This is a genomic window from Blastococcus sp. CT_GayMR20 (genome assembly GCF_004570345.1).
The window spans coordinates 1-57,671 of the sequence record NZ_SPQM01000009.1; the positions used below are offsets into that span (position 1 = coordinate 1).

52 protein-coding genes and 2 pseudogenes (1 of these 54 running past the window's edge) are annotated in these 57,671 nt (G+C 71.8%); 24 read left to right on the plus strand and 30 right to left on the minus strand.

The features are described 5' to 3' along the window. From E4P40_RS04025 to E4P40_RS04065, 9 genes are all read right to left on the minus strand, one after another. On the minus strand, positions 1-1,080 hold a 1,080-nt coding region (locus E4P40_RS04025), incomplete at its 3' end, for a hypothetical protein (RefSeq protein ID WP_209305183.1). Positions 1,081-1,466: 386 nt separating this feature from the next. After that, positions 1,467-2,309: a poly(3-hydroxyalkanoate) depolymerase gene (gene phaZ, locus E4P40_RS04030; protein WP_135157555.1), complete on the minus strand. Its 843-nt coding sequence runs from the start codon at positions 2,307-2,309 to the stop codon at positions 1,467-1,469. After that, positions 2,293-4,056: an alpha/beta fold hydrolase gene (locus E4P40_RS04035; protein ID WP_209305185.1), complete on the minus strand. Its 1,764-nt coding sequence runs from the start codon at positions 4,054-4,056 to the stop codon at positions 2,293-2,295. The genes phaZ and E4P40_RS04035 overlap by 17 nt, the downstream gene beginning before the upstream one ends. Before the next feature lie 158 nt (positions 4,057-4,214). Then, positions 4,215-4,787 (minus strand): DUF732 domain-containing protein, encoded by a 573-nt coding sequence (locus E4P40_RS04040; protein WP_167762099.1) that lies wholly within the window; start codon positions 4,785-4,787, stop codon positions 4,215-4,217. Positions 4,788-4,911: 124 nt separating this feature from the next. Further along, positions 4,912-5,559 (minus strand): phosphatase PAP2 family protein, encoded by a 648-nt coding sequence (locus tag E4P40_RS04045; RefSeq protein WP_135157559.1) that lies wholly within the window; start codon positions 5,557-5,559, stop codon positions 4,912-4,914. After that, entirely contained in the window at positions 5,559-6,182 is a 624-nt protein-coding gene (locus tag E4P40_RS04050) for a phosphatase PAP2 family protein (protein WP_135157561.1), read from the minus strand. The genes E4P40_RS04045 and E4P40_RS04050 overlap by 1 nt, the downstream gene beginning before the upstream one ends. Continuing rightward, complete coding sequence (locus tag E4P40_RS04055) at positions 6,179-7,279, minus strand: YbhN family protein (RefSeq protein WP_135157563.1); 1,101 nt, start codon at positions 7,277-7,279, stop codon at positions 6,179-6,181. Before E4P40_RS04055 ends, E4P40_RS04050 begins: the two co-directional genes overlap by 4 nt. Continuing rightward, positions 7,276-7,857: a hypothetical protein gene (locus tag E4P40_RS04060; RefSeq protein ID WP_245160130.1), complete on the minus strand. Its 582-nt coding sequence runs from the start codon at positions 7,855-7,857 to the stop codon at positions 7,276-7,278. Before E4P40_RS04060 ends, E4P40_RS04055 begins: the two co-directional genes overlap by 4 nt. Continuing rightward, the gene (locus tag E4P40_RS04065; RefSeq protein ID WP_135157566.1) at positions 7,854-9,569 is read right to left on the minus strand and encodes a hypothetical protein; all 1,716 of its coding nucleotides are present in this window, start codon (positions 9,567-9,569) and stop codon (positions 7,854-7,856) included. The genes E4P40_RS04060 and E4P40_RS04065 overlap by 4 nt, the downstream gene beginning before the upstream one ends. 101 nt (positions 9,570-9,670) lie before the next feature. Between E4P40_RS04065 and E4P40_RS04070 the strand changes: the two genes are divergently transcribed. From E4P40_RS04070 to E4P40_RS28465, 3 genes are read left to right on the plus strand one after another with little or no spacing between them, the layout of a single operon-like run. Further along, complete coding sequence (locus tag E4P40_RS04070; RefSeq protein WP_135157568.1) at positions 9,671-10,576, plus strand: ABC transporter substrate-binding protein; 906 nt, start codon at positions 9,671-9,673, stop codon at positions 10,574-10,576. Between the two features lie 17 nt (positions 10,577-10,593). Continuing rightward, complete coding sequence (locus E4P40_RS04075) at positions 10,594-11,031, plus strand: enoyl-CoA hydratase-related protein (protein WP_209305186.1); 438 nt, start codon at positions 10,594-10,596, stop codon at positions 11,029-11,031. Further along, on the plus strand, positions 11,016-11,264 hold the full coding sequence (locus tag E4P40_RS28465) for a hypothetical protein (RefSeq protein ID WP_209305187.1): 249 nt from the start codon (positions 11,016-11,018) through the stop codon (positions 11,262-11,264). Before E4P40_RS04075 ends, E4P40_RS28465 begins: the two co-directional genes overlap by 16 nt. A 7-nt stretch (positions 11,265-11,271) precedes the next feature. On the opposite strand, the gene E4P40_RS04080 is transcribed toward E4P40_RS28465, so the two are convergent. Beyond that, on the minus strand, positions 11,272-12,456 hold the full coding sequence (locus E4P40_RS04080; protein ID WP_135157570.1) for an acyl-CoA dehydrogenase family protein: 1,185 nt from the start codon (positions 12,454-12,456) through the stop codon (positions 11,272-11,274). A 128-nt stretch (positions 12,457-12,584) separates the two neighbouring features. On the opposite strand from E4P40_RS04080, the gene E4P40_RS04085 reads away from it, so the two are divergent. After that, on the plus strand, positions 12,585-13,292 hold the full coding sequence (locus E4P40_RS04085) for a hemerythrin domain-containing protein (protein ID WP_135157572.1): 708 nt from the start codon (positions 12,585-12,587) through the stop codon (positions 13,290-13,292). Between the two features lie 95 nt (positions 13,293-13,387). Then, positions 13,388-13,729, plus strand: a complete 342-nt coding sequence (locus E4P40_RS04090; protein ID WP_135157574.1) for a PspC domain-containing protein — start codon at positions 13,388-13,390, stop codon at positions 13,727-13,729. Positions 13,730-13,802: 73 nt separating this feature from the next. Here E4P40_RS04090 and E4P40_RS04095 read toward each other — a convergent pair whose 3' ends face one another. Both E4P40_RS04095 and E4P40_RS04100 read right to left on the minus strand, forming a co-directional pair. Beyond that, entirely contained in the window at positions 13,803-14,837 is a 1,035-nt protein-coding gene (locus E4P40_RS04095; protein ID WP_135157576.1) for a YihY/virulence factor BrkB family protein, read from the minus strand. 87 nt (positions 14,838-14,924) lie between these two features. Next, positions 14,925-16,430: an MFS transporter gene (locus E4P40_RS04100; RefSeq protein WP_135157578.1), complete on the minus strand. Its 1,506-nt coding sequence runs from the start codon at positions 16,428-16,430 to the stop codon at positions 14,925-14,927. Between the two features lie 192 nt (positions 16,431-16,622). On the opposite strand from E4P40_RS04100, the gene E4P40_RS27905 reads away from it, so the two are divergent. Further along, positions 16,623-16,781 carry a hypothetical protein gene (locus E4P40_RS27905; protein ID WP_167762100.1) on the plus strand — a complete coding sequence of 53 codons (159 nt, stop codon included), beginning with the start codon at positions 16,623-16,625 and terminating at the stop codon, positions 16,779-16,781. On the opposite strand, the gene E4P40_RS04105 is transcribed toward E4P40_RS27905, so the two are convergent. Further along, a complete protein-coding gene (locus E4P40_RS04105) occupies positions 16,782-18,575 on the minus strand; it encodes an acyl-CoA dehydrogenase (protein WP_245160131.1) in 1,794 nt (597 codons plus the stop codon). A gap of 151 nt (positions 18,576-18,726) precedes the next feature. Here E4P40_RS04105 and E4P40_RS04110 point away from each other — a divergent pair, with 151 nt between their 5' ends. From E4P40_RS04110 to E4P40_RS04120, 3 genes are all read left to right on the plus strand, one after another. After that, entirely contained in the window at positions 18,727-19,689 is a 963-nt protein-coding gene (locus E4P40_RS04110) for an HNH endonuclease signature motif containing protein (RefSeq protein WP_135157582.1), read from the plus strand. Then, entirely contained in the window at positions 19,686-20,582 is an 897-nt protein-coding gene (locus tag E4P40_RS04115; RefSeq protein WP_167762101.1) for a DUF4393 domain-containing protein, read from the plus strand. Before E4P40_RS04110 ends, E4P40_RS04115 begins: the two co-directional genes overlap by 4 nt. An 81-nt stretch (positions 20,583-20,663) precedes the next feature. Next, positions 20,664-21,779 (plus strand): hypothetical protein, encoded by a 1,116-nt coding sequence (locus E4P40_RS04120; protein ID WP_135157586.1) that lies wholly within the window; start codon positions 20,664-20,666, stop codon positions 21,777-21,779. A gap of 1,088 nt (positions 21,780-22,867) precedes the next feature. Here the strand turns inward: E4P40_RS04120 and E4P40_RS04130 are convergent. Next, a complete protein-coding gene (locus E4P40_RS04130) occupies positions 22,868-24,265 on the minus strand; it encodes a recombinase family protein (RefSeq protein ID WP_135157590.1) in 1,398 nt (465 codons plus the stop codon). Between the two features lie 16 nt (positions 24,266-24,281). Here E4P40_RS04130 and E4P40_RS28785 point away from each other — a divergent pair. Continuing rightward, positions 24,282-24,428: pseudogene (locus E4P40_RS28785) on the plus strand (endonuclease); the annotation flags it as partial. Between the two features lie 74 nt (positions 24,429-24,502). On the opposite strand, the gene E4P40_RS04140 reads toward E4P40_RS28785, so the two are convergent. Next, on the minus strand, positions 24,503-26,269 hold the full coding sequence (locus E4P40_RS04140) for an MDR family MFS transporter (protein ID WP_135157592.1): 1,767 nt from the start codon (positions 26,267-26,269) through the stop codon (positions 24,503-24,505). Continuing rightward, positions 26,266-26,796, minus strand: coding sequence for a MarR family transcriptional regulator (locus E4P40_RS04145; RefSeq protein ID WP_135157594.1), 531 nt, complete (start codon positions 26,794-26,796; stop codon positions 26,266-26,268). The genes E4P40_RS04140 and E4P40_RS04145 overlap by 4 nt, the downstream gene beginning before the upstream one ends. 175 nt (positions 26,797-26,971) lie before the next feature. Here E4P40_RS04145 and hrpA (E4P40_RS04150) point away from each other — a divergent pair, with 175 nt between their 5' ends. Next, on the plus strand, positions 26,972-30,910 hold the full coding sequence (hrpA, locus tag E4P40_RS04150; protein WP_135157596.1) for an ATP-dependent RNA helicase HrpA: 3,939 nt from the start codon (positions 26,972-26,974) through the stop codon (positions 30,908-30,910). Positions 30,911-30,969: 59 nt separating this feature from the next. Continuing rightward, the gene (locus tag E4P40_RS04155; RefSeq protein WP_135157598.1) at positions 30,970-31,602 is read left to right on the plus strand and encodes a hypothetical protein; all 633 of its coding nucleotides are present in this window, start codon (positions 30,970-30,972) and stop codon (positions 31,600-31,602) included. Between the two features lie 8 nt (positions 31,603-31,610). Here the strand turns inward: E4P40_RS04155 and E4P40_RS04160 are convergent, their stop codons facing one another. Beyond that, positions 31,611-31,994: a hypothetical protein gene (locus E4P40_RS04160; RefSeq protein WP_135157600.1), complete on the minus strand. Its 384-nt coding sequence runs from the start codon at positions 31,992-31,994 to the stop codon at positions 31,611-31,613. 134 nt (positions 31,995-32,128) lie between these two features. Between E4P40_RS04160 and E4P40_RS04165 the strand changes: the two genes are divergently transcribed. The 3 genes from E4P40_RS04165 to E4P40_RS04170 all read left to right on the plus strand — a co-directional run bounded on the left by E4P40_RS04165 (position 32,129) and on the right by E4P40_RS04170 (position 34,293). Continuing rightward, positions 32,129-32,617, plus strand: a complete 489-nt coding sequence (locus E4P40_RS04165; protein WP_245160132.1) for an ATP-binding protein — start codon at positions 32,129-32,131, stop codon at positions 32,615-32,617. A gap of 74 nt (positions 32,618-32,691) precedes the next feature. After that, positions 32,692-32,862, plus strand: coding sequence for a hypothetical protein (locus E4P40_RS27910; RefSeq protein ID WP_167762102.1), 171 nt, complete (start codon positions 32,692-32,694; stop codon positions 32,860-32,862). A 66-nt stretch (positions 32,863-32,928) separates the two neighbouring features. Beyond that, complete coding sequence (locus E4P40_RS04170) at positions 32,929-34,293, plus strand: cytochrome P450 (protein ID WP_135157602.1); 1,365 nt, start codon at positions 32,929-32,931, stop codon at positions 34,291-34,293. On the opposite strand, the gene E4P40_RS04175 is transcribed toward E4P40_RS04170, so the two are convergent. The 5 genes from E4P40_RS04175 to E4P40_RS04195 form a co-directional block, all read right to left on the minus strand. After that, complete coding sequence (locus E4P40_RS04175) at positions 34,277-35,578, minus strand: GTP-binding protein (protein WP_135157604.1); 1,302 nt, start codon at positions 35,576-35,578, stop codon at positions 34,277-34,279. The genes E4P40_RS04170 and E4P40_RS04175 overlap by 17 nt on opposite strands. Beyond that, entirely contained in the window at positions 35,578-36,480 is a 903-nt protein-coding gene (gene cysD, locus E4P40_RS04180; protein ID WP_209305188.1) for a sulfate adenylyltransferase subunit CysD, read from the minus strand. The genes E4P40_RS04175 and cysD (E4P40_RS04180) overlap by 1 nt, the downstream gene beginning before the upstream one ends. A gap of 105 nt (positions 36,481-36,585) precedes the next feature. Further along, a complete protein-coding gene (locus E4P40_RS04185; protein ID WP_135157622.1) occupies positions 36,586-37,320 on the minus strand; it encodes an inositol monophosphatase family protein in 735 nt (244 codons plus the stop codon). A 1-nt stretch (position 37,321) separates the two neighbouring features. After that, positions 37,322-38,032 carry a hotdog domain-containing protein gene (locus E4P40_RS04190; protein WP_135157624.1) on the minus strand — a complete coding sequence of 237 codons (711 nt, stop codon included), beginning with the start codon at positions 38,030-38,032 and terminating at the stop codon, positions 37,322-37,324. Between the two features lie 12 nt (positions 38,033-38,044). Then, the gene (locus E4P40_RS04195; protein ID WP_280790573.1) at positions 38,045-38,830 is read right to left on the minus strand and encodes a HAMP domain-containing sensor histidine kinase; all 786 of its coding nucleotides are present in this window, start codon (positions 38,828-38,830) and stop codon (positions 38,045-38,047) included. Here E4P40_RS04195 and E4P40_RS04200 point away from each other — a divergent pair. The 5 genes from E4P40_RS04200 (at position 38,790) to E4P40_RS04220 (ending at position 43,295) form a co-directional block, all read left to right on the plus strand. After that, positions 38,790-39,527, plus strand: a complete 738-nt coding sequence (locus E4P40_RS04200; RefSeq protein WP_135157628.1) for a HAMP domain-containing sensor histidine kinase — start codon at positions 38,790-38,792, stop codon at positions 39,525-39,527. The two genes, E4P40_RS04195 and E4P40_RS04200, sit on opposite strands and share 41 nt — an antisense overlap. Before the next feature lie 12 nt (positions 39,528-39,539). After that, positions 39,540-40,250, plus strand: a complete 711-nt coding sequence (locus E4P40_RS04205; RefSeq protein WP_135157624.1) for a hotdog domain-containing protein — start codon at positions 39,540-39,542, stop codon at positions 40,248-40,250. Position 40,251: 1 nt separating this feature from the next. Beyond that, the gene (locus tag E4P40_RS04210; RefSeq protein ID WP_135157622.1) at positions 40,252-40,986 is read left to right on the plus strand and encodes an inositol monophosphatase family protein; all 735 of its coding nucleotides are present in this window, start codon (positions 40,252-40,254) and stop codon (positions 40,984-40,986) included. Positions 40,987-41,091: 105 nt separating this feature from the next. Next, positions 41,092-41,994, plus strand: coding sequence for a sulfate adenylyltransferase subunit CysD (cysD, locus tag E4P40_RS04215; RefSeq protein ID WP_209305188.1), 903 nt, complete (start codon positions 41,092-41,094; stop codon positions 41,992-41,994). Continuing rightward, positions 41,994-43,295, plus strand: a complete 1,302-nt coding sequence (locus E4P40_RS04220; protein ID WP_135157604.1) for a GTP-binding protein — start codon at positions 41,994-41,996, stop codon at positions 43,293-43,295. The genes cysD (E4P40_RS04215) and E4P40_RS04220 overlap by 1 nt, the downstream gene beginning before the upstream one ends. On the opposite strand, the gene E4P40_RS04225 is transcribed toward E4P40_RS04220, so the two are convergent. From E4P40_RS04225 to E4P40_RS04230, 3 genes are all read right to left on the minus strand, one after another. After that, complete coding sequence (locus E4P40_RS04225) at positions 43,279-44,643, minus strand: cytochrome P450 (protein WP_135157602.1); 1,365 nt, start codon at positions 44,641-44,643, stop codon at positions 43,279-43,281. The two genes, E4P40_RS04220 and E4P40_RS04225, sit on opposite strands and share 17 nt — an antisense overlap. A 66-nt stretch (positions 44,644-44,709) precedes the next feature. Further along, a complete protein-coding gene (locus tag E4P40_RS27915; protein WP_167762102.1) occupies positions 44,710-44,880 on the minus strand; it encodes a hypothetical protein in 171 nt (56 codons plus the stop codon). Between the two features lie 74 nt (positions 44,881-44,954). Beyond that, on the minus strand, positions 44,955-45,443 hold the full coding sequence (locus tag E4P40_RS04230; RefSeq protein ID WP_245160132.1) for an ATP-binding protein: 489 nt from the start codon (positions 45,441-45,443) through the stop codon (positions 44,955-44,957). Between the two features lie 134 nt (positions 45,444-45,577). Between E4P40_RS04230 and E4P40_RS04235 the strand changes: the two genes are divergently transcribed. After that, complete coding sequence (locus E4P40_RS04235; protein ID WP_135157600.1) at positions 45,578-45,961, plus strand: hypothetical protein; 384 nt, start codon at positions 45,578-45,580, stop codon at positions 45,959-45,961. Between the two features lie 8 nt (positions 45,962-45,969). Here the strand turns inward: E4P40_RS04235 and E4P40_RS04240 are convergent, their stop codons facing one another. After that, positions 45,970-46,602 carry a hypothetical protein gene (locus tag E4P40_RS04240; protein WP_135157598.1) on the minus strand — a complete coding sequence of 211 codons (633 nt, stop codon included), beginning with the start codon at positions 46,600-46,602 and terminating at the stop codon, positions 45,970-45,972. Between the two features lie 59 nt (positions 46,603-46,661). Next, complete coding sequence (gene hrpA, locus E4P40_RS04245; protein ID WP_135157596.1) at positions 46,662-50,600, minus strand: ATP-dependent RNA helicase HrpA; 3,939 nt, start codon at positions 50,598-50,600, stop codon at positions 46,662-46,664. A gap of 175 nt (positions 50,601-50,775) precedes the next feature. Here hrpA (E4P40_RS04245) and E4P40_RS04250 point away from each other — a divergent pair, with 175 nt between their 5' ends. Further along, positions 50,776-51,306 carry a MarR family transcriptional regulator gene (locus tag E4P40_RS04250; protein ID WP_135157594.1) on the plus strand — a complete coding sequence of 177 codons (531 nt, stop codon included), beginning with the start codon at positions 50,776-50,778 and terminating at the stop codon, positions 51,304-51,306. Further along, a complete protein-coding gene (locus E4P40_RS04255) occupies positions 51,303-53,069 on the plus strand; it encodes an MDR family MFS transporter (protein WP_135157592.1) in 1,767 nt (588 codons plus the stop codon). The genes E4P40_RS04250 and E4P40_RS04255 overlap by 4 nt, the downstream gene beginning before the upstream one ends. Positions 53,070-53,143: 74 nt before the next feature. Here E4P40_RS04255 and E4P40_RS28790 read toward each other — a convergent pair. Beyond that, positions 53,144-53,290 (minus strand): annotated as a pseudogene (locus tag E4P40_RS28790) (endonuclease); the annotation flags it as partial. Positions 53,291-53,306: 16 nt separating this feature from the next. Here E4P40_RS28790 and E4P40_RS04265 point away from each other — a divergent pair. Next, entirely contained in the window at positions 53,307-54,704 is a 1,398-nt protein-coding gene (locus tag E4P40_RS04265) for a recombinase family protein (protein ID WP_135157590.1), read from the plus strand. 1,088 nt (positions 54,705-55,792) lie between these two features. Here the strand turns inward: E4P40_RS04265 and E4P40_RS04275 are convergent. Then, positions 55,793-56,908, minus strand: a complete 1,116-nt coding sequence (locus E4P40_RS04275; RefSeq protein WP_135157586.1) for a hypothetical protein — start codon at positions 56,906-56,908, stop codon at positions 55,793-55,795. A gap of 81 nt (positions 56,909-56,989) precedes the next feature. Continuing rightward, positions 56,990-57,671 carry the 3' portion of a DUF4393 domain-containing protein gene (locus E4P40_RS04280; RefSeq protein ID WP_167762101.1) on the minus strand. 215 nt of this gene lie beyond the right edge of the window, so 682 of the gene's 897 nt are visible here — the last part of the coding sequence; its start codon lies beyond the right edge, outside the window; the stop codon is at positions 56,990-56,992.

A 57,671-nucleotide genomic window follows, 5' to 3' on the forward strand; every position in this document is an offset into this window, starting at 1 on the left:
CATCATGGCGTCCTTGAGGCCGTGCCGGGCGGCGTAGCGCTCCAGCTCGGTCCCGCCCGGAGCGCCCGTCCTCGTCGTCGGCACGCCGCTCTCCTCGGCGAACGCGACCAGCCGGTCGGCGTCCGCCCGGTGCTCCATCGGCAGCAGTGCGACGGGGGCTTCGCCCTCGCGGCTGCGGCTCAGGGTGGGGACGGCGTCGTCGTCCTCACCGAAGAGGACGAGCTCGGCGTCCGCGGCCCGGAAGGCACCGCGGACGGCGGTCAGGAAGTCGGTGAGCGCGGTGGGGGCGTCGTCGCTGGTGTAGAGCAGTGACGTGACCTCGTGCAGGAGGCGCAGGTTGTTCTGCTGCTCGCGGGCCTTGGCGTAGGCCCGGTAGGCGGAGATGAGCAGCACCGACGGCAGCGCGAGCAGGATGAGCGAGGCCGGGTTCTGCATGGCGATCTGGGCGGCGAGGAGCCCGAACGCGGCCATCGCGAGAGCGAAGGGCATCGAGAGGGCGAGCATGCGCGGGAGCGCCCGCAGGCCCAGGTAGCCCTGCGAGAGGCTGATCGCGGCGAAGATGCACAGCCCGGCGGCGAGCGTGCTGACGGCCACGGCCGCGAGGCCGGCGACCCAGTTCCAGGCGCCCGAGAGCGCGGCGTCCTGCGAGATGGCGGCGAAGAGGATGGTCGCGAGGCACCCGCTCAGCGCGAACTGGGCGAGGTTGAACGCGAGCTTGAGGCCGGACTGGCGGCGGTGCAGCACCAGCGCGAGGGCGGCCCCGGCCAGCTGCGCGGTGATCAGCTGGGCCGGTGCGATGAGGTACAGACCGGCGACGAGCACGAGATCGGCCAGCGAGAAGGAGTGGGAGTCCTTCTGCAGCTGGATGTGCACGACGAGCAGCTCACCGGCCGCGAACGCCACCACCCAGACCAGCCAGGGCAGGGTGAACCCACCCTCGAGGCGGGGAAGGTCACGGACCACGAGGACGTACAGCGCGGCCGCGACCGCCGCCACGACCGTGACCAGCAGGCCGATGCGCCGGGTCGTGGTCAGCCACGACGGGCGCGCGGCAGCCGACACCTGCGGCATCGCCGACATCCCGGTCTCCTCTCCGTGCTGCTACGCCCCGTGCGTCAACGGGGTCATCGGCACGGGCTCGACGAAGCTGTAGCGACTCAAGTCAGAACCCGACCATCAGGGGGGAGGCCCGGGTTCCGGGCGCCGCCGGGTCACGAGCCGGCGCGGTCGCCCCGGCTCCCCGTGCCGGGCGCGGGCGGAACGGTCAGCACGCCCCGGGACCGCAGCCGGGCAGGGAGGCGTCGGCTCCCGGTGGAAGGCGACGCCCACGGGGCGGCGCTGTGGTGGTTGTCGTTGCGGGTCATCGCGCACTCCGTTGCTCGGGAACTGCTGCGAGCATCGCCGGGGGGTCTGACATTCCGCTCCGGCGGACCTGTGAAGACGCTGCGACGGGTTCCCGACCTCTGTCAGGCGTCCAGGAAGTCCTCGATGACCGGTGCCAGCTCGGCAGCCTCCGTGACCAGCGCGATGTGCCCGCCCTCGTAGACGTGCAGGCGGGCGTCGGGCAGGAGCCGCGCCATCATGCGCGCGTTGACCAGCGGGACGATCGGGTCGTCGTCCCCGGCCACGATGAGCGTCGGCTGCCGGATCAGCTTGAGGAACGGCAGGCTGCTCCAGCCGGTGCTGGCGGCCAGCTGGTAGTAGTACCCCCGCCGCGGACCGAGGCGGGTCGCGGAGTGCAGGACCTGCGCCGCGCGCTCGGGGTGGGTGCGCATCGTGCCGCCGTAGATCTCCCCGGCGATGCTGCGGGCGTAGTCGGGGTCCCGGTGCCGTCTCGGGGTCAGCATGCGCGCCAGCACCCTCGGGTTGGCCGGGACCATCAGCGAGCCTGTCGCGGTCGCCGCGAGGACGAGCCGCCGGCACCGGTTCCGGTGCTGGGCGGCGAAGTGCTGGGCCAGGCCGCCGCCCCAGGACAGACCGAGGACGTCGACCGGCGCGTCGAAACCCAGCCGGGTCAGCGCACGGGCGACCACCGGGCTGAAGGTGGCCAGGTTGTAGGGGACGACGGGCCGCGGCGATCCGCCCACGCCGGGGACGTCGAACCGGATCACCGTGCGCCGGCGGTCGAGGGCGTCCACGAACGGCTGCAGGACCTCGAGGCTCGCCCCGATCCCGTTCATCAGCAGGAAAGGCGGAAGGGACTCGTCCGTTCCGGGGCGCACGGCCACCCGGAGCGTCCGGCGACCCGCCGTCACGGTGCGGACGTACGCCGCCCCACCGACGGGAACCCGGCTACTTGTCGAAGACATAGGTGCCGGGCGCCTCGGCCAGCTGCTCCAGGTCTCCACCGAGCTTCTCCGGCGCGGGCACCTCCTCGCCCGACCGTTCGCCCAGCCACGTCATGTAGTCCGGCCACCACGAGCCCTGGACGGTCTCGGCCTGCGCCATCCACTCCTTCGGGTCCTCGGGCGTATCGCCCGCGACCTGGAAGGTGGACTTGGGGTTGCCCGGCGGGTTGACCAGCGAGGCGATGTGCCCGCTGGTGGACAGGATGAACCGGCTGTCCCCGCCGAGCAGCTGGGTCGAGCGGTAGCAGGCTTGCCACGGGCACAGGTGGTCGGCGATGCCGGCGGTGACGTAGGAGTCGACCGTGACGGTGGACAGGTCCACCGGCGTCCCGAGCATCGACGCCTTGCCGGGCCGGGTGAGGGCGTTGCCGATCGCGATGTCGATGAAGTCGCGGTGCAGCGCGGCGCTCATCCGGGTGGTGTCGGCGTTCCAGAACAGGATGTCGAAGTTCGGCGGCTTCTTGCCCTGCAGGTAGTTGTTGACCCAGTAGTTCCACACCAGGTCGTTGGGCCGCAGCCACGCGAAGACCTCGGCCAGCCCGGCGCCGTCCAGATAGCCCTTCTTGCGCGACTTCTCCGTCGCGGCCCTGATCGACTCCTCGTCCATGAGAGCCGAGACGGTGCCGGCCCGTTCCCAGTCCAGGACGGTGACGGCGAGGCTGAGCGCGGTCACCCGGTCCAGGCCGCCGGTCGCGGCGAGGTGGGCCAGGGTCATCGAGGTGATGATCCCGCCCGAGCAGAACGCCTGGAGGGCGACCTTCTCCTGGCCCGTGACGCGCTCGACGGCGTCCATCGCGTCGAGGATGGCCTGGCCGTAGGCGTCCAGACCCCAGTCGGCGTGGCGCTCGTCGGGATTGCGCCACGACATCATGAAGACCTGCTGGCCGCTGGCCACGTAGTGCTCGATGATGCTGCGCCCCGGCGCGAGGTCGGCGATGTAGAACTTGTTGATCGTCGGCGGCACCATCAGCAGCGGCACCGCCCGGACGGTCTCCGTCGTCGGCCGGTACTGGATCAGCTCGAAGACCTCGGTGCGGAAGACCACGGCCCCCGGCGTGGCCGCGAGGTCCTCGCCGACGGTGAACGCGTCCGGGTCGATCATCGACGGCACCCGCGGCGGTGTCGCCAGGTCGGACACGAACTGCTTCAGCCCCCGGACGGCGCTCCTGCCTCCGGTGTCGATCGCAGCCTTCAGGGACAGCGGGTTGACGACCGGCACGTTGCTGGGGGCCAGGGCGTCGACCAGGTTCGTCGCGGTGAAGCGGATCCGCTCGTCGTCCTGCCAGTCGAGTTCTGCGTCGTCGATCAGCTCCCACGCGGTCCGTGCGGTGGCCAGGTGCAGCTGCATGGCCCGCCGCAGCAGCCCGTTGCCCGCCCAGGCGGGGTCGGCGAACCGCTTGTCCTTCTTGCCGGGGGCCAGCTCCGAGCTCCCGGCTGCGATCTTCGCGACCTCCCGGGCCAGCTCGGTGGCCCGGGACGCCACCGTGCCGGGCTGCCTGGCGAGCGCGGAGCCGAAGCGCAGCGCCGTCCCGGCGGGGGGGACGAGCCGGCGCAGCGGTCCGCGAGCGGCGTCGACGAGGACCATGTCCAGCCCCATGACGGCCTCGGCCGCCTCCTCCGGCGGATCGGCCGGACGGCCCGCCGGGCGGTCGGTCGGCGCACTGCGCGAGCGTCTCGTCGAGTCGCGGTCGGTCGCGGGCTGGGCCATGGGCGGGTCTCCTCGGGGCGCGCTGCGCTGCGCTGCCGCGGAGGAACCCGGAGGGTGCGCCGCTTCCCCCGGGCGCAGATGTGACCCCGATTACTCAACCACAGCTCCAGGGGACCGGCAGGGCGACCGAGGTGCCGCTCAGCCGCCCCCGGGAGGGGTCAGCGCGCGTACTCCGGGCAGATGTTCGTGAGTGCCAGCTGCACGAAGTTGGCGGCCTCGGCGTCGGTCGCCCCGGCGAACGTCAGGGCGCGGGTCACGTCCTCGGGGGTCGCGCCGTAGGACATCTCGTTGCAGACGTCCCGGGCCATCTTCAGCTTCTGCGCGTCGTCGACGGGCGGGGCGAGCCCGGAGTCGGTGACCTCGTCGAGGAACGTCTGCGGGGCCGCCGTCTGGGCCGGTGCTCCGGCGGTGGTGGAGGCGGCCGGAGTTCCGGTGCCGGCCTGCTCGGCCGGCGCCTCGGCCGCCACGGACGGCGGCGCGGGGGTCGTGGCGGCCGGCGCCTCGGCCGAGGGCGTGGGGGACGTCTCGACGGACGGCGCAGCGGAGGAGGGCGCGGTCGTCGAGGAGCTCGACCCGGCCGCCTCGGTGCCGCCTGGGCGGGCCATGGCGTACCACGCGCCGAACGCGACGAGCACGGCGGCGACGGCGGCCACGATCAGCACGCGCTCCAGCGCCTTGGAACCGAGGGCGCCGGACAGGCCCGTGCGGCGCTTGGTCGTCTTCGCGGTCATGCGTACTGCTCCGTCCTGGTCCGGCCCCGTCGGCCGGCTTCGATGTCCCATCGGCAGATCCGCCGCGGGATCCAGGCGTTCCAGGGCGGCTCTCACCCGTCCGGGTGCATCGTGGACGCCTGGGTCAGGACGTCGACGCGGCCGGGTCGCGCCGGTGACGGATCGCCATCAGGAGCGCCGGCCAGCCCAGCGCCAGGCCGGCACCGAGCAGCGCGCCGGCGAGGGTGTCGGAGAACCAGTGCGCCCGCAGGTAGACCCGGGAGAGCGCCATGACCGCGGTGAACTCCACCGCGTAGACCTCCCACCGCCAGCGCTGGCGACCGGGACTGGCGAGCACCAGCACCAGCCCGACGGCCGTCACCGCCGTCGCGATCGCGTGACCGGACGGGAACGCCGCCCCCGACGTCTCGATCAGTGCCAGCGGTGGACGCGGCCGGCCGATCGCGGCCTTCATCGTGCCGATCAGCACCTCGCTGGTGACGACGGCGAGGGCGAACGCCGCCAGGCGCAGCCAGTGCCGCCGCCAGGCGAGCAGGAGGAGGGCGGCCACCCGCAGCGGCCAGTTGACCATCCCGCTCCCCACCAGAGAGAACACCTTGGCCAGCGCGGTCACGGGGTCGTTCTCCACGACCCCGGCGAACCGCCACACCGCGTCGTCCACGAACTGGACGGCCGGACGCGTCGCCGGCAGGACGTACAGCAGGGTCACCACCAGGGCGCCGACCAGCAGGCAGACACTCACCAGGAGGCCGCGACGGTTGTCGACGAGCATCAGGCCGGACGCCCCAGCGCCAGGCGGACGACGCCGGCGACGGCGAGCCCCAGTCCGGCCCCGCCGACCACGTCGAGCGGCAGGTGGGCGGCGACGTATACCCGGGTGAGGCAGACCGCGGTGACACCGACGGCCACTGCGATCCGGCCGCGCCTGCCCAGCCACGGCCAGGCGACGGCGGCGAGGGCAGCCAGCGTCGCCGCGTGCCCGGACACGAAGCCCCGGCCGACGGCGTCGGCCCCGCGGAGCACCACCTCGTCCAGCAGCGCGTCGGGCCGGCCGCGCGTCACGATGCCCTTCACCACCTTGGCCAGCACGTACGTCGCGCCACCGGCGAGCAGCAGTTCTCCGGCCAGTCGCCACCGGTGCCGCGCGGCCGCGAGGAGGGCGGAGGCCGGCACGACGAGCACGTTGCCGAGCTGCATGACGGGCCAGACGAGCACGAAGGGCAGCACCGTGGTCCCGTTCAGCACGCGGAAGACCGCCGCCTCGAGCTCACCCACGTGGTGGCGGTCGATCGGCAGGGCGGCGAGGACGAGCACGGCGGAGCCGGCGACCACGAGCGCCAGGTCCGGCCAGCCGCGCGTGACGGGGATGGGGCGGGTGGGCGCCTGCGTGCTCACACCGTCTCCGGCACCAGCTCGGTCCGGGGGGCAGAGTTCGGCTCCCGCCGCCAGGACCGGTTGCGCCGCCAGAAGATGTACGTCGCCAGGCCGATCGGGATCGGCAGCACGTAGGTGAGCGCCCGGAACAGCAGCACGGCGGCCGCGACCAGCGCCCGCGGTCCGCCGGCCGTCGAGAGTCCGGTGATGAGTGCGAGCTCGATGACGCCGAGCCCGCCGGGCGTGAAGGGGATGGCCGTCAGCAGCCGGGCGAAGGCGAAGACCGCGAGCGCCTCGGCCAAGCTGACCTCCTCGGGGCCCACCCCGACGAAGCGCAGCGCCAGCAGCAGGACGGCGAACAGCGAGAGGTGGCTGACGACCGTGGCGAGGGTGATCCAGTGCCACCGGGCCCGCAGCAGCAGCACGGTGCGCTCGCGGAACTTCGTGGTCGCCCGGTCCCAACCCGACACCGGCCCCTTGCCGAACGGCCGCAGTACCGCCGACGCGATCTTGCCGAAGGCGGTGCCGAGCCGGGCGGCGGCCGCCCGGCTGCGCAGGAGCATGCCGAGGAGGACGACGGCGACCACGAGGGCGGCCACGCCGACCGCTCCGGCGACGAGCCGTCCGGTCGTCGGGGTCGCGGTGAAGGCCAGCAGGACCAGGGCGAGCACGGGCAGGCCGAGCTTCGCGAAGTTGTTCCAGAGCCCGGAGACCAGCAGGGAGACAGACGTCCGGGAGCGGGAGAAGCCCCAGGAGGAGTTCATGGCATAGGTGAGGCCGAGGGAGATGGCCGCGCCGCCGATCACGGTGTTCGAGACCGCCGTCGACGTCTCGGTCGACACCGTGGCCTGCCCCAGGGTCATGCCGGGCGTCGTCGCGACCATGACGAACTGGTAGGTGGCCAGGTTCCACACCGCTGCGAGGAGCAGGATCGTCACCTCGAGCCAGCTCAGGGCGCGGACCGAGGCCCACACGTCGGAGAGGCTGGTGAACTGCGGCAGGAACCAGACGAACACGCCGGCGACCAGCGCGACCGACAGCAGAGGTCCCAGCAGGCGCCGCCACAAGGGCTTGCGGGCGTGCCCGGCCTCCGCCGTCCGGGGCTCGACGGCGGTCACGGGTCCAGCTCCAGCCGACCGTCGCTCTCCTCCCGCACGAGCTCCCGCAGGTCGTCCCGGCTGACCGTGCCCAGGCCCTGCGTGGCGATGGCGAGGGGTTCGGACCGGTCCTCGCCGGAGATCGAGAACAGCACGGTGATGCAGCCCCCCTCGAACAGGTAGAAACGCCGGCCGACGAACAGCGGGCTGACCTGCGTCACCCGCTCCATCCGGCGCATGTCCTGCCGGTCGCTGGGGATCTCGCTGGCCCCTGAGGTGTCGCACGACTCGGTCAGCTGCACCTCGATCGCGTGGACCCCGTGCCGGTCGGAGTCCAGCCAGAACGCCGCCGAGTCGCTGTCGGCCTCCATGTCCGCGAAGTGCCAGCCCAGCGGCATGCCCTCCAGGCAGGGGACCCAGGCGGCGCTCGGAACCGACTGGGCCATGAGGACCACACCGTTGGCCGGGGTGCCCTCGTCGCCCTCCTTGCAGGCCACCAGGTCACTGCCCAGGGATGCCACCCGGATGCAACCGGTGAGCAGCACGGGCCCGAGCAGCACGGTCGGCAGCGCCGCCCACCGTCGGCCGGCCCGCCTCACAACGGTGACCTCAGCAGGTTGAGGACGATGAGCGCGGTGATGGCGAACACGACCAGCGTCGTCAGCGTCAGTCCGGCGCGCCGCCAGCTCCACCGCTGGATCCGCACCGGGGGCAACCGGTAGGGGAGCAGGCGCAGGAAGTCGCCGTGCAGGTCCCGTCCCTGCTGACGCAGCATCCGCCGCAGCTGGGAGGGCATGGTCAGCCCGCGGGTGGCGGCGAAGGCCTCCGCGATCTCCTCCTCCGAGAACTGCCGCCGGGCGCGCTGGTACACGCGTTCGGCGTCGGTGCGCAGGCCGAGCACCAGCATCATGTTGGCCAGGTCGACCGCCTGCCGCCAGGGACTGGGCCGCACCTCCGCGAAGGCGGAGTCGATCACGAACAGGGTGCCGTCGCGCACGAGCAGGTTGGCCGGCTTGATGTCGCGGTGGGCCATGCCGATCTCCCACATCCGGCGTACCACGGCGAGCCCCTGGTCGATGATCGAGTCGTCGATCTCGGCCTCCCCGGCCTCCTTCGCCCCCGTGATGAACTCGGTGACCAGGAGGTACTCGCGCTCGGGGGTGATCTCCACGATGCCCAGCGGATGCGGCACCGGCAGCCCGGCGTCGGAGAACAGGCGCAGGATGTAGTCCTCGTACTGCACCAGCCGCCGGACGCTGTGGAACGGCTTCTCGTCCTCCAGCTGGCCGTAGAGCAGGGCCCGACCGAGCTTGTACCAGCGGTCCGAGCGGACGTGCGTGGCGGCGTAGAGCTTGCCGAAGATGCAGCTCTCGTCGGCGCCCGAGGTGCTGTCGGCCTTGACCGTGATCCGCAGGGGCGTCGACCCGCCGGAGCCGGACAACCCGAACGGCTCGACGGCCGTCGCGAGCACGCCCAGCTGGTCCTGCAGAGCCCGGATGATCGCCTCACCGCGGTCGCCCGACACGTCGAGGTGGGCCGGCCGCGCCCGGCTGTACCGCACCGGGTAGACGGCGTTCGGGGTCAGCATCCGGAAGGCGGCCAGCGGCGCGGCGACGCCGAGGACCACGCCGGCGAGGATGCCGGTGGGGTGGTCCTGGGCGAGGTACAGGCGCGACAGCGCGGTGAGGACCAGGATGCCCGCCACCGTCCACTTGCCCACGGTGCGCCAGCGCCCGGGCGGCACGAGGGCGTAGATGGTGCTGACCAGGAAGCACGCCAGCACGGTCATCGGCAGGGACGGCATCGAGAAGCCCGACCACTCCCCGATCACCTCGACGCCGTACGGACGGGGGCGCACCAGCGTGGTGGTCAGCGTCGCCGCGAGGTTGACGACGAGCAGACCGACGCCGAGCCACACGAACAGGTGCCGCCACCGCCGGAAGACCACCAGGAGCACGAGGTTGCTCAGCCAGATGACGTGGATGGCCTTGACGCTGGCCAGGAGCCCGGCCGCCTCGGCCACGCGGGTGAGCCAGGGTGTCCGGACCTCGCTGAACGCCTGCAGGATCCGCGTGTCCAGGACGTCGAAGGCGCTGACCGTCCCGGTCGCGACGACCACGATCCAGGCGACCAGGACCACGGCGCTGAGGAACAGCCAGAACTTGCCCGAGGCGTTCAGGTGCCGGGGCAGCGGGGGTGGTTCACCCGAGGGACGGCGCCGGCGCCGGACGCGCGCGATCGCAGGGGGAGCGGGCCGCGGTACCGGGACTGCTGGCCCCGGGCCGGGCGGCGCCTGCGGCAGCGTGGCCATGACCGGGATGCTCCACCAGGAAGCGGGCCGAGACCATCCCCTTTCGTCCCGCCCGGCGTTACCGTGGCCCCGCTCGCGCCCCGGCCCGGGAGGAGGGGGTCGTGCGACACCGACCCGCCGCGTTCCTGGCTGCCCTGCTCATCGCGGTGCTCACCGCGTGCGGTTCGGGCACACCGGCGCCGAACGGGCCTCCCACGGAGGTCCGCTTCGCCTCCTACGACTTCCCCGAGAACCAGATCCTCACCGAGGTGTACGCGGAGGCTGCCCGGCGGGCCGGCCTGCCGGTCTCGGTCGTGCACGGGGTCGGCACCCGGGAGGTGGTGGCTCCCGCGCTGATGCAGGGGGTCGTGGACGTCGTCGTCGACTACCTGGGGACGGCGCTGGCGTTCAACCGGCCCTCGGCGGCGGGCCTCTCGCGGGAGCCGGTGGCGATGCGCGCCGTCCTCAGCCGGACCCTGGGTGGCCGGGGGGTGCTCGTGCTGAACGCCGGCCAGGCCGAGGACCAGAACGGCTTCGCCGTGACCACCGCCTTCGCCGCGGGGCGCGGCGTCGCGCGCCTGTCGGACCTCGCCGACCTGGCGCCGGAGCTCACCTTCGGCGGGCCGCCCGAATGCCCTGACCGCCCGTTCTGCCTCAAGGGCCTCGAGGACGTCTACGGCCTGCAGTTCGGCGAGGTCCGCGCCATGCCGTCCCGCGCCGCGACGGTCGAGGCGCTGCTCGCCGGTGACATCGACGTCGGACTGCTGGAGACGACCGACGCCCGGCTGGCGGTGGCGCCCATCCAGCTGCTGATCGACGACCGCGACCTGCAGCCGCCGGAGAACGTCGTCCCCCTCGTGCGGGCCGACGCCCTCGACCGCTGGGGCGGGGAGCTCCGGACGGCGCTGGACGAGGTCAGCGCGCGGCTGACGACCAACGACCTCGTCCAGCTGAACAGGGCCGTGGAGATCGACGGACTCACCCCGGAGGAGGCCGCCGAGGAGTGGTGGAACGCGTTCGACGGGTGATGAGGCATCGTGGAGCGATGCCCACGCTCGACCGTCAGGACGCCGTCTTCCTTCTCGAGCTCGGGGACGGTGAGAACCGGTTCCACCCCGACTGGATCGCCTCCGTCGACGCGGCCCTGGAGCAGGTGGAGCAGGCCGAGGGACCGCGTGCCCTGGTGACGACCGCCAGCGGCAAGTTCTTCTCGAACGGCCTGGACCTGGACTGGCTCTCCGGTCACTCCGACCAGCACGAGTCCTACATCCTCGGGGTCCACCGGCTGCTGGCGCGCGTCCTCGCCCTGCCGGTGATCACCGTGGCCGCGCTCCAGGGTCACACCTTCGCCGCAGGCGCCATGCTGTCGCTGGCCCACGACTTCCGGGTGATGCGGGCCGACCGCGGCTTCTGGTGCCTGCCCGAGGCCGACATAGGCCTCCCGTTCACCCGGGGGATGTCGCGCTGGTGCAGGCCCGGCTGACCCCGCAGACCGCGCACGAGGCCATGACCACCGGTCGCCGCTACGGCGGCACGGAGGCGCTCGCCGCGGCGATCGTGGACCACGCGGTCGACGAGGAGTCGGTGCGGACGACCGCCGTCGACCTCGCGCGGTCGATGACCGGCAAGGCCGGCCCGACCGTGGGGACCATCAAGGTGCGCATGTACGAGCGCGTCCTGGAGCTCCTGCGCAGCCCGGACGACCACCGCGGCTGATCCGTGTTCAGACGATCGCGCCGCGGCCCGTGATGGCCCGCCCGACGATCAGGGTGTTCACCTCGCGGGTGCCCTCGTAGGAGTAGATCGCCTCGGCGTCGGCGACGAACCGGCCGACGTTGTGCTCCAGCAGGATGCCGTTGCCGCCCATGAGCTCCCGGGCCCAGCCGACGGTCTCCCGCATGCGGACGGTGCTGAACGCCTTCGCCAGCGACGCCTGCTCGTCGGTCATCCGCCCGGCGTCCTGGAGCTGGGAGAGCCGGGCGCACAGGGCCGCCGAGGCGGTGATGTTGCCGAGCATGCGCACCAGCAGGTCCTGGACCAGCTGGAAGCTCGCGATCGGCTTGCCGAACTGGGTGCGCTCGTTGGCGTAGCGCAGCGCGTGCTCGTAGGCCCCCCGCGAGCAGCCCACCGCCGACCACGCGACACCGGCCCGCGTCATCTTCAGCACCTTGGCGGTGTCCTTGAAGGAGTTGGCCTCCTGGAGACGGTTCTCCTCCGGCACCCGCACCCCGTCCAGGGTGATCAGCGCGTTCTGCACGGCGCGCAGCGCGATCTTGTCCTCGAGGTCGACGGTGGTGAAGCCCTCGGTGCCCTGCTCGACGACGAAGCCCAGCACCCGCTGCGTCTCCACGTCCTGCGCCCAGATCATGACGAGGTCGGCGAAGCTGGCGTTGCCGATCCACTTCTTCTGCCCGTCCAGCACCCACGTGTCGCCGTCCCGGCGGGCCTTGGTCTGCAGGCCGCGGGCGACGTCGGAGCCGGAGTCGGGCTCGGTCAGGCCGAACGCGCCGATCAGCTCCATGCGCGCCATGGCCGGGAGCCAGCGTTCCTTCTGCTCCTCGGACCCGCAGAGGTAGATGCTCCCCATCGCGAGGCCGCCGTGGACGCCCATGAACGTGGAGATGGACGGGTCGCCGCGCGAGAGCTCCATGGCGATCATGCCGTCGAGCAGCGTCGACTTCCCGGGGCAGCCGTACCCGGAGTAGGGCGTGCCCGCGATCCCCAGCTTGGCGATCCCCGGGATGAGGTGGCGGGGGGTCTCCGCCCGCGTCCAGTACTCGTTGATGATCGGCTGCACCTCGGTGTCCATGAACTCGCGCACCCGGTGCAGCAGCGCCCGGTCCTCGTCGTCCAGGAGGGCCTCGAGGTCGTAGAAGTCGGACGTGACGGCCTTGGGGTCGGCGTTCATGGGAACTGCCTCTCTGCAGCGGGGACCTGCCGACCCCTACCCCGGACCAACCGGGACGCAACCGGCAGGCATGACCGGGAGCCCTCCCGGGAATCGAGCGGGCCCGACCTGCACCCGGAGGTGCCGCTGTGCCCCGTTCCATCGCCCACCAGAGCGTCGACGAGCTGGGCGGGCCGAGCAGTGTCCTGGTCCGGCAGCGCGCCGACCACGTCGAGCTCGACCGGCTGCTGACGGAACTCGACGGCTCCACCGGCAGCCGGCAGGAGGAGGTGCTGAACCGCATCGACCGGCTGGTGTTCAGCCACGCCTTCGCGGAGGAGACCGTGCTGTGGCCCGTCCTGCGCCGGGTCCTGCCGGACGGCGACGCGCTCACGCTGCAGGTCGAGAAGGAGCACCAGGAGGTCAACGAGCTGGTCAGCGCCCTCGAGCGGGACGGTCTGGACGATCCCCGACGGCCCGCACGCCTGGCGCGGCTGGTCGAGGTCCTGCGCGAGGACGTCCGGGACGAGGAGGACGTGCTCTTCCCCCGGCTGCAGGAGGCGGTGGACGCCGAGGAGCTCCGCCGGCTCGGCCGCCGCTGGGCACTCATGCGGCGGCTGTCACCGACCCGGCCGCATCCCACCGTCTCGCGCCGGCCTCCGGGCAACGCGCTCTCGGGGTTGCCCCTGACCCTGCTCGACCGCACCAGGGACCTGGTGGACGCTGGCGTGCGCCGGGCCCCGCACCCGCTGGCGCCCGCCGGACGCGCCGTCAGCCAGGCCCTGGCCGGTCTCGCCGGCCTGGTCGAGCGGATTCCGTCGTCCCGGGCAGGGGACGAGCCGCCCACCAGCCGCTGAGCGCACCACCCCGAGCCGGTCGGGCGGGAGAACCAGGGGCGGATCCGGGTCTTTCCGGATGGTTGCCGCGGCCTGCGCTCGACAGGCTTCTGGGCATGACCTCCACCCCGTTCCCCGCCCCTCCGTCCCCCGATCTCCCTCCCGCTCCGCCGCAGCCCGGGCGGCCGCCGCTGCGCCGGAGCGGCACCGACCGCATGCTCGGCGGCGTCTCCGGCGGCCTCGCCGAGCACACCGGCATCGACGCGGTGCTCTGGCGGGTCGGCTTCGTGGCCCTGACCCTCGCCGGCGGCTCCGGCATCCTGCTCTACCTGCTGCTGTGGGTGCTGCTGCCCTCCGGCCCCCTCCGCCCGGGGGACGAGCCGCGTCCCGTCGACCGGGCGGTCGACCGCCTGCACACCGCCGTCTCGACCCTGGGGACGACCCCTCGGCAGCGGTGACCCCCGGACGTGCGAGCGCCCCCGGGTCCACCGGTACCGGGGGCGCTCGCCTGCGGTGCTACGACCGGACGACTCAGGTCGTCTGCTGGGGCTTCGGGTCCTCCCGGGCGTCCAGCTGGATCTCCTTGTCCGCCCGCGGCACGCCCTCCTTCAGCTCCTTGGTCCGCTCGATCTCGGCGTCCAGCTCGATGCCGAACAGCAGCGCCAGGTTGATCAGCCAGAACCAGATCAGGAAGACGATCACCCCGGCCAGCGTCCCGTAGGTCTTGTTGTAGCTGCCGAAGTTGCCCACGTAGAACGCGAACAGCGCCGAGGCGACGATCGCCACCACGATGGCGACGCCGGCTCCGGGGCTGACCCACTTGAAGCCGCGCAGCCGGACATTGGGGGTCGCGTAGTAGAGGACGGCGATCATCAGCGCCAGGAGCACGAGGACGACCGGCCACTTGATGACGTTCCAGACCGTCTGACCCGTCTCACCGATGCTCATGGCCTGCCCGATCGCATCGACGACCGGGCCGCTGAGCACGAGCGTGGCCAGGATCAGGGCAGCGAACAGGATGCCGATGAGGGTCACCAGCAGCTGCAGTGGCTTGAGCTTCCAGATCTTGCGGCCTTCGGGCGTCTCGTAGACCACGTTCGCCGCGCGGGTGAAGGCTCCGACGTAGCCCGAGGCCGACCACACGGCGCCGGCCAGACCGAGGATCAGGCCGAAGCCGGCAGCGCTGTCGTTGCGCGCCAGCTGGTCGATCACCGGGGTGAGGGCGTCGGAGGCACTGCCGGGGACGACGGAGGTGAGCGCGTCGGTCAGCTTCTGCGGGTCGACCAGCAGCCCGATGATGGAGAGCAGCGCGACCAGCGCGGGGAACAGCGCGAGGACGCCGTAGTAGGTGAGCGCGGCGGCCCAGTCGGTGAGGTTGTCCTCGCTGAACTCCTTGAGGGTGCGCTTGATCGTCCCGCCGGTGGTCGGCTTCGGGTCGGCGCCGGTCGGGGCGTAGTCCGCCCGCGTCCCGCTGATCTCGTCGGTCTGGGGCGCGGGGTCGCCGGAGGCCGCGCGGTTCCGGTCGGACTGTGCGTCCGCCGTGCGGCTGTGGGAGCCGGTGGCCATGTGATGGTCCTTGTCGTCAGGCGGAGGGAAGTCGGCTGTCCGGTTCCCCGGACGGACCCCTTCCATGCCGGACGCGCCGGTAACGGTTCAGCGAAGCCCGGAGACGGGGGACCACTCGCCCGCGCGCGCGGTCGCCTCCTCGACGGCGGCCAGCCGGTCCGGCCGCCGCCCGGTGCCGGCCCGGCGGTCGGCCACGATGCCGGCGAACGCGACCAGGACGACCGCGGCCGATGCGACCGCCCCGATCAGGGCCACCTGGGTGTACGCGACGTCGCGCGGGAAGCCGGTCGCCGGGTCGAGACTTGCCGCGATGAGGGTCACCGCCACGGTGCTGCCGAGGGCCTGGCCGACCGATCGGGCGATCGAGTTGACCGCGTTGGCCACCCCGGTCTCGTCCTCGTCGACAGCCTGCACGACCGTCGCGGGGAGGGCGGCGTAGGCGACGGTCACCGCCAGCTGCGTGAGCAGCCCCGCCAGGACGACCGACCACGGCACGCCGCGGTACAGCGCGAGGAGCAGGAAGCCCGCGACCCCGGACAGGGCGCCGGCCAGCAGCGTGGGGAGGGCGCCCAGGCGGGTCACCACCCGGCCGGCGAACGGGGCGACGACGATCCCGGCGATCCCGCCCGGCAGCAGGTAGACCACCGACGCCTCGAGGATCGACGCACCGAAGCCGTAGCCGGTCACCCCCGGCGGGGCCTGTACGTACTGGAGGATCGCGAGGAACGACGCGAACAGTGCGACGCCGGTCATGAGGCCGGCGATGTTCGGGACGATCGTCCGCCGGTCGGCCAGCATCGCGGGCCGCACCAGTGGTTGTGCTGTCCGCCGCTGCAGGACGACCCAGCCGGCGAGCACCGCAGCGGACGCTCCCAGGCAACCGACGACCCCGGGCGAGCCCCAGCCCCAGACGTTGCCCTGCGACAGCGGCAGCAGCAGGAGGACCAGCCCGGCGCCGAGGACGACCGCGCCCCACCAGTCGACCCGCCCGGTCCCGGTCGACGGGCGGCGCGGCAGCACCCGGGCCGCCAGGGCCAGCGACACGAGCGTGACACCGAGGCCGATCCAGAACGGACGGCGGTAGTCGCCGCCGTCGCCGACGAGCAGGCCGGTGGCGACCAGGCCCGCGACGCCGCCGACGGCCAGCGTGCTGCTCACGACGGCCATCGCGACGCTCAGCCGGGCTTCCGGGACCTCGCGGCGCAGCACGCTCATCGACAGCGGGAAGAGCCCGTAGGAGGCGCCCTGCAGGATCCGGCCGACGAGCAGCAGGGGCAGCGAGGTCGTGAGGACGGCCAGCAGCGTGCCGACGGCGACGGCGGCGAGGATGCCGAGGATCACCGGCCGCTCGCCGCGCAGGTCGCCGAGCCGGCCGAGAACCGGCGTGAGGACGGCGGCGGCGAGCAGGTTGGCGGTCAGCACCCACCCGGCGGCACCGGGGGAGACGTCCAGCTGCTGCTCGATCGCGCCGAGCACCGGGACGACGAGGCTCTGCAGCAGCGACAAGGTGGTGACGCCGAGGGACAGTGCCAGGACGAGCAGGCCGGTCCTGGTCGCGGGTGCCGCCGCCGAGGTCTCCGGTCGCGGGGGCACGCATCGATGACACCACGCCGCCGCGGCGCCCGGGACGCGGCCCCGTGGCGGTACCTGCAGTGAAGTCAGTCACACACGGTCAGGGGAAGTACACGAATTGACGATTAGCACCTCACTTCGCGGGGGACACAGTTCCCCGACGACGTGATCCGCCCCTGACCCGGCGGACCCGACTTGTGGGGGAAAGAACTGATGGTGCTGGCCGTGACCCTGCTGGGGTTCTTCCTGCTGACGGCCCTGGTGATCGCGATGGGCGCCTCGTCCACCGCCCGCTACGAGCGCGAGCGCGACGAGCGGGCGATGAGCCCGCACCACGCCGCGGCCGAGGCGGTCGGAGCGGTGACCGCTTAGTCAGAGCCAGCGCTCGGGGGTGTCGAGCACCGTCCGGTCCAGCGACTCGAGCAGGTCGAACCGCTGGTGGACGCGGGGCAGCTCCCAGCGCCAGAAGAACCGGGCGGCCTGACGCTTGCCGTCGTGGAAGTCGCTGTCCGACGTCTGCGTAGCGAGCGCCTGCTCCAGCCACAGCCACGCGACGACGAGGTGGCCGGCGGCCTCCAGGTAGACGTGCGAATTGGCGAGCGTCACCTCGGGGTCACCCGCTCCCCAGAGCGTCGCGGTCACGGCGCCGAGCCGGGAGGTGGCGGCGTCGAGGTCCGCGGCGAAGCCGGCCCACTCCGTGCCGGCGGCCCGGGCGGTGGTGGCGGCGATGGTCTCGGTGAGCAGCGCCAGTCCTGCACCGCCCTGCATGACGACCTTGCGGCCCAGCAGGTCCAGCGACTGGATGCCCTGCGTCCCCTCGTGGATCGGGTTGAGCCGGTTGTCCCGGTAGAACTGCTCGACGGGGTAGTCGCGGGTGTAGCCGTAGCCGCCGTGCACCTGGATGGCGAGGTCGTCGGCGACCGGACCCCACTGGGAGGGCCAGGCCTTCGCGATCGGGGTCAGCACGTCCAGCAGCAGGTGGGCTCGCGCGCGGTCGGCCTCGGTCTCGGCGGTCTGCTCCTCGTCGACGAGCCGCGCGCAGTACAGCCCCAGCGCGAGCCCGCCCTCGACGTAGGACTTCGCGGTCAGCAGCATCCGGCGCACGTCCGCGTGCTCGACGATCGGCACCGGGGGTGACGCGGGGTCCTTCGCGCCGGCCGGGCGGCCCTGGGTGCGGCTGCGGGCGTACTCGAGCGCGTGCAGGTAGCCGGTGTAGCCGAGCACTGTCGCGCCCATGCCGACACCGATCCGCGCCTCGTTCATCATGTGGAACATGTAGGTCAGGCCGCGGTGCTGCTCGCCGACCAGGTAGCCGACCGCTCCGGCCCGCCCGCCCGGGCGGTACGCGCCCTCGCCGAAGTTCAGCAGGGTGTTCGTCGTCCCCCGGTAGCCCATCTTGTGGTTCAGGCCGGCCAGGACGACGTCGTTGCGCTCACCCAGCGAGCCGTCCTCCTCCACCAGGAACTTGGGCACGATGAACAGCGAGATGCCCTTCACCCCGGGCGGTCCGCCGGGGATCTTGGCCAGCACCAGGTGCACGATGTTCTCGGTCAGCTCGTGGTCGCCGCCCGAGATCCACATCTTGTTGCCGGTCAGCCGGTAGGTGCCGTCGTCCTGGGGTTCGGCCTTCGTCGTGATGTCGGCCAGCGAGGAGCCGGCCTGCGGCTCGGAGAGCGCCATCGTGCCGAACCAGCGGCCCTCGAGCTCGGGCCGGACGTAGGTGTCGATCTGCTCGCGGCTGCCGTGGGCCAGCAGCAGGCGGGCGTTGCCCATGGTCAGGAACGGATAGGCCGAGGTGCCGACGTTCGCCGCCTTGAACCAGGCGAACACCGCCTGCCCGACCGTGTGCGGCAGCTGCATGCCGCCGTACTCCTCGTCGAAGGAACCGGCCATGAGCCCGGCGTCGGTGAAGACCTTCAGCGCCTTCGAGACCTCCGGGATCATCTCGACCTTGCCACCGACCATCGTCGGCTCGTTCAGGTCGGCCTTCCGGTTGTGCGGCGCGAAGTGGTCGGTCGCGATCTGCTCGGCGAGGTCGAGGACGGCGTCGAAGGTGTCGCGGGAGTGCTCGGCGAACCTCGGCCGCTTGGTCAGCGACTCGACGTCGAGCCAATCGTGGAGCAGGAAGTCGAGGTCCCGACGGGACAGGATCAGTGAGTCGCCCACGGACGTCAGAGTAGGCCGAACGCCGCGCCGGCGTGCAGCGCAAGCCCGTCGTGACATCTGTGGACAGCGGTCTGACCTGGGGATTCATGTGGTGAAGGGCCTCCTGGGGCGGTAGACTTCGAACACCTGATCGAAGGGGTTCGGAGGTCTGATGGGCGGGCTGCGGTCGGCACTCGACGCGCTCGCCGCCGACGACCTCCATGTCCTGGTGGCGCCGCAGCTGCCGGCCCGGACGGCCGAACTCGTGCGGGCCCGGAACCGGATCGACGCCGAACTCGCCCGCACCGTCCGCGTGGCAGACTGCGCGCAGGTCGCCGTCGTCACGCCGGTGGTCACCCCGGACAACCTCGCCGCCGCCGCCGAGCACGGCGTCGACCTCGCCGAGGTCGACCGGGTGCTGGCCGAGACCGCCGCCACCCAGGAACACGGGCACCTGGCCCGGGTGGTGCACCACCACCTCGCCTGCCTCGACCCCGACGGATCCGAGCCCGACCCCACCGAGGACCGGTCGCTCAGGTTGTTCATGCACGCCGACGGCAGCGTGTCCGGCCGGTTCGAACTGGACGCCGTCGGCGGCCAGAAGGTTCAGGCCGCACTGGAGTCCATCGTCCAGGCCAACCGGCCCGCCCAGGACCCCCGCAGCCGCGCCCAGCAGCTGGGCGACGCGTTCGTGCAACTCGCCGACAACGCGCTGGCCACCGGCGAACTACCGGTCCTTCGCACCGTCAAGCCGCACGTCGTCGTCACCATCCCGCTGGCCGACCCCGTCGACCCCACCACCGGTCCCGGCGCCGGGACGACGGGGTTCGGGGTGGACATCTCGGCAGCACGGGCACGCTGGCTCGCCTGCGACGGCACCATCACCCGGGTGGTCGTCGGGCCCGAAGGACAACCCCTGGAGCTGGGACGCTCGCACCGGGTCGTCCCGCCATCCCTGCGCCGGGCGGTCGAGGTCAGAGACCACACCTGCGTGTTCGCCGGCTGCGCAGCGCCGAGCCACTGGTGCGACGTCCACCACCTGATCCACTGGATCAACGGCGGCGAGACCAGCCTCGACAACTTCGCTCGTCCAAAGGTCACCCCCTCAACTAGACCCGTATGGTCTGCCGCATGACGGGCGGCGAGATCGTTCCAGTGGCGGCCCAAGCAGCGGCATCCGTAGCGAAGAAGGCCGTCGACGATAAGGACGACAAGAGCGCCCTGCAGGGTCTGGCCACAGAGTCGCCAAACATGAAAGCGGCTGCGGAGAGCTACGCCCGCCGTGTCGCCATCAAGCAGGCAGTGCTCTTGAAGGTCTACCAGCCGCTGGCGCGCTTTCTTGGGCTCTCGCGCGAATACTTTGACACCGGGTTCCACGAGGACATGGCCAAGAAGGTGACCGGCATCCCGGACGAGCATCTCGTTACGCCATCACCTTCGGTGGCTATTCCCGCGATGCAAGGCCTTGGCTATTCGTTCGAGGAGCCAGACCTTAAGGAGATGTACTTGAGTCTGCTCGCAACAGCCACGGACGACCGGGTTTCGAGTAATGCACATCCCTCCTTCGCTGAAGTGATCCGACAGCTCTCTCCTGGAGAGGCGACTCTGCTTCTTGAGACCTTGCGCGCGAAGCTCCTTCCTGCGGTACGAGTGTCGCGCAAGTCGCCGGAGGGCGAAGGCGGCGTAATCGCCTTCAACTATCTGCTCCCCTTGCATCTTTCCGAGACTAATGAACCGAAAGAGGAGTCCTCCCTTCCGGTCTGGATCGACAACTGGATTCGCCTCGGACTGATTGAGGTCGACTATATGCGCAGCTTTGTCGACGAGGGGCGTTACTCATGGGTGCACGAGCGGCCGGAATTCCTGTTGTTGATCGAGAGCGATCCGCGAGGCCGAGAGGGATTCGACATTGAGCGCGGCGTCCTGCGGACTACAGACTTTGGATCACGATTCTTGGCTGCCGTCTCATACGACGGGGTAGGGCTCGACGGCGCGCCAGGGTTGGCCGAGGTCGAGGACGGCGATTAGCCGCCGGGGTAGGCCGCACACAGCAGCGCTCGCAAGACGACACATCGCGAGTGACACCTCCGCCCCGTAGCGTGTCGCCGCATGGGTGTCGAGTCGAGCAGGTCGCCGGCGGAGGTGACGCCTGAGGAGTTCTACGACGCCACTGCTTCAGCTTTCGACCGCTTGCGCCAGGAAGGCGAATTCACTCTCAAGCACTTTCTGACGCAGCGGAAGATCAAAGTGCATTCGGTCGTATCCAGACTGAAGACTCGCGAAAGCTACCTCGGAAAAGTCAAGCGCCAAGAAACCATGCAAGGCGAAGAGCCAAAGGAGTCGTTCGATCTCGCAGGGGTACGCGTTGTGTGCCTCTTTCTGTCTGACCTTGAGCGGGTCGGGCAACTACTGCGCGATGAATTCGATGTCATCAGCGAGGACAATAAGATCCTTGGGGCAGCCGAGGACGTCTTCGGCTACATGTCCGTCCACTACGTCATTCGATTCAGCAAGTCCATGTCCGGGCCCCGGTACGATGGGCTTCATGACCTGGACTTTGAGGTGCAAGTGCGCACCATCCTCATGGACGCTTGGGCGAACGTTTCGCACTACTTGGACTACAAGGGTGAAGCTTCTATTCCTAGCGAGTTGCGCCGCGACTTCTACGCCCTAAGCGGATTGTTCTATGTAGCGGATCGGCAATTCGAGACGTTCTCGCGAGAGTCGGGCCGATCCGCTAAGCGAGCCAGTTCTGCGATTGCCGAAGGTGGGCGTGACCTTGAGGTCAACCTGAACACTGTCGAAGCACTCGTCCGACTACTTTTCTCGGACCGACGTCGTGCTCCCCGCAACACCTTCGGAGTTCTTGCAGAGGAGCTTGCGGACGCCGGGTATCGCTCGATGGCCGCTGTGGAACGCGACATCAAGAAGGGCACGCCGTCCGCTCTGGACATCGATGAGGCAAACAGGGATAGCTCGGGGAGGCCCTATCTCACGGATCTGGGCATGGCACGGGTCGCCCTCCGGCACGCGTCAGCGGACTATGCGAACGCGATGACCGAGCGGAGTGAACGGCGTGCCAAGAGGGAGGGGCGGACCTCAAAGGCTCGTGCACCACGAGCGATGAAGGCAGACGCACCTAAGCGTGCCCGGACGACCAAGGCCGCTTCAGGCGAGGAGGACGCTTCGCGGCCTAAGTCGGAAGGCTCCGACAAAGCGGACTGACGGCGACCCTTCGCCCCGACCGCTTGGCGGGTGGGGGTCGGGGGCGTTCTTTCCCCCGGACCCGCAACTGCCCGTTGCGGTCGCGCCACTTCGCGAACCGCCGCCCGACGGCGGCGGTCAAGGGTGCCGGAGGCACCGCGTAGCGGCGCGGAGCGCCCTTGACGGCCGCCTGCCCCGTGTCGGGGACGGCACAGGCGCCGGAGGCGCCCTTGGTAACCCCGCGAATAACTCCCCCGCCTTGGTAACTGTGGTTGCGCTATCCTCGCGTATGCCCCAGTCAGCGCGGCGAAAGCCGAGGCAACCGCAGAGGCGCCCGACGCCACCGGCGGCGCGCGAAGCGCGCCCGTCGTTTCCCGCCCAGCTTCCCCCTGCTGAAGAGGCTTCCGACGCAGACGCCTCAGACGAGAATGCGCTGGTAGAAGCCCAGGACGACGACGCGGACGACGCCCCGGCATCGACTCGGCGCGGCTCCGTCCGGACCGCTACCTGGCGGCGCGGTCGGGTGCCCTACCTGTTGCAGGACGTGGTCGCGGCCCGCGTCGTCGTCATGCGCGCAGAGCGCGAGTTGACGAAGAGCGTCGGGCGGGCGAGAGCCCACGGAGCCACCTGGGAAGAGGTCGGCCTGGCCCTTGGCATGACTCGGCAGGGTGCGGCGAAGCGCTTCGCCTAGTCGCGCTAGCCTGCGGAGGACGCGGAAGAGCTGCCGGGCCACCCACTCGGGCCCGCTGGCGGACTGGACCCCAATCCCCGTGTCCATCGACAAAGTCAGTCGAGTGGGCGGCACCCTGCTGATGCCGGAGCAGGAAACGAGCCGAGGGCGTAGGCGCCGGGGTCGATCCCTTACTGGATCGATGCCCCGGAGCGCGTCGTGCACCGCAACTGTTCCTCCACGTCCCCGAACGGGCCGACGTGGCCAAGCTGACCCCGGCCCAGGTGGCCGAGTGGCTGGCCGAGTCCTGCGCCGCGCAGGGTGTGCCGGTCCGCGTGACCGATCCGCAGGTGCTCGGGCAGGTGGCGGCGCTGTTGCCGCCGCCGGTGGGCAGACCCCGAACCGCGCGAAGCGCGGGAAGGGGCGGCCCCGGTCGGCGTCACAGCCGCCAGACCGCCCGCACTCGGGACGGGTCCAGCGATCGCGCTCCTAGCTGACCGGCCTCTATCACCGCGTGGTCGAGCACCGCTCCGACGATCGCTGCCTGCCGGGACAGGCTCAGGGACTCCCACTGGTCGCGGAGCTGCCCGCCGTTGCCCGGCAGGCCGGTCAGGGCGTCGGTCTGCGTCAGGGCCGATAGACGACGCTGCCGGTCATGAATGCGCCGCTCGATCGGCTCGCGGGCCGCGCGCCACTCGCGCGCGCTGATCTCCTGCTTGCCGAACATCACCGCCAGCTCGTCGAGCTGCTCCTGGTCGCCGGCCAGGCCGTCGCTGAGCTCGGCGGCGGCGGAGTCGCTGCGCCGGCCGGCCAGCGTGTCGGCCAGCTCCGGGCCGTCCAAGCGTTGCATGACGGCCTCCACCAGCATGGCCTCGAGGGGCTCAGCGACGACGGTGAGGCGCCCGCAGCCGCCGTGGTCGGGTCCGGGGAGGCACACGTAGCGGCGGGACGTCTCGCGCCGGGAGGCGTAGAGCTTGCCGCCGCACTTTCCGCACCGCAGCAGCCCCGACAGGACATAGCGGCGAGGGGTCCGCCGTCCGCTGGCCACCCGCTCGGCCATGCGGGCCAGCACTCGGTCCCGATCGGCCGGATCGATGATCGGCGCCCACTGCGCCGGGCCGACGACCTCGCCGCGGTACTCGCGCAGCCCGGCGATCCGGCCAGAGCGCAGCAGCCCGCGCAGCGTGGGTGACCGCCACTCGCCGCCGGTCACCGTGGACACACTCTGATCTGTCAGCCAGGTGCACAGCGACCGCAGGCTCTCCCCGGCCAGATAGCGGGCGACCAGCTGTCGGATGACCTCGGCTTCCTCCGGGCGGACGGTGATCCGGTCGGCCTCGTATCCGAACGGCCGGACGCTGCCGCCATGCGGCACCCCTTGGGCGGCGGTCTGCTCCCACTTGCGCCGCATGCGGCGGCTCTTGGCCGCTGACTCATTCGCTGCCACTGCCGCCATGATCCTTCCGATCAGCAGCCCGTCCCCGGTGCCGAGGTCCATGTCCCCGGACACGAACCGGACCTGCCGCACTCCGGCGGCGTCCACGGTGGTGACGAACTGCTCCAACTCCACCGGTCGGCGGGTCAGCCGGTCAACGTGGTAGCAGATCACCGCGTCCCGCAGGCCGTCCGCTACGTCCGTCAGCAGCTGCTGGTAGGCCGGGCGGCGCTTGCCGGAGTAGGCCGACAGGTCGTTGTCCACGTACTCCTGGGCGATGGTCCAGCCCAGCTGTGCGGCCAGGCGGCGGCAGTCCTCCAGCTGGCGCGTAACGCCCAGGGCCTTGCCCTCTGTGTCGCTACTGATCCGCGCGTAGACCGCCGCTGCTCTGACCCCTGACATGGGGGCAGATTAGCGAAGCGTCGCAAACTCCGCGCTGCTCTGCGAACGCCATCACACCAAGGTCCACCACGGATTCCGGGTCGAACGACCACCCGACGGCCGATGGCGCACCTACCGCCCCGACGACACCGAGATCCTTCTTCCTTCACCGGTGCTCGTGTAGCCCCCGCCCGTCATGGGAACGCGCTGAGGGCTGCCTCTCCGACGTGAGAGGCAGCCCTCAGGGAGCGGTGGTGCTCAGCGGCGCGGGTCCTCCGCCGTCCCCGCGGGTGGCGCGGTCGACGTCGGCGCCGAGGCTCCCACCGACTGCGTCGGCTGGTCGGCCGGGACGTCCGGGGTCACCGCGGTGCCGGGCTGCGCCCCGTCCTCCTGAAGTGCCTGGATGCCCGACTTGTCGCTGAGCGGGAGCTGCGGCAGGAAGATCAGCACGAAGAAGCCGATCGCCACCACGGCCGCCGCGACGAGGAACACCAGGTCGATCGATGCGGTGAAGCCCTCGCGGAACGGCTCGACGAGCAGCGGGAAGTTCGCGATGCCCGTCGTGTCCGCGAGGACCTCGTCCACCCCCTGCGCCTGCAGCTGTGCGGCCTGAGCGGCGGCCTCCGGGTCGGCCGCGGCCGTCTCGGCGATGCGGCTGCCGATGTCGGTGGGCAGCCGGGTGAACAGGATCGACAGGAACGCCGCGACGCCGATCGTGCCGCCCATCTGGCGGAAGAACGTGACCGACGACGTGGCGACCCCCATCTCCCGGGGGGAGACGGCGTTCTGGACGGCGAGGATCACCGGCTGGAAGTTGAAGCCGAGGCCCACGCCCATGAGGACCATGAACGGCACGAGGGTCCACACCGACGTGTCGGCCTCGAGGACCAGTGACATCGAGACCAGCGCGACGACGATGAACACGATCCCGACCAGCGGGAACACCTTGTACTTGCCCGTCCTGCTGATCGCGATGCCCGAGCTCATCGCGCCGGTCATGATGCCGGCGACCAGCGGGATCATCTGCAGCCCGGCGACCGTCGGGCTCGAGCCGTGCACGATCTGCAGGTACTGCGGGAGCAGCAGGATGCCGCCGAACATGCCGGCACCGAGCACGATGCTGCCGACACTGCCCACGGCGAAGCTGCGGTTCGTGAACAGCCGCAGCGGGAGCAGGGCGTCGTCCTGGTAGGCCCGCTCGGCGAGCACGAACAGAAGGAAGCCGACGGCGCCGATGGCGTAGCAGAGCAGTGCCCGGCCGGAGTCCCAGCCCCACGTGCGTCCCTGCTCGGCGATGATCAGCAGCGGCACCAGGCAGGTGACCAGCGCGAGCGCGCCGGGCCAGTCGATGCGGTGGTCGCGGCGCTGGTGTGGCAGGTGCAGGACCCGCCACACCACGGCGAACGCGAGCAGGCCCAGAGGCACGTTGACGTAGAAGATCCAGCGCCAGCCGGTGATGCCCAGCAGCGAGTCCTGGCCGGCCAGGAAGCCGCCGATGACCGGTCCCAGCACGCTCGAGGTGCCGAACACCGCCATGAAGAAGCCCTGGTACCGGGAGCGCTCCCGCGGCGGCACGATGTCGCCGATGATCGCCAGGGCCAGCGACATCAGGCCACCGGCGCCGATGCCCTGGACGGCCCGGTAGACGGCCAGCTGGTACATCGAGTCGGCCAGCCCGCAGAGCATCGAGCCGACGACGAAGACCCCGATGGCGAAGAGGTAGAACGGCCGCCGTCCGTAGAGGTCCGACAGCTTGCCGTAGAGCGGCGTGGCGATCGTCGAGGTGATCAGGAAGGACGTCGTCGCCCAGGCCTGGAGGTCGTAACCGTTCAGGTCGTCGGCGATCGTCCGGATGGCCGTCGAGACGACGGTCTGGTCCAGCGCGGCGAGGAACATGCCGAGCAGCAGGCCGCCCAGGATGGTGAGGATCTGCCGGTGGGTGAACGCACCGGTGGCGTCCGGGGCGGCGGCCGCCGCGCGGGCGTCCCGGCGGTCGGCCGCGTTGGTGCGGGTGGACTGGCTCATCGGATCTCTCTCGGGTCGAGGGAAGAGGTGCCGCCGGCCTCGGGGTTCCCGGGCAGGCTGGCGGTCAGGTCGTCGAGGAGGCGGCCGAACAGGCCGGTGAACGCGGCGAGGTCGCCGTCGTCCCATGCGGACAGCACGTGCTCGAGGTGGTTCTCCCGCTCGCGGCGGAGCGCGTCGAGCGCGGCGTGACCCGCGTCGGTGACCACCAGGCGGCTGGCCCGGCCGTCGGATTCGTCGGCGACCCGCCGGACCAGGCCCTGCTCGACCAGTGCCGCGACGTGCCGGCTCACGGTGGAGGGGTCGGCGTGCACGAGCTCGGCGAGCGCTCCCTGACGCAGCGGACCCAGCCGGACGAGCGGGAAGAGCAGCACGTGGGCGGCCCGGTCGCGGTTGTCGGTCCGCGCCAGCTGGCTCTTGAGCGCGTGGATCAGTCGCATGAAGCGGGGCAGCTGCTCGCCCAGGGTGCGCACCAGGGCGACCCGGTCGACGGGGTCCGCGGCGGCTCGCGGTGCATCGGCGACGGACATGCGGCTCCGGAGGACGAAGGAAGAATTGCACCGTACAACCGGTTGTAGGACGCACGCAATCAGTTGCGCGGCGCAATCAATGTGATCCGCCCGACCGACGCGACCGGCGCCGGATGGGATCCTGGAGCCGCCCGCCAGCTACCCGCCCCGCCCGGAGAGGAACCCGAGACCGCCCGTGAGCGCTTCGCACAGCGACCCCGTCGGGGATCTCCGGGCGCGGCTGCCGGAGCTGACCCTCGCGGACGAGCACCGGCTGCGCCGGCGCCTGGACGGCCTGCGGACGACGCGCGACCCGCACGCCCGCGAGCGGCAGCGCGAGCGGATCGCGGCCGACGTCGCCACCGCCGAGGCCCGCATCGCGCGCCGGCGGGCTGCCGTCCCGGTGATCAGCTATCCCGACGAGCTGCCGGTGAGCCGGCGCAGGGAGGACATCGCCGCGGCTCTGCGCGACGCCCAGGTGGTCGTCGTCGCCGGGGAGACCGGCTCGGGCAAGACGACCCAGCTGCCGAAGATCGCGCTGGAGCTGGGCCGCGGGGTGCGTGGCCGCATCGGGCACACCCAGCCGCGCCGCATCGCCGCTCGCAGCGTCGCGGAGCGGATCGCCGAGGAGCTGGACACCCCGCTCGGCGACGTCGTGGGCTTCAAGATGCGGTTCAGCGACAACGTCTCCGACGGCACGCTGGTGAAACTGATGACCGACGGCGTCCTGCTCGCCGAGATCGCCCACGACCGGCTGCTGCGCCAGTACGACACGATCATCCTCGACGAGGCGCACGAGCGGAGCCTCAACATCGACTTCCTGCTGGGCTACCTCGCCCAGCTGCTGCCCCGCCGTCCCGACCTGAAGCTCGTCATCACCTCGGCCACGATCGACGTGGAGCGGGTGGCGGCCCACTTCGCGGGGGCGCCGGTCGTCGAGGTCAGCGGGCGGACCTATCCCGTCGAGGTGCGGTACCGGCCGGTGGTCGACCCGGACGACGAGGACGCCGATCCCGACCGCGACCAGGTCAGCGCGATCGTCGACGCCGTCGACGAGCTGGTCGCCGAGGGGCCGGGGGACATCCTCGTGTTCCTGGCCGGCGAGCGGGAGATCCGCGACACCCAGGACGCACTCGGCGAACGCGCCCTGCCGTTCACCGAGATCGTCCCCCTGTACTCGCGACTGTCCGCCGCCAACCAGCACAAGGTCTTCGCCCCCCATTCCGGACGGCGGGTCGTGCTGGCCACCAACGTCGCCGAGACCTCGCTGACCGTGCCGGGCATCCGCTACGTGATCGACCCGGGGACGGCGCGCATCTCCCGGTACAGCCACCGGACGAAGGTGCAGCGGCTGCCCATCGAGGCGGTCAGCCAGGCGTCGGCCCGGCAGCGCTCCGGCCGGTGCGGGCGGCTGGGCCCCGGCATCGCCATCCGGCTCTACACCGAGGCCGACTTCGAGGCGCGGCCGGAGTTCACCGACCCGGAGATCCTGCGCACCAACCTGGCCTCGGTCCTGCTGCAGATGGCGGCCCTCGACCTCGGGGACGTCGAGGACTTCCCGTTCGTCGACCCGCCGGACCGCCGGGCCGTCGCCGACGGACTCGCCCTGCTCGAGGAGCTGCACGCCCTCGACGAGCACGGGAAGCTCACCGCGACCGGCCGGGCACTCGCCGCCCTCCCGCTGGACCCGCGCATGGCCCGCATGGTGGTCGAGGCGAACGAGCGTGGCGTTCTCGAGGAGGTCCTGGTCATCGCCGCGGGGCTGACCATCCAGGACCCGCGCGAACGGCCGAGCGAGCACCAGCAGGCAGCCGACCAGCTGCACGCGCGCTTCGCCGACGAGACCTCCGACTTCCTGGCGCTGCTGAACCTCTGGCGCTACCTCGGCGAGCAGCAGGACGCCCTGAGCGGCAACCAGTTCCGCCGCACGGTCAAGCGCGAGTTCCTGCACTACCTCCGGATCCGTGAGTGGCAGGACCTGCACGGCCAGCTGAGGGGCACCGCCCGGCGCCTCGGGATGACCCTCGGCGAACCGGCCGCCGAGCCGGACGAGAAGGGCATCCACGCGGCGTTGCTCGCCGGCCTTCTGTCGCACGTGGGGATGCAGGCGGAACCGGCCAAGGGCGACAAGAAGCCGAGCCGCGAGTACCTCGGGACGCGCAACACCCGGTTCGTCATCGCGCCCGGCACGCCGTTGGCCAAGAAGCCCCCCCGATGGGTGGTGGCCGCCGAGCTCGTCGAGACCAGCCGGCTGTTCGCCCGCACCGTGGCCCGCATCGATCCCGAGACGGTCGAGCGGCTCGCCGGGCACCTGGTCAAGCGGCAGTACTCCGAGCCCCGCTGGGACGCCAAACGGGGATCGGTCGTCGCGACCGAGCGGGTCACCCTCTACGGACTGCCGCTCGTGGTGGGCCGCCGCGTGCAGTACGGGTCCATCGACCCCGTCATATCCCGGGAGCTGTTCATCCGGCACGCCCTCGTCGAGGGGGAGTGGACGACGCACCACCGCTTCTGGGCCGACAACCAGCGCGCGATCGAGCAGGTGGCGGCGCTGGAGGAGCGGGCCCGCCGGCGGGACATCCGGGTCGACGAGGAGACGTTGTTCGAGCTCTACGACGCGCGGCTCCCCGCCGACGTCGTGTCGACCCGGCACTTCGACCGCTGGTGGAAGACCGCGCGGCGCGACCGGCCCGACCTGCTCAGCTTCACCCCCGAGATGCTCACCAACGCGGCCGCGGCCGGTCAGGTGCGGGTCGAGGACTACCCCGACGAGGTGGAGCTCTCGCAGGGGCTGACGCTGCCGCTCTCCTACGCGTTCGCCCCCGGGGCGGCCGAGGACGGCGTCACGGTCGACGTGCCGCTGGCCGTCCTCGACGGGGTCGCTCAGCGGACCTCGGGGGAGTCGCTGGCCTTCACCGTGCCGGGGCTGCGCGAGGAACTCGTGACCGCCCTGCTGCGCACCCTGCCCAAGCAGGTGCGCCGCGGGCTGGTCCCGATCCCCGACCGGGTGCGCGAGGTCCTCCCGCACGTCGACCCCGGCGAGCCGCTGCTGCCGGCGCTCGAGCGCGAGCTGCGCCGCGCCACGGCGGTGACGATCCCGCCGGACGCGTGGGCGCCGGACCAGGTGCCCGACTACCTGCGCGCGACGTTCCGGGTGCTCGACGACCAGCAGCGACCGCTGGCCGTGGGGAAGGACCTCGCCGCGCTCAAGGCGCAGGTCGCACCGACGGCGCGGGCGAGCCTGGCCCGCGCGGCCTCGGACCTCGAGCGGAGCCGCCTCACCGACTGGACGATCGGCGACCTGCCCCGCACGGTCGAGGTCCAGCGCGGCGGCCACCTCGTGACCGCGTACCCGGCGCTCGTCGACGAGGGGGAGACCGTCGGCATCCGCGTGGTCGCCACCGAAGCGGAGGCCACCCGGCTCACCTGGCGCGGTGCGCGACGGCTGCTGGTGCTCGTCGCGGGGTCACCGGTCAAGCAGGTGGTCAGGACGCTGTCCCCCCGCACCAGGCTCGCGCTCCAGTTCAACCCGGACGGTGAGATCCCCGACCTCGTCGCCGACTGCGTGGACGCGGCCGCCGACGAACTGATCGCCGCCGCCGGCGGTCCGCCGCGCGACGCGGCCGCCTTCGCGGCCCTGGTGGCCGCCGCGAAGACCGACCTGCACCGGCTGACGGTCGACGCCGTGCAGAAGGTCGAGGCCGTGCTCACCGAGGCCCGCGAGGTGGCGGTCGCCATCGGTGCGGCGCCGGGACGACGGGTGCCCGAGGCGGCGATCGCCGATCTCCGCCGCCAGATGGGCGGGCTGCTGCACCGCGGGTTCGTCGCCGCGACCGGGCGGCGCCGGCTGCCCGACGTCGTCCGCTACCTGAAGGCCATGCGGTACCGGCTGGACAAGCTGCCGGCCAACGCCGCCCGCGACGAGCTCTGGATGCGGCAGGTCACCGCCGTGACGGCCGAGTACGACCAGCTGCGGGCGCAGGTGCCCTCCACCGGTGGGCCCGACGACCCCGTGGCCCGCATCCGCTGGATGATCGAGGAGCTGCGCGTCGGACTCTTCGCCCAGGGCATCGGCACTCCGCGGCCGATCTCCGAGCAGCGGGTCTACAAGGCGATCGACCAGCTCATCGCCTGAGGGCTGTCCCAGCGCGGGACGGAGCGCGACCATGGACCTCCCCACCGAGGGGAGGAGTCGTGGACACCGTCGCCCGCTGGGCCGGCGCATGCTGGATCGCCGCCGGGGTGCTCTTCCTGTCCGAGCTGGTGCATCCGAACGCCCTCGACATCGGCTTCGCGGAGGCCTCCCGCCAGTGGGTGTGGCCGGCGCTGCACGTCGCGCTGGTCCTCGCCGGGATCCTGACCGTCCTCGGCCTGGCCGGACTGATCGCCACGTACGGATCGAGGCTCGGGAACCTCGGGCTGTGCGGAGCCGTGCTGGCGGTGCCGGGCGTCGTGGTCGCCGCGGGGCTCTTCCTCGCCGAGGCGTTCCTCTTCCCGGGTATCGCGCGAGAGCACCCCGAGCTGCTGGACCTGGGGGGACCGCTGCTCGGATCCGTGGGTCTGCGCTCCACGGGGGCGCTCGCGGGGCTGTGGTTCCTCGGCCTGGTCCTCATGGGGCTCGCGGTCGAACGGGCCCGCGTCCTGCCACGCGGCGCCGGCATCCTGCTCGCCGTCGGCACGGTGCTGTTCGCCGCCCTGGAGGGGCCGTTCCTGCCGGTCGCCGGGAAGGTGGCCGTCGTCATCTTCGCCGCCGCCCACATCCGCCTCGGGCTGGCGCTCGCCTCCCGGCGCTCCTCCGCCGCGGCGGAGACCCGGCTCGCCGCGTGACGGGACCTTCAGTCGCCGGTCGGCGCGGACGCGGCGTCCTGCTCCTTCAGCAGGGCCGAGATGCGCTGCCGGGTCACGCCGAACAGCGCAGCGATCCGGTTGATGCTGATCTGCTCGGCCTGCAGGGCAGCCGCCTGCTCGCGGCGCCAGGAGTGACCGGCGGTGGCGAGCGAGGACAGGACCGTCGAGATCCGTTCCACGATGAGCGGGCGCGACTCCGTGGTCACGATCTCCAGCCAGGGCCCGCCGGACCGTCGGTGCTCGAGGAGCTTCTCGGCGCGCGTCCGTGCCTGCTCGAGCTCGCCGACGCACCGGTCGAGCTCCCGCACGAGGTCGGCGAGGGCGCGCTCAGCGGCGTCCCCGGAGGGACCATTCTGCGGCTCCGCGCTCACGACGGTCTCTCCTCTGCCAGGGCTCGAGTCGGTTGCACACTACCTTATTCAACGGCTATTGCATGCAATGGTTGTGACATGCAACAGGCATGACATGCAACCCCCCTTGCATGACGTCATCACTCCGTGTTTAGTTGCGCACAACGGAAAGGCGCGGCACCGGCCGCCTGGACGACCACATCGACGTGGGCGCCCTCTTCCCGCCCCACCGGAAGAACGGAAGCCCCGCCCTGATGTCCAGCCGCACCGCGTCCATCGACCTTCCCTCGATCCCGCCCAGCGTGCCCGTGTCCCGTCACCTGGTCCTGGAGCTGCTGCGCGCGTGGGACGTCCCGCACGACCGCGAGGACGCGGCGCTGCTGGTCACCGAGCTCGTCTCCAACGTCGTCGACCACGTCGGCGGCGACTCGACGCTCACGCTGGAGGTCGGGGTGGCGGAGGATTGGTTGCGCATCGCCGTCATCGACGGATCCTCCGTGCGCCCCGTCGTCCAGCAGCTCTCGCTGGACCGGCCACGGGGCCGCGGCATGCGGATGGTGCAGGCGATCGCGGACCGCTGGGGGGCCGAGGACCACCGTGGCGGCAAGCGGGTGTGGTTCGAGCTTCGCCCGCCGCTCGACTGAGGCGAGGGTTTGCCGCCGGGGCCGACCGGGGACGGCTGGGGGGACTCTGATCAGCGACGAGAGGGGACTGCACGATGAGCGAGCCCACCGGTTCGACCCACGCCGCCGGCGAGGGCCTGTCCGACGAGGAGATGGTCGAGACCGTCGCCGGTCAGACCGACAGCGCCTCGGAGAACGCCGACACGGCCGGCAAGGACTGGAACGGCGACCCGAGCGACGCTCCGGCACCGACCGACCAGGCCTGAGGGCGCGGCGCCGTCCCGACCGGTGCAGCCCGGACGGGACGGTGCCGGCGCTGACAGACTGCGCCGGTGAGCACGGAGAATCCGGTCACGGCTGCCCCTCCTGCCCGGGTGCCGTCCGCTGCCCTGCGCCCTGCGCGCACCGTCGTCCGCTGGGCGGTGCGTCACGGGTTGCCCGCCGTCTACCTCGAGCGCGGCGCCCGCCACGGTGAACCGCTCGGCCGGCTGCTCCGCGACGGCGGGGTGCGCAACGAGCCTCACGCCCTCTACGAGCAGCTTCGCGCCCGCGGCCCCTTGACGACCGGCAGCCTCGGCCCGGTGACGACATCGCACCCGGTCGCCGGGGAAGTCCTCCGCTCGGACCGCTTCGGTGTCGGCTGGCACTGGTCCGCGGCCCCGGCACCGATCCGCTGGGCACTGCGGTTCGGCGACGACCCGGACGCGACCGGGGTCGCGGAGCCACCGTCCATGCTCGTCGTGGACCCACCGGACCACACCCGCTTCCGGCGGCTGGTGAACCGGGCCTTCACCCCGCGGGCGACCGCCGCCTTCGAGCCCGCCGTCCGGCGCACCGCGGATGCGCTGCTCGACGCCCTCGAACTGCGGTCGGCTGGTGTCGACGGCGAGGTGGACCTCGTCGAGACGTACGCCGCACAGCTGCCCGTCCTCGTCATCGCCGACCTGCTGGGCGTGCCCGCCGAGCGCCGGGTCGACTTCCTGCGGTGGGGCGCCGCCGCGGCCGCGACGCTGGACCCCGGCCTCCCCTTCCGCCGGTACGTGGCGTCCGAACGCGCCCTGCGGGCGATGCACGCCTTCCTCCGGGGGCACTTCGCCCGGTTGCGTCGGGACCCGGGCGAGGACCTGGTCAGCCGGCTGGTCGGTCTTCCCGAGGAGGAGGCGTTGACCGAGCGCGAGCTGCACGCGACCGTGATGCTGCTCCTGGGGGCCGGCTTCGAGACGACGATGAACCTGCTCGGCAACGCTGTCGTGCTGCTGGACGCCCACCGCGACCAGTGGGACGCCCTGCGGGCCGACCCCACCGGCTGGGACGGGGCGGTGGAGGAGGTCCTGCGCCACGACAGCCCGGTGCAGATCACCGGCCGGACCGCCAAGGACGACGTCGAGCTGGCGGGCCGCCACGTGCGCGCGGGCGCCCGGGTGACGGTGCTGCTCGGCGCCGCCAACCGCGACCCGGAGGTCTTCCCCGACCCGGCCCGGTTCGACATCGGCCGCGCCAATGCCCGTGACCACCTCGCCTTCTCGGCCGGGATCCACTACTGCGTCGGTGCCGGCCTGGCCCGGATGGAGGCCACGATCGGCCTGCGTGCGCTCACCGAGCGGTTCCCGAGGCTGCGGGTCAGCGGCCGCCCGGTGCGCCGGGACCTGCAGACACTGCGCGGCTTCGAGGTCCTCCCCGTCAGCCTGCGGGGGTGAGCATCCCGGCGCCGACCGTGGCGTTGGTCGCCTCGTCGATCAGGATGAAGCGACCGGTGACCCGGTTGCGGGTGTAGTCGTCGACGAACAGCGGCTGGGTGACCCTCAACTTCACGCGCCCGATGTCGTTGAGCCCGAGCTCGCCGGCGTCGGGGTCGCGGTGCAGCGTGTTCACGTCCAGCCGGTAGGCCAGTTCCTTGACCATCCCGCGGACCGTCCGCGTCGTGTGCTTGATCGCGATCCGCTGCCGCGGCCGCAGCGGCTCGTCGGCCATCCAGCAGACCAGCGCGTCGACGTCCTGGGTGGCGACGGGTGCGTTGGCGGGCCGGCAGATCAGGTCGCCCCGGGAGACGTCGACGTCGTCCTCGAGCCGGACGGTGACCGCCATGGGCGGGAAGGCCTCGTCCACGGGGCCGCGGGGGCCGTCGATCCCGGCGATCCGGGTGGTCAGGCCGCTGGGCAGCACCTGCACCTCGTCGCCGGGGCGGAGCACACCGCTGGCCACCGTGCCGGCGTAACCGCGGTAGTCGTGGAACGCGTCCGACTGCGGGCGGATGACGTACTGCACCGGGAAGCGTGGGTCGACCAGGTTGCGGTCGCTGGCGACGTGCACGTGCTCGAGGTGGTGCAGCAGCGTCGTCCCCTCGTACCAGGGGGTGTTCGGCGAGTGGGTGACCACGTTGTCGCCGTTCAGCGCCGAGATGGGGACGACGGTGAGGTCGGGGATGTTCAGCTTGGCGGCGAAGGCGCTGAACTCGTCGCGGATCTGCTCGTAGACGTCCTCGGACCAGTCGACGAGGTCCATCTTGTTGACCGCCACGACCAGGTGGGGCACGCGCAGCAGCGAGGCGAGGAACGCGTGCCGGCGGCTCTGCTCCAGCATTCCCTTGCGGGCGTCGACCAGGACGATCGCCAGGTCGGCGGTGGAGGCCCCGGTGACCATGTTCCGCGTGTACTGCACGTGGCCCGGGGTGTCGGCGAGGATGAACGTGCGCCGCGGCGTGCTGAAGTACCGGTAGGCGACGTCGATCGTGATGCCCTGCTCGCGCTCGGCGCGCAGCCCGTCGGTCAGCAGCGCGAGGTCGACGTAGTCGCCCTTGCTCGCGCGCTCGACCGCCTCGTACTGGTCCTCGAAGATCGCCTTGCTGTCGTAGAGCAGCCGGCCGATCAGCGTGCTCTTGCCGTCGTCGACGGACCCGGCGGTGGCGATCCGGAGGATGTCCTTGCGTGCGAGCACCCTGTCGTGCGCCTGCTCGGCGAGCGGTGAGTGCAGTGGGACCGCCATCAGAAGTAGCCCTCCTTCTTCCGGTCCTCCATGGCGGCGTCGCTGACCTTGTCGTCCCCACGGGTGGCGCCGCGCTCGGTCATGCGGGTCACCGCGATCTCGGCGATGACCTCCTCGACGGTGGTCGCCTCCGACAGGACCGCGGCGGTCAGGTTGGCGTCGCCCACGGTGCGGTAGCGGACGGTCTCCCGGCGGACCTGCTCGCCGTCCTTCGGCCGGATGAACTCGTTGACCGCGTAGAGCATCCCCTGTCGCTCGACGACGTCGCGTTCCTGCGCGAGGTACAGCGGGGGGATCGCGACGTTCTCGCGGAGGATGTACTGCCAGATGTCGAGCTCGGTCCAGTTCGACAGCGGGAAGACCCGGATCGACTCGCCGAGGTGGATCCGGCCGTTGTAGAGGTCCCAGATCTCCGGGCGCTGGTTCTTCGGGTCCCACTGGCCGAACTCGTCGCGGAAGGAGAACACCCGCTCCTTCGCCCGCGCCTTGTCCTCGTCGCGCCGTGCGCCGCCGAACAGGGCCGTGAACCCGTGCTCCTCCACCGCGTCGAGCAGCACAGGCGTCTGGATGCGGTTGCGGGAGCCGTTGGGCTCCTCCTTGACCGTGCCGGCGGCGATGGCGTCCGGAACGGAGGCGACGATCAGCTGGACGCCGAGCTCGGCCACCCGCTTGTCGCGGAACTCCAGCACGTCGGGGAAGTTCAGCCCGGTGTCCACGTGCATCACCGGGAACGGGATGCGGGCCGGGGCGAAGGCCTTGCGGGCCAGCTCCAGCATCACGATGGAGTCCTTGCCGCCGGAGAAGAGCAGCACGGGGCGCTCCAGCTCGGCCACGACCTCGCGGATCACGTGGATGGACTCGGCCTCGAGCGTCTCGAGCTGGCTCAGCCGGTAGTCGGGCAGCGTTACCGAACTGGTCATGCGCGGGGGGCTCCGGAGGTTCGACGGCAGTGCTCGGCCATGACGGCCAACCGCATCGGACTGGTGCGGATTCCCGACCAGTGTCCGCTATGACGAAGACCGCACCGCAGCCAGGATCGGTTCGGCCAGCTCCGGGCGGCAGACCACCAGGTCAGGCAGCCACGGATCGGGGTCGTTGTAGACCAGCGGGGTGCCGTCGAGTCGGCAGGTGGTGAGCCCGGCGGCACGCGCGACGGCGACCGGGGCCGCGGAGTCCCACTGGTACATGCCGCCGGCGTGCACGTAGGCGTCGACCTCGCCGCGGGCGACGGCCACGGTCTTGTAACCGGCGGAGCCGAGGGGGACGAGGTCGCCGTCGAGGGCAGCCGCGACTGCGTCGGCCTCGGCCGGGGGCCGGGTGCGGCTGACGGCGATGCGTGGCCGGGCGGCCGGGACCGCCGGGGGGACCGGCACCGCCGGGTCGGTCAGCAGGATCTCTCCGAGCGCCGGCAGGGCCACGGCGGCCGCGGCCAGCTCGCCGCCGGCCCAGAGGGCCACGTGCACCGCCCAGTCGTGGCGGCCGTCCCCGTACTCCCGGGTGCCGTCGAGCGGGTCGACGATCCAGACCCGGTCCGCGGTGAGCCGGCGCCGGTCGTCGACCGCCTCCTCGCTGAACACGGCGTCGTCCGGCCGTTCCTCCGACAGGACGGCGAGGATCGCTTCCTGTGCCGCGGCGTCCCCGGCGTCCCCGAGCGCACCGCCGGTCATCTTCCCGCCGCGCAGTTCCAGCAGGACGGCCGCGGCGGCCCGGGCCGCCTCCCCGGCGACGGTGACGTCGTCCACGTCAGTCCTCGCCGAGGGCGGTCGCGTCCGACGCCATGCTCGTGGGCCCCTCCCCGCCGGAGCCGTCGGTGATCGCACCGAAGTAGGCCTCGAGCTTCTCCCGGCGGGGCGTCACGAACAGCCCCCGCGCCTCGACCAGCGGCTGGTCGGGTGCCGCGGCGAGGGCGACGGTGCCGACGATGAGCGACTTGCGCCCGTCGCTCTCCGCCACGGAGCCGCGGAAGACCAGGGGCTCGCCGACCGGCAGGGGGCCGCGGTAGTCCAGCTCCAGGTGGGCGGTCATGCCCCAGACGCCGGCGGCGGCCGCGGTGTCCCCGAGGACCTGGTCCATGAGCAGCGCGCTCATGCCCCCGTGCACGTAGCTGGGGGGACCCTCGTAGGCGACGCCCAGCACCGCCTCCCCGGCCACCCCGTCGCCGGAGCGACGGAGCACCAGCGGTGGGGCCAGCGCGCTGCCCACCCCGGTCACGGGGTTGAAGACCCGGCGGCCGGTCCGTACGTCGTCGAGCGCGGACAGCTGCGAGGCCGGACGGCGCGCGGCGGCCAGCCGCTCGGTCACCTGGCGGACCAGCTCCGCGGCCGCGCGCACCTCGCCGGCCGGGACGGTGGTCGTCACCGACACCTCGATCAGCTCGCGCAGCGCCGTCGCGAGATCGGCTGCGGCGGCCAGCGGTTCGGTGTCGGGGATGGTCCCGGAGTCGTCCTTGGTCACGTCCGGATGCTGTCAGGACGGCGCGACCGGCTCCCCGCCGACCCCGGTGGCCGGCCGGTCCGCCGGGCCGGAGCGGGGGAGGCGGACGATGAAGGTCGCCCCCCTGCCCGGCGCAGTGGAGAGGTCCACGGTGCCGCCGTGCGCGGCCACGAGCGAGCTGACGATCGCCAGTCCGAGGCCGGTCCCGCCGGCCTCGCGGGTGCGCGAGGCGTCGGCCCGGTAGAAGCGCTCGAAGGCGCGTTCGGCGTCCGCGGGGTCCATGCCCGGGCCCTCGTCGGCCACCTGCAGGACCAGGCGGTCGGGATCGACGGCGTCCTGCGCCACGGTCAGCGTCACGCGGGTGCCGGGTGGGGTGTGCGTCAGCGCGTTCGTCACCAGGTTGCCGACGACCTGCCGCAGCCTGCCCTCGTCGCCCATCACCACGGGGACGTCGGTGAGCGAGTCGTCCAGGTGCAGGGCGACGGGCCGGTCGGGCTGCACGGCCGTGGCGTCGTGGACGGCGTCACCGGCGATGCCGGCGAGGTCCACCGGCCCGAAGGTGAGCGGGCGCTGCTGGTCCAGTCGGGCGAGCAGGAGGAGGTCCTCGACGAGCAGCCCCATCCGGGACCCCTCGGACTCGATGCGCTCCATCAGCCGGCGGACGTCCTCGTCGGTCCGGACGGCGCCCTGCCGGTAGAGCTCGGCGAAGCCGCGGATCGAGACCGCCTTCCGCGCCCAGCAGATCTCGGAGGAGCAGGCCCGCAGCTCGGAGAACCGGATGCGCCGCTTCGTCGCCGACGCCAGCCACGAGCTGCGCACCCCGCTGACCTCGATCCGCGGCTTCGCCGAGCTCTACCGGCAGGGCGCCGTCCGGACCGACGAGGACGTCCGCCGGCTGATGGAGCGCATCGAGTCCGAGGGGTCCCGGATGGGGCTGCTCGTCGAGGACCTCCTCCTGCTCGCCCGACTGGACCAGCAGCGCCCGCTCACCTTCGGGCCGGTGGACCTCGCCGGCATCGCCGGTGACGCCGTCCACGACGCCACGGCCGTGCAGCCCGACCGGCCCGTCGCCCTGCACCTGGACGACTCGCTCACCGACGTCCCCGTGGTGATGGGCGACGAGGGCAGGCTGCGGCAGGTCGTCGGCAACCTGGTGACGAACGCGCTGACGCACACCCCACCCGGCACCCGCGTGACGCTGACCGTGGCGCAGGACGCCGTCGATCCCGACCGCCTGGTCCTGCAGGTGGCCGACGAGGGCCCGGGCATGGACCCCGCGGACGCCGAACGCGCCTTCGAGCGCTTCTACCGGGCCGACGCCTCGCGCACCCGCGAGGCCGGCGGGACCGGCCTCGGACTGGCGATCGTCAGCTCGCTCGTGGCCGCGCACGGCGGCACCGTGGACCTCTCCACTGCGCCGGGCAGGGGGGCGACCTTCATCGTCCGCCTCCCCCGCTCCGGCCCGGCGGACCGGCCGGCCACCGGGGTCGGCGGGGAGCCGGTCGCGCCGTCCTGACAGCATCCGGACGTGACCAAGGACGACTCCGGGACCATCCCCGACACCGAACCGCTGGCCGCCGCAGCCGATCTCGCGACGGCGCTGCGCGAGCTGATCGAGGTGTCGGTGACGACCACCGTCCCGGCCGGCGAGGTGCGCGCGGCCGCGGAGCTGGTCCGCCAGGTGACCGAGCGGCTGGCCGCCGCGCGCCGTCCGGCCTCGCAGCTGTCCGCGCTCGACGACGTACGGACCGGCCGCCGGGTCTTCAACCCCGTGACCGGGGTGGGCAGCGCGCTGGCCCCACCGCTGGTGCTCCGTCGCTCCGGCGACGGGGTGGCCGGGGAGGCGGTGCTGGGCGTCGCCTACGAGGGTCCCCCCAGCTACGTGCACGGGGGCATGAGCGCGCTGCTCATGGACCAGGTCCTCGGGGACACCGCGGCCGCCGCCGGCGTCTGGGGCATGACCGCCCACCTGGAGCTGGACTACCGCGGCCCCCTGCCGGTCGGCGAGCCCCTGGTCTTCCGCGGCTCCGTGGCGGAGAGCGACGGGCGCAAGTCGCTCATCGTCGGCACCGTCGCCCTCGCCGCGGCACCCGACCAGCCGCTGGTCGAGGCGCGGGGGCTGTTCGTGACGCCCCGCCGGGAGAAGCTCGAGGCCTACTTCGGTGCGATCACCGACGGCTCCGGCGGGGAGGGGCCCACGAGCATGGCGTCGGACGCGACCGCCCTCGGCGAGGACTGACGTGGACGACGTCACCGTCGCCGGGGAGGCGGCCCGGGCCGCCGCGGCCGTCCTGCTGGAACTGCGCGGCGGGAAGATGACCGGCGGTGCGCTCGGGGACGCCGGGGACGCCGCGGCACAGGAAGCGATCCTCGCCGTCCTGTCGGAGGAACGGCCGGACGACGCCGTGTTCAGCGAGGAGGCGGTCGACGACCGGCGCCGGCTCACCGCGGACCGGGTCTGGATCGTCGACCCGCTCGACGGCACCCGGGAGTACGGGGACGGCCGCCACGACTGGGCGGTGCACGTGGCCCTCTGGGCCGGCGGCGAGCTGGCCGCGGCCGCCGTGGCCCTGCCGGCGCTCGGAGAGATCCTGCTGACCGACCCGGCGGTGCCGGTCCCCCCGGCGGTCCCGGCCGCCCGGCCACGCATCGCCGTCAGCCGCACCCGGCCCCCGGCCGAGGCCGACGCAGTCGCGGCTGCCCTCGACGGCGACCTCGTCCCCCTCGGCTCCGCCGGTTACAAGACCGTGGCCGTCGCCCGCGGCGAGGTCGACGCCTACGTGCACGCCGGCGGCATGTACCAGTGGGACTCCGCGGCCCCGGTCGCCGTCGCGCGTGCCGCCGGGCTCACCACCTGCCGACTCGACGGCACCCCGCTGGTCTACAACGACCCCGATCCGTGGCTGCCTGACCTGGTGGTCTGCCGCCCGGAGCTGGCCGAACCGATCCTGGCTGCGGTGCGGTCTTCGTCATAGCGGACACTGGTCGGGAATCCGCACCAGTCCGATGCGGTTGGCCGTCATGGCCGAGCACTGCCGTCGAACCTCCGGAGCCCCCCGCGCATGACCAGTTCGGTAACGCTGCCCGACTACCGGCTGAGCCAGCTCGAGACGCTCGAGGCCGAGTCCATCCACGTGATCCGCGAGGTCGTGGCCGAGCTGGAGCGCCCCGTGCTGCTCTTCTCCGGCGGCAAGGACTCCATCGTGATGCTGGAGCTGGCCCGCAAGGCCTTCGCCCCGGCCCGCATCCCGTTCCCGGTGATGCACGTGGACACCGGGCTGAACTTCCCCGACGTGCTGGAGTTCCGCGACAAGCGGGTGGCCGAGCTCGGCGTCCAGCTGATCGTCGCCTCCGTTCCGGACGCCATCGCCGCCGGCACGGTCAAGGAGGAGCCCAACGGCTCCCGCAACCGCATCCAGACGCCTGTGCTGCTCGACGCGGTGGAGGAGCACGGGTTCACGGCCCTGTTCGGCGGCGCACGGCGCGACGAGGACAAGGCGCGGGCGAAGGAGCGGGTGTTCTCCTTCCGCGACGAGTTCGGCCAGTGGGACCCGAAGAACCAGCGCCCGGAGATCTGGGACCTCTACAACGGCCGGATCCACCTCGGCGAGTCGATCCGGGTCTTCCCGCTGTCGAACTGGACCGAGCTCGACATCTGGCAGTACATCCTCCGCGAGAACGTCGCGATCCCCCCGCTGTACCTCGCGCAGGAACGCGACGTCGTCGAGCGACAGGGGATGCTCTACGCGGTCAACGAGTTCATCCGGCCGAAGGACGGCGAGCAGGTCCGCCGGGAGACCGTCCGCTACCGCACCGTGGGCGACGCCAACCTGACCGCCGCGGTCCTGTCGGAGGCGACCACCGTCGAGGAGGTCATCGCCGAGATCGCGGTGACCCGCATGACCGAGCGCGGCGCCACCCGTGGGGACGACAAGGTCAGCGACGCCGCCATGGAGGACCGGAAGAAGGAGGGCTACTTCTGATGGCGGTCCCACTGCACTCACCGCTCGCCGAGCAGGCGCACGACAGGGTGCTCGCACGCAAGGACATCCTCCGGATCGCCACCGCCGGGTCCGTCGACGACGGCAAGAGCACGCTGATCGGCCGGCTGCTCTACGACAGCAAGGCGATCTTCGAGGACCAGTACGAGGCGGTCGAGCGCGCGAGCAAGGGCGACTACGTCGACCTCGCGCTGCTGACCGACGGGCTGCGCGCCGAGCGCGAGCAGGGCATCACGATCGACGTCGCCTACCGGTACTTCAGCACGCCGCGGCGCACGTTCATCCTCGCCGACACCCCGGGCCACGTGCAGTACACGCGGAACATGGTCACCGGGGCCTCCACCGCCGACCTGGCGATCGTCCTGGTCGACGCCCGCAAGGGAATGCTGGAGCAGAGCCGCCGGCACGCGTTCCTCGCCTCGCTGCTGCGCGTGCCCCACCTGGTCGTGGCGGTCAACAAGATGGACCTCGTCGACTGGTCCGAGGACGTCTACGAGCAGATCCGCGACGAGTTCAGCGCCTTCGCCGCCAAGCTGAACATCCCCGACCTCACCGTCGTCCCCATCTCGGCGCTGAACGGCGACAACGTGGTCACCCACTCGCCGAACACCCCCTGGTACGAGGGGACGACGCTGCTGCACCACCTCGAGCACGTGCACGTCGCCAGCGACCGCAACCTGGTCGACCCACGCTTCCCGGTGCAGTACGTCATCCGCCCGCAGTCGGACGCGTTCCACGACTACCGCGGTTACGCCGGCACGGTGGCCAGCGGTGTGCTCCGCCCCGGCGACGAGGTGCAGGTGCTGCCCAGCGGCCTGACCACCCGGATCGCCGGGATCGACGGCCCCCGCGGCCCCGTGGACGAGGCCTTCCCGCCCATGGCGGTCACCGTCCGGCTCGAGGACGACGTCGACGTCTCCCGGGGCGACCTGATCTGCCGGCCCGCCAACGCACCCGTCGCCACCCAGGACGTCGACGCGCTGGTCTGCTGGATGGCCGACGAGCCGCTGCGGCCGCGGCAGCGGATCGCGATCAAGCACACGACGCGGACGGTCCGCGGGATGGTCAAGGAACTGGCCTACCGGCTGGACGTGAACACGCTGCACCGCGACCCCGACGCCGGCGAGCTCGGGCTCAACGACATCGGGCGCGTGAAGTTGAGGGTCACCCAGCCGCTGTTCGTCGACGACTACACCCGCAACCGGGTCACCGGTCGCTTCATCCTGATCGACGAGGCGACCAACGCCACGGTCGGCGCCGGGATGCTCACCCCCGCAGGCTGACGGGGAGGACCTCGAAGCCGCGCAGTGTCTGCAGGTCCCGGCGCACCGGGCGGCCGCTGACCCGCAGCCTCGGGAACCGCTCGGTGAGCGCACGCAGGCCGATCGTGGCCTCCATCCGGGCCAGGCCGGCACCGACGCAGTAGTGGATCCCGGCCGAGAAGGCGAGGTGGTCACGGGCATTGGCGCGGCCGATGTCGAACCGGGCCGGGTCGGGGAAGACCTCCGGGTCGCGGTTGGCGGCGCCGAGCAGCACCGTCACCCGGGCGCCCGCGCGCACGTGGCGGCCCGCCAGCTCGACGTCGTCCTTGGCGGTCCGGCCGGTGATCTGCACCGGGCTGTCGTGGCGCAGGACCTCCTCCACCGCCCCGTCCCAGCCGGTGGGGTCGGCCCGCAGGGCGTCCCACTGGTCGCGGTGGGCGTCCAGCAGCACGACAGCGTTGCCGAGCAGGTTCATCGTCGTCTCGAAGCCGGCCCCCAGGAGCAGCATCACGGTCGCGTGCAGCTCGCGCTCGGTCAACGCCTCCTCCTCGGGAAGACCGACCAGCCGGCTGACCAGGTCCTCGCCCGGGTCCCGACGCAACCGGGCGAAGTGCCCCCGGAGGAAGGCGTGCATCGCCCGCAGGGCGCGTTCGGACGCCACGTACCGGCGGAAGGGGAGGCCGGGGTCCAGCGTCGCGGCCGCGGCGGCGCCCCACCGCAGGAAGTCGACCCGGCGCTCGGCGGGCACGCCCAGCAGGTCGGCGATGACGAGGACGGGCAGCTGTGCGGCGTACGTCTCGACGAGGTCCACCTCGCCGTCGACACCAGCCGACCGCAGTTCGAGGGCGTCGAGCAGCGCATCCGCGGTGCGCCGGACGGCGGGCTCGAAGGCGGCGGTCGCCCGCGGGGTGAAGGCCCGGTTCACCAGCCGCCGGAAGCGGGTGTGGTCCGGTGGGTCCACGACGAGCATGGACGGTGGCTCCGCGACCCCGGTCGCGTCCGGGTCGTCGCCGAACCGCAGTGCCCAGCGGATCGGTGCCGGGGCCGCGGACCAGTGCCAGCCGACACCGAAGCGGTCCGAGCGGAGGACTTCCCCGGCGACCGGGTGCGATGTCGTCACCGGGCCGAGGCTGCCGGTCGTCAAGGGGCCGCGGGCGCGAAGCTGCTCGTAGAGGGCGTGAGGCTCGTTGCGCACCCCGCCGTCGCGGAGCAGCCGGCCGAGCGGTTCACCGTGGCGGGCGCCGCGCTCGAGGTAGACGGCGGGCAACCCGTGACGCACCGCCCAGCGGACGACGGTGCGCGCAGGGCGCAGGGCAGCGGACGGCACCCGGGCAGGAGGGGCAGCCGTGACCGGATTCTCCGTGCTCACCGGCGCAGTCTGTCAGCGCCGGCACCGTCCCGTCCGGGCTGCACCGGTCGGGACGGCGCCGCGCCCTCAGGCCTGGTCGGTCGGTGCCGGAGCGTCGCTCGGGTCGCCGTTCCAGTCCTTGCCGGCCGTGTCGGCGTTCTCCGAGGCGCTGTCGGTCTGACCGGCGACGGTCTCGACCATCTCCTCGTCGGACAGGCCCTCGCCGGCGGCGTGGGTCGAACCGGTGGGCTCGCTCATCGTGCAGTCCCCTCTCGTCGCTGATCAGAGTCCCCCCAGCCGTCCCCGGTCGGCCCCGGCGGCAAACCCTCGCCTCAGTCGAGCGGCGGGCGAAGCTCGAACCACACCCGCTTGCCGCCACGGTGGTCCTCGGCCCCCCAGCGGTCCGCGATCGCCTGCACCATCCGCATGCCGCGGCCCCGTGGCCGGTCCAGCGAGAGCTGCTGGACGACGGGGCGCACGGAGGATCCGTCGATGACGGCGATGCGCAACCAATCCTCCGCCACCCCGACCTCCAGCGTGAGCGTCGAGTCGCCGCCGACGTGGTCGACGACGTTGGAGACGAGCTCGGTGACCAGCAGCGCCGCGTCCTCGCGGTCGTGCGGGACGTCCCACGCGCGCAGCAGCTCCAGGACCAGGTGACGGGACACGGGCACGCTGGGCGGGATCGAGGGAAGGTCGATGGACGCGGTGCGGCTGGACATCAGGGCGGGGCTTCCGTTCTTCCGGTGGGGCGGGAAGAGGGCGCCCACGTCGATGTGGTCGTCCAGGCGGCCGGTGCCGCGCCTTTCCGTTGTGCGCAACTAAACACGGAGTGATGACGTCATGCAAGGGGGGTTGCATGTCATGCCTGTTGCATGTCACAACCATTGCATGCAATAGCCGTTGAATAAGGTAGTGTGCAACCGACTCGAGCCCTGGCAGAGGAGAGACCGTCGTGAGCGCGGAGCCGCAGAATGGTCCCTCCGGGGACGCCGCTGAGCGCGCCCTCGCCGACCTCGTGCGGGAGCTCGACCGGTGCGTCGGCGAGCTCGAGCAGGCACGGACGCGCGCCGAGAAGCTCCTCGAGCACCGACGGTCCGGCGGGCCCTGGCTGGAGATCGTGACCACGGAGTCGCGCCCGCTCATCGTGGAACGGATCTCGACGGTCCTGTCCTCGCTCGCCACCGCCGGTCACTCCTGGCGCCGCGAGCAGGCGGCTGCCCTGCAGGCCGAGCAGATCAGCATCAACCGGATCGCTGCGCTGTTCGGCGTGACCCGGCAGCGCATCTCGGCCCTGCTGAAGGAGCAGGACGCCGCGTCCGCGCCGACCGGCGACTGAAGGTCCCGTCACGCGGCGAGCCGGGTCTCCGCCGCGGCGGAGGAGCGCCGGGAGGCGAGCGCCAGCCCGAGGCGGATGTGGGCGGCGGCGAAGATGACGACGGCCACCTTCCCGGCGACCGGCAGGAACGGCCCCTCCAGGGCGGCGAACAGCACCGTGCCGACGGCGAGCAGGATGCCGGCGCCGCGTGGCAGGACGCGGGCCCGTTCGACCGCGAGCCCCATGAGGACCAGGCCGAGGAACCACAGCCCCGCGAGCGCCCCCGTGGAGCGCAGACCCACGGATCCGAGCAGCGGTCCCCCCAGGTCCAGCAGCTCGGGGTGCTCTCGCGCGATACCCGGGAAGAGGAACGCCTCGGCGAGGAAGAGCCCCGCGGCGACCACGACGCCCGGCACCGCCAGCACGGCTCCGCACAGCCCGAGGTTCCCGAGCCTCGATCCGTACGTGGCGATCAGTCCGGCCAGGCCGAGGACGGTCAGGATCCCGGCGAGGACCAGCGCGACGTGCAGCGCCGGCCACACCCACTGGCGGGAGGCCTCCGCGAAGCCGATGTCGAGGGCGTTCGGATGCACCAGCTCGGACAGGAAGAGCACCCCGGCGGCGATCCAGCATGCGCCGGCCCAGCGGGCGACGGTGTCCACGACTCCTCCCCTCGGTGGGGAGGTCCATGGTCGCGCTCCGTCCCGCGCTGGGACAGCCCTCAGGCGATGAGCTGGTCGATCGCCTTGTAGACCCGCTGCTCGGAGATCGGCCGCGGAGTGCCGATGCCCTGGGCGAAGAGTCCGACGCGCAGCTCCTCGATCATCCAGCGGATGCGGGCCACGGGGTCGTCGGGCCCACCGGTGGAGGGCACCTGCGCCCGCAGCTGGTCGTACTCGGCCGTCACGGCGGTGACCTGCCGCATCCAGAGCTCGTCGCGGGCGGCGTTGGCCGGCAGCTTGTCCAGCCGGTACCGCATGGCCTTCAGGTAGCGGACGACGTCGGGCAGCCGGCGCCGCCCGGTCGCGGCGACGAACCCGCGGTGCAGCAGCCCGCCCATCTGGCGGCGGAGATCGGCGATCGCCGCCTCGGGCACCCGTCGTCCCGGCGCCGCACCGATGGCGACCGCCACCTCGCGGGCCTCGGTGAGCACGGCCTCGACCTTCTGCACGGCGTCGACCGTCAGCCGGTGCAGGTCGGTCTTCGCGGCGGCCACCAGGGCCGCGAAGGCGGCCGCGTCGCGCGGCGGACCGCCGGCGGCGGCGATCAGTTCGTCGGCGGCCGCGTCCACGCAGTCGGCGACGAGGTCGGGGATCTCACCGTCCGGGTTGAACTGGAGCGCGAGCCTGGTGCGGGGGGACAGCGTCCTGACCACCTGCTTGACCGGTGACCCCGCGACGAGCACCAGCAGCCGTCGCGCACCGCGCCAGGTGAGCCGGGTGGCCTCCGCTTCGGTGGCGACCACGCGGATGCCGACGGTCTCCCCCTCGTCGACGAGCGCCGGGTACGCGGTCACGAGGTGGCCGCCGCGCTGGACCTCGACCGTGCGGGGCAGGTCGCCGATCGTCCAGTCGGTGAGGCGGCTCCGCTCGAGGTCCGAGGCCGCGCGGGCCAGGCTCGCCCGCGCCGTCGGTGCGACCTGCGCCTTGAGCGCGGCGAGGTCCTTCCCCACGGCCAGCGGTCGCTGCTGGTCGTCGAGCACCCGGAACGTCGCGCGCAGGTAGTCGGGCACCTGGTCCGGCGCCCACGCGTCCGGCGGGATCGTCACCGCCGTGGCGCGGCGCAGCTCGCGCTCGAGCGCCGGCAGCAGCGGCTCGCCGGGGTCGACGTGCGGGAGGACCTCGCGCACCCGGTCGGGGATCGGGACCAGCCCGCGGCGCACCTGCTTGGGCAGGGTGCGCAGCAGGGCGGTCACGAGTTCCTCGCGCAGCCCCGGCACGGTGAAGGCCAGCGACTCCCCCGAGGTCCGCTGAGCGACCCCGTCGAGGACGGCCAGCGGCACGTCGACCGTGACGCCGTCCTCGGCCGCCCCGGGGGCGAACGCGTAGGAGAGCGGCAGCGTCAGCCCCTGCGAGAGCTCCACCTCGTCGGGGTAGTCCTCGACCCGCACCTGACCGGCCGCGGCCGCGTTGGTGAGCATCTCGGGGGTGAAGCTGAGCAGGTCGGGCCGGTCGCGCCGCGCGGTCTTCCACCAGCGGTCGAAGTGCCGGGTCGACACGACGTCGGCGGGGAGCCGCGCGTCGTAGAGCTCGAACAACGTCTCCTCGTCGACCCGGATGTCCCGCCGGCGGGCCCGCTCCTCCAGCGCCGCCACCTGCTCGATCGCGCGCTGGTTGTCGGCCCAGAAGCGGTGGTGCGTCGTCCACTCCCCCTCGACGAGGGCGTGCCGGATGAACAGCTCCCGGGATATGACGGGGTCGATGGACCCGTACTGCACGCGGCGGCCCACCACGAGCGGCAGTCCGTAGAGGGTGACCCGCTCGGTCGCGACGACCGATCCCCGTTTGGCGTCCCAGCGGGGCTCGGAGTACTGCCGCTTGACCAGGTGCCCGGCGAGCCGCTCGACCGTCTCGGGATCGATGCGGGCCACGGTGCGGGCGAACAGCCGGCTGGTCTCGACGAGCTCGGCGGCCACCACCCATCGGGGGGGCTTCTTGGCCAACGGCGTGCCGGGCGCGATGACGAACCGGGTGTTGCGCGTCCCGAGGTACTCGCGGCTCGGCTTCTTGTCGCCCTTGGCCGGTTCCGCCTGCATCCCCACGTGCGACAGAAGGCCGGCGAGCAACGCCGCGTGGATGCCCTTCTCGTCCGGCTCGGCGGCCGGTTCGCCGAGGGTCATCCCGAGGCGCCGGGCGGTGCCCCTCAGCTGGCCGTGCAGGTCCTGCCACTCACGGATCCGGAGGTAGTGCAGGAACTCGCGCTTGACCGTGCGGCGGAACTGGTTGCCGCTCAGGGCGTCCTGCTGCTCGCCGAGGTAGCGCCAGAGGTTCAGCAGCGCCAGGAAGTCGGAGGTCTCGTCGGCGAAGCGCGCGTGCAGCTGGTCGGCTGCCTGCTGGTGCTCGCTCGGCCGTTCGCGCGGGTCCTGGATGGTCAGCCCCGCGGCGATGACCAGGACCTCCTCGAGAACGCCACGCTCGTTCGCCTCGACCACCATGCGGGCCATGCGCGGGTCCAGCGGGAGGGCGGCGAGTGCCCGGCCGGTCGCGGTGAGCTTCCCGTGCTCGTCGAGGGCGTGCAGCTCCTCGAGCAGGGCGAGTCCGTCGGCGACGGCCCGGCGGTCCGGCGGGTCGACGAACGGGAAGTCCTCGACGTCCCCGAGGTCGAGGGCCGCCATCTGCAGCAGGACCGAGGCCAGGTTGGTGCGCAGGATCTCCGGGTCGGTGAACTCCGGCCGCGCCTCGAAGTCGGCCTCGGTGTAGAGCCGGATGGCGATGCCGGGGCCCAGCCGCCCGCACCGGCCGGAGCGCTGCCGGGCCGACGCCTGGCTGACCGCCTCGATGGGCAGCCGCTGCACCTTCGTCCGGTGGCTGTACCGGGAGATGCGCGCCGTCCCCGGGTCGATCACGTAGCGGATGCCCGGCACGGTCAGCGAGGTCTCGGCGACGTTGGTGGCCAGCACGACCCGCCGTCCGGAATGGGGGGCGAAGACCTTGTGCTGGTTGGCGGCGGACAGTCGCGAGTACAGGGGGACGATCTCGGTGAACGGCAGGGCGCGTTCGCCGAGTGCGTCCTGGGTGTCGCGGATCTCCCGCTCGCCGGCCAGGAACACGAGGATGTCCCCCGGCCCCTCGGCGACCAGCTCGTCGACGGCGTCGACGATCGCGCTGACCTGGTCGCGGTCGGGATCGGCGTCCTCGTCGTCCGGGTCGACCACCGGCCGGTACCGCACCTCGACGGGATAGGTCCGCCCGCTGACCTCGACGACCGGCGCCCCCGCGAAGTGGGCCGCCACCCGCTCCACGTCGATCGTGGCCGAGGTGATGACGAGCTTCAGGTCGGGACGGCGGGGCAGCAGCTGGGCGAGGTAGCCCAGCAGGAAGTCGATGTTGAGGCTCCGCTCGTGCGCCTCGTCGAGGATGATCGTGTCGTACTGGCGCAGCAGCCGGTCGTGGGCGATCTCGGCGAGCAGGACGCCGTCGGTCATCAGTTTCACCAGCGTGCCGTCGGAGACGTTGTCGCTGAACCGCATCTTGAAGCCCACGACGTCGCCGAGCGGGGTGTCCAGCTCCTCGGCGATCCGCTCCGCGACGCTGCGAGCGGCGATGCGGCGCGGCTGGGTGTGCCCGATGCGGCCACGCACCCCGCGGCCCAGCTCCAGCGCGATCTTCGGCAGCTGGGTCGTCTTGCCCGAGCCGGTCTCCCCGGCGACGACGACCACCTGGGCGTCGCGCAGAGCCGCGGCGATGTCCTCCCTGCGCCGGCTCACCGGCAGCTCGTCGGGATAGCTGATCACCGGGACGGCAGCCCGCCGGCGCGCGATGCGGGCCTCGGCGGTGGCGACGTCGGCCGCGATCCGCTCGCGCTGCCGCTCGCGGGCGTGCGGGTCGCGCGTCGTCCGCAGGCCGTCCAGGCGCCGGCGCAGCCGGTGCTCGTCCGCGAGGGTCAGCTCCGGCAGCCGCGCCCGGAGATCCCCGACGGGGTCGCTGTGCGAAGCGCTCACGGGCGGTCTCGGGTTCCTCTCCGGGCGGGGCGGGTAGCTGGCGGGCGGCTCCAGGATCCCATCCGGCGCCGGTCGCGTCGGTCGGGCGGATCACATTGATTGCGCCGCGCAACTGATTGCGTGCGTCCTACAACCGGTTGTACGGTGCAATTCTTCCTTCGTCCTCCGGAGCCGCATGTCCGTCGCCGATGCACCGCGAGCCGCCGCGGACCCCGTCGACCGGGTCGCCCTGGTGCGCACCCTGGGCGAGCAGCTGCCCCGCTTCATGCGACTGATCCACGCGCTCAAGAGCCAGCTGGCGCGGACCGACAACCGCGACCGGGCCGCCCACGTGCTGCTCTTCCCGCTCGTCCGGCTGGGTCCGCTGCGTCAGGGAGCGCTCGCCGAGCTCGTGCACGCCGACCCCTCCACCGTGAGCCGGCACGTCGCGGCACTGGTCGAGCAGGGCCTGGTCCGGCGGGTCGCCGACGAATCCGACGGCCGGGCCAGCCGCCTGGTGGTCACCGACGCGGGTCACGCCGCGCTCGACGCGCTCCGCCGCGAGCGGGAGAACCACCTCGAGCACGTGCTGTCCGCATGGGACGACGGCGACCTCGCCGCGTTCACCGGCCTGTTCGGCCGCCTCCTCGACGACCTGACCGCCAGCCTGCCCGGGAACCCCGAGGCCGGCGGCACCTCTTCCCTCGACCCGAGAGAGATCCGATGAGCCAGTCCACCCGCACCAACGCGGCCGACCGCCGGGACGCCCGCGCGGCGGCCGCCGCCCCGGACGCCACCGGTGCGTTCACCCACCGGCAGATCCTCACCATCCTGGGCGGCCTGCTGCTCGGCATGTTCCTCGCCGCGCTGGACCAGACCGTCGTCTCGACGGCCATCCGGACGATCGCCGACGACCTGAACGGTTACGACCTCCAGGCCTGGGCGACGACGTCCTTCCTGATCACCTCGACGATCGCCACGCCGCTCTACGGCAAGCTGTCGGACCTCTACGGACGGCGGCCGTTCTACCTCTTCGCCATCGGGGTCTTCGTCGTCGGCTCGATGCTCTGCGGGCTGGCCGACTCGATGTACCAGCTGGCCGTCTACCGGGCCGTCCAGGGCATCGGCGCCGGTGGCCTGATGTCGCTGGCCCTGGCGATCATCGGCGACATCGTGCCGCCGCGGGAGCGCTCCCGGTACCAGGGCTTCTTCATGGCGGTGTTCGGCACCTCGAGCGTGCTGGGACCGGTCATCGGCGGCTTCCTGGCCGGCCAGGACTCGCTGCTGGGCATCACCGGCTGGCGCTGGATCTTCTACGTCAACGTGCCTCTGGGCCTGCTCGCGTTCGCCGTGGTGTGGCGGGTCCTGCACCTGCCACACCAGCGCCGCGACCACCGCATCGACTGGCCCGGCGCGCTCGCGCTGGTCACCTGCCTGGTGCCGCTGCTGATCATCGCCGAGCAGGGACGCACGTGGGGCTGGGACTCCGGCCGGGCACTGCTCTGCTACGCCATCGGCGCCGTCGGCTTCCTTCTGTTCGTGCTCGCCGAGCGGGCCTACCAGGACGACGCCCTGCTCCCGCTGCGGCTGTTCACGAACCGCAGCTTCGCCGTGGGCAGTGTCGGCAGCATCGTGCTCGGTGCCGGCATGTTCGGCGGCATCCTGCTGCTCCCGCAGTACCTGCAGATCGTGCACGGCTCGAGCCCGACGGTCGCCGGGCTGCAGATGATCCCGCTGGTCGCCGGCATCATGACCGGCGCGATGAGCTCGGGCATCGCGATCAGCAGGACGGGCAAGTACAAGGTGTTCCCGCTGGTCGGGATCGTGTTCATCGTCGTCGCGCTGGTCTCGATGTCACTGGTCCTCGAGGCCGACACGTCGGTGTGGACCCTCGTGCCGTTCATGGTCCTCATGGGCGTGGGCCTCGGCTTCAACTTCCAGCCGGTGATCCTCGCCGTCCAGAACGCCGTCTCCCCCCGGGAGATGGGGGTCGCCACGTCGTCGGTCACGTTCTTCCGCCAGATGGGCGGCACGATCGGCGTCGCGGCGTTCCTGTCGATCCTGTTCACCCGGCTGCCCACCGACATCGGCAGCCGCATCGCCGAGACGGCCGCGGCCGACCCGGAGGCCGCCGCTCAGGCCGCACAGCTGCAGGCGCAGGGGGTGGACGAGGTCCTCGCGGACACGACGGGCATCGCGAACTTCCCGCTGCTCGTCGAGCCGTTCCGCGAGGGCTTCACCGCATCGATCGACCTGGTGTTCCTCGTCGCGGCGGCCGTGGTGGCGATCGGCTTCTTCGTGCTGATCTTCCTGCCGCAGCTCCCGCTCAGCGACAAGTCGGGCATCCAGGCACTTCAGGAGGACGGGGCGCAGCCCGGCACCGCGGTGACCCCGGACGTCCCGGCCGACCAGCCGACGCAGTCGGTGGGAGCCTCGGCGCCGACGTCGACCGCGCCACCCGCGGGGACGGCGGAGGACCCGCGCCGCTGAGCACCACCGCTCCCTGAGGGCTGCCTCTCACGTCGGAGAGGCAGCCCTCAGCGCGTTCCCATGACGGGCGGGGGCTACACGAGCACCGGTGAAGGAAGAAGGATCTCGGTGTCGTCGGGGCGGTAGGTGCGCCATCGGCCGTCGGGTGGTCGTTCGACCCGGAATCCGTGGTGGACCTTGGTGTGATGGCGTTCGCAGAGCAGCGCGGAGTTTGCGACGCTTCGCTAATCTGCCCCCATGTCAGGGGTCAGAGCAGCGGCGGTCTACGCGCGGATCAGTAGCGACACAGAGGGCAAGGCCCTGGGCGTTACGCGCCAGCTGGAGGACTGCCGCCGCCTGGCCGCACAGCTGGGCTGGACCATCGCCCAGGAGTACGTGGACAACGACCTGTCGGCCTACTCCGGCAAGCGCCGCCCGGCCTACCAGCAGCTGCTGACGGACGTAGCGGACGGCCTGCGGGACGCGGTGATCTGCTACCACGTTGACCGGCTGACCCGCCGACCGGTGGAGTTGGAGCAGTTCGTCACCACCGTGGACGCCGCCGGAGTGCGGCAGGTCCGGTTCGTGTCCGGGGACATGGACCTCGGCACCGGGGACGGGCTGCTGATCGGAAGGATCATGGCGGCAGTGGCAGCGAATGAGTCAGCGGCCAAGAGCCGCCGCATGCGGCGCAAGTGGGAGCAGACCGCCGCCCAAGGGGTGCCGCATGGCGGCAGCGTCCGGCCGTTCGGATACGAGGCCGACCGGATCACCGTCCGCCCGGAGGAAGCCGAGGTCATCCGACAGCTGGTCGCCCGCTATCTGGCCGGGGAGAGCCTGCGGTCGCTGTGCACCTGGCTGACAGATCAGAGTGTGTCCACGGTGACCGGCGGCGAGTGGCGGTCACCCACGCTGCGCGGGCTGCTGCGCTCTGGCCGGATCGCCGGGCTGCGCGAGTACCGCGGCGAGGTCGTCGGCCCGGCGCAGTGGGCGCCGATCATCGATCCGGCCGATCGGGACCGAGTGCTGGCCCGCATGGCCGAGCGGGTGGCCAGCGGACGGCGGACCCCTCGCCGCTATGTCCTGTCGGGGCTGCTGCGGTGCGGAAAGTGCGGCGGCAAGCTCTACGCCTCCCGGCGCGAGACGTCCCGCCGCTACGTGTGCCTCCCCGGACCCGACCACGGCGGCTGCGGGCGCCTCACCGTCGTCGCTGAGCCCCTCGAGGCCATGCTGGTGGAGGCCGTCATGCAACGCTTGGACGGCCCGGAGCTGGCCGACACGCTGGCCGGCCGGCGCAGCGACTCCGCCGCCGCCGAGCTCAGCGACGGCCTGGCCGGCGACCAGGAGCAGCTCGACGAGCTGGCGGTGATGTTCGGCAAGCAGGAGATCAGCGCGCGCGAGTGGCGCGCGGCCCGCGAGCCGATCGAGCGGCGCATTCATGACCGGCAGCGTCGTCTATCGGCCCTGACGCAGACCGACGCCCTGACCGGCCTGCCGGGCAACGGCGGGCAGCTCCGCGACCAGTGGGAGTCCCTGAGCCTGTCCCGGCAGGCAGCGATCGTCGGAGCGGTGCTCGACCACGCGGTGATAGAGGCCGGTCAGCTAGGAGCGCGATCGCTGGACCCGTCCCGAGTGCGGGCGGTCTGGCGGCTGTGACGCCGACCGGGGCCGCCCCTTCCCGCGCTTCGCGCGGTTCGGGGTCTGCCCACCGGCGGCGGCAACAGCGCCGCCACCTGCCCGAGCACCTGCGGATCGGTCACGCGGACCGGCACACCCTGCGCGGCGCAGGACTCGGCCAGCCACTCGGCCACCTGGGCCGGGGTCAGCTTGGCCACGTCGGCCCGTTCGGGGACGTGGAGGAACAGTTGCGGTGCACGACGCGCTCCGGGGCATCGATCCAGTAAGGGATCGACCCCGGCGCCTACGCCCTCGGCTCGTTTCCTGCTCCGGCATCAGCAGGGTGCCGCCCACTCGACTGACTTTGTCGATGGACACGGGGATTGGGGTCCAGTCCGCCAGCGGGCCCGAGTGGGTGGCCCGGCAGCTCTTCCGCGTCCTCCGCAGGCTAGCGCGACTAGGCGAAGCGCTTCGCCGCACCCTGCCGAGTCATGCCAAGGGCCAGGCCGACCTCTTCCCAGGTGGCTCCGTGGGCTCTCGCCCGCCCGACGCTCTTCGTCAACTCGCGCTCTGCGCGCATGACGACGACGCGGGCCGCGACCACGTCCTGCAACAGGTAGGGCACCCGACCGCGCCGCCAGGTAGCGGTCCGGACGGAGCCGCGCCGAGTCGATGCCGGGGCGTCGTCCGCGTCGTCGTCCTGGGCTTCTACCAGCGCATTCTCGTCTGAGGCGTCTGCGTCGGAAGCCTCTTCAGCAGGGGGAAGCTGGGCGGGAAACGACGGGCGCGCTTCGCGCGCCGCCGGTGGCGTCGGGCGCCTCTGCGGTTGCCTCGGCTTTCGCCGCGCTGACTGGGGCATACGCGAGGATAGCGCAACCACAGTTACCAAGGCGGGGGAGTTATTCGCGGGGTTACCAAGGGCGCCTCCGGCGCCTGTGCCGTCCCCGACACGGGGCAGGCGGCCGTCAAGGGCGCTCCGCGCCGCTACGCGGTGCCTCCGGCACCCTTGACCGCCGCCGTCGGGCGGCGGTTCGCGAAGTGGCGCGACCGCAACGGGCAGTTGCGGGTCCGGGGGAAAGAACGCCCCCGACCCCCACCCGCCAAGCGGTCGGGGCGAAGGGTCGCCGTCAGTCCGCTTTGTCGGAGCCTTCCGACTTAGGCCGCGAAGCGTCCTCCTCGCCTGAAGCGGCCTTGGTCGTCCGGGCACGCTTAGGTGCGTCTGCCTTCATCGCTCGTGGTGCACGAGCCTTTGAGGTCCGCCCCTCCCTCTTGGCACGCCGTTCACTCCGCTCGGTCATCGCGTTCGCATAGTCCGCTGACGCGTGCCGGAGGGCGACCCGTGCCATGCCCAGATCCGTGAGATAGGGCCTCCCCGAGCTATCCCTGTTTGCCTCATCGATGTCCAGAGCGGACGGCGTGCCCTTCTTGATGTCGCGTTCCACAGCGGCCATCGAGCGATACCCGGCGTCCGCAAGCTCCTCTGCAAGAACTCCGAAGGTGTTGCGGGGAGCACGACGTCGGTCCGAGAAAAGTAGTCGGACGAGTGCTTCGACAGTGTTCAGGTTGACCTCAAGGTCACGCCCACCTTCGGCAATCGCAGAACTGGCTCGCTTAGCGGATCGGCCCGACTCTCGCGAGAACGTCTCGAATTGCCGATCCGCTACATAGAACAATCCGCTTAGGGCGTAGAAGTCGCGGCGCAACTCGCTAGGAATAGAAGCTTCACCCTTGTAGTCCAAGTAGTGCGAAACGTTCGCCCAAGCGTCCATGAGGATGGTGCGCACTTGCACCTCAAAGTCCAGGTCATGAAGCCCATCGTACCGGGGCCCGGACATGGACTTGCTGAATCGAATGACGTAGTGGACGGACATGTAGCCGAAGACGTCCTCGGCTGCCCCAAGGATCTTATTGTCCTCGCTGATGACATCGAATTCATCGCGCAGTAGTTGCCCGACCCGCTCAAGGTCAGACAGAAAGAGGCACACAACGCGTACCCCTGCGAGATCGAACGACTCCTTTGGCTCTTCGCCTTGCATGGTTTCTTGGCGCTTGACTTTTCCGAGGTAGCTTTCGCGAGTCTTCAGTCTGGATACGACCGAATGCACTTTGATCTTCCGCTGCGTCAGAAAGTGCTTGAGAGTGAATTCGCCTTCCTGGCGCAAGCGGTCGAAAGCTGAAGCAGTGGCGTCGTAGAACTCCTCAGGCGTCACCTCCGCCGGCGACCTGCTCGACTCGACACCCATGCGGCGACACGCTACGGGGCGGAGGTGTCACTCGCGATGTGTCGTCTTGCGAGCGCTGCTGTGTGCGGCCTACCCCGGCGGCTAATCGCCGTCCTCGACCTCGGCCAACCCTGGCGCGCCGTCGAGCCCTACCCCGTCGTATGAGACGGCAGCCAAGAATCGTGATCCAAAGTCTGTAGTCCGCAGGACGCCGCGCTCAATGTCGAATCCCTCTCGGCCTCGCGGATCGCTCTCGATCAACAACAGGAATTCCGGCCGCTCGTGCACCCATGAGTAACGCCCCTCGTCGACAAAGCTGCGCATATAGTCGACCTCAATCAGTCCGAGGCGAATCCAGTTGTCGATCCAGACCGGAAGGGAGGACTCCTCTTTCGGTTCATTAGTCTCGGAAAGATGCAAGGGGAGCAGATAGTTGAAGGCGATTACGCCGCCTTCGCCCTCCGGCGACTTGCGCGACACTCGTACCGCAGGAAGGAGCTTCGCGCGCAAGGTCTCAAGAAGCAGAGTCGCCTCTCCAGGAGAGAGCTGTCGGATCACTTCAGCGAAGGAGGGATGTGCATTACTCGAAACCCGGTCGTCCGTGGCTGTTGCGAGCAGACTCAAGTACATCTCCTTAAGGTCTGGCTCCTCGAACGAATAGCCAAGGCCTTGCATCGCGGGAATAGCCACCGAAGGTGATGGCGTAACGAGATGCTCGTCCGGGATGCCGGTCACCTTCTTGGCCATGTCCTCGTGGAACCCGGTGTCAAAGTATTCGCGCGAG

Excerpts from the sequence above, each read along its gene's own strand:
- E4P40_RS04265 (WP_135157590.1), top strand. The coding sequence starts at position 53,307 with ATGTCAGGGGTCAGAGCAGCGGCGGTCTACGCGCGGATCAGTAGCGAC.
- E4P40_RS04040 (WP_167762099.1), bottom strand. The coding sequence starts at position 4,787 with ATGACCGCGAAGACGACCAAGCGCCGCACGGGCCTGTCCGGCGCCCTC.
- E4P40_RS04130 (WP_135157590.1), bottom strand. The coding sequence starts at position 24,265 with ATGTCAGGGGTCAGAGCAGCGGCGGTCTACGCGCGGATCAGTAGCGAC.
- E4P40_RS04120 (WP_135157586.1), top strand. The coding sequence starts at position 20,664 with ATGGGTGTCGAGTCGAGCAGGTCGCCGGCGGAGGTGACGCCTGAGGAG.
- E4P40_RS04065 (WP_135157566.1), bottom strand. The coding sequence starts at position 9,569 with ATGGCCACGCTGCCGCAGGCGCCGCCCGGCCCGGGGCCAGCAGTCCCG.
- E4P40_RS04220 (WP_135157604.1), top strand. The coding sequence starts at position 41,994 with ATGGCGGTCCCACTGCACTCACCGCTCGCCGAGCAGGCGCACGACAGG.
- E4P40_RS27915 (WP_167762102.1), bottom strand. The coding sequence starts at position 44,880 with ATGAGCGAGCCCACCGGTTCGACCCACGCCGCCGGCGAGGGCCTGTCC.
- E4P40_RS04255 (WP_135157592.1), top strand. The coding sequence starts at position 51,303 with ATGAGCCAGTCCACCCGCACCAACGCGGCCGACCGCCGGGACGCCCGC.
- E4P40_RS04145 (WP_135157594.1), bottom strand. The coding sequence starts at position 26,796 with ATGTCCGTCGCCGATGCACCGCGAGCCGCCGCGGACCCCGTCGACCGG.
- E4P40_RS04075 (WP_209305186.1), top strand. The coding sequence starts at position 10,594 with ATGCCCACGCTCGACCGTCAGGACGCCGTCTTCCTTCTCGAGCTCGGG.
- E4P40_RS04250 (WP_135157594.1), top strand. The coding sequence starts at position 50,776 with ATGTCCGTCGCCGATGCACCGCGAGCCGCCGCGGACCCCGTCGACCGG.
- E4P40_RS27905 (WP_167762100.1), top strand. The coding sequence starts at position 16,623 with ATGGTGCTGGCCGTGACCCTGCTGGGGTTCTTCCTGCTGACGGCCCTG.
- E4P40_RS04140 (WP_135157592.1), bottom strand. The coding sequence starts at position 26,269 with ATGAGCCAGTCCACCCGCACCAACGCGGCCGACCGCCGGGACGCCCGC.
- E4P40_RS27910 (WP_167762102.1), top strand. The coding sequence starts at position 32,692 with ATGAGCGAGCCCACCGGTTCGACCCACGCCGCCGGCGAGGGCCTGTCC.
- E4P40_RS04110 (WP_135157582.1), top strand. The coding sequence starts at position 18,727 with ATGGGCGGGCTGCGGTCGGCACTCGACGCGCTCGCCGCCGACGACCTC.
- E4P40_RS04090 (WP_135157574.1), top strand. The coding sequence starts at position 13,388 with ATGACCTCCACCCCGTTCCCCGCCCCTCCGTCCCCCGATCTCCCTCCC.
- E4P40_RS04035 (WP_209305185.1), bottom strand. The coding sequence starts at position 4,056 with ATGGCCCAGCCCGCGACCGACCGCGACTCGACGAGACGCTCGCGCAGT.
- E4P40_RS04045 (WP_135157559.1), bottom strand. The coding sequence starts at position 5,559 with ATGCTCGTCGACAACCGTCGCGGCCTCCTGGTGAGTGTCTGCCTGCTG.
- E4P40_RS04095 (WP_135157576.1), bottom strand. The coding sequence starts at position 14,837 with ATGGCCACCGGCTCCCACAGCCGCACGGCGGACGCACAGTCCGACCGG.
- phaZ (WP_135157555.1), bottom strand. The coding sequence starts at position 2,309 with ATGTCTTCGACAAGTAGCCGGGTTCCCGTCGGTGGGGCGGCGTACGTC.
- E4P40_RS04200 (WP_135157628.1), top strand. The coding sequence starts at position 38,790 with ATGCGCCGCTTCGTCGCCGACGCCAGCCACGAGCTGCGCACCCCGCTG.
- E4P40_RS04115 (WP_167762101.1), top strand. The coding sequence starts at position 19,686 with ATGACGGGCGGCGAGATCGTTCCAGTGGCGGCCCAAGCAGCGGCATCC.
- E4P40_RS04275 (WP_135157586.1), bottom strand. The coding sequence starts at position 56,908 with ATGGGTGTCGAGTCGAGCAGGTCGCCGGCGGAGGTGACGCCTGAGGAG.
- E4P40_RS04175 (WP_135157604.1), bottom strand. The coding sequence starts at position 35,578 with ATGGCGGTCCCACTGCACTCACCGCTCGCCGAGCAGGCGCACGACAGG.
- E4P40_RS04080 (WP_135157570.1), bottom strand. The coding sequence starts at position 12,456 with ATGAACGCCGACCCCAAGGCCGTCACGTCCGACTTCTACGACCTCGAG.